The organism is Streptomyces sp. NBC_00237, from assembly GCF_026342435.1.
Lineage (GTDB): Bacteria > Actinomycetota > Actinomycetes > Streptomycetales > Streptomycetaceae > Streptomyces.
This window is the reverse complement of the sequence record NZ_JAPEMT010000001.1, coordinates 964667-1022337: the sequence shown is the minus strand read 5'-3', so window position 1 is coordinate 1022337 and position 57671 is coordinate 964667. Positions and strand designations below refer to the sequence as shown.

Sequence of the window (57671 nt, the reverse complement as noted above, 5' to 3'; positions counted from 1 at the left end):
GGCCGTCCTGCTCGGCGCCCGGATGGTCGGGGACGGCGACGGCGACCGCGTGGGTCTGCTGACCGTGATGGCCGTGCAGGTGATGGGTGACGCCCCCCTGCGGGAGCGCCGTGCCGAGGTCGGCGTCGATGAGCATCACGTCGAACTTACGGCCTTCCGCCGCTCCCCGTTCCAGACACCGCAGCGCGGCGGGGCCGCTGCCTGCGGCTGCCACGTCGACGTCGGGTTCCGCCGCGAGGGCGGCAGCGAGCGACTCGGCAAAGATGCGGTGGTCGTCGACCACCAGGACCCGGATACGAACCACTGCCTCAGACACCCCCATGGGTCGGAGGACGGACGTGCGCGGATACGGCGCTCGGAGAGATGGGCGGGTGGTGCTTGTGCTACTTGTTCTACTTGTGCTGCTTGTGGATGTGGTGTGCGTACGGCCGCCGCCGTTCGCCCGATCCTTACCCCTGCCCCGGGCGCCGTATCCGACTGTCTCGCCCCCTGATCAGCACCGGCCCCCACCGGTGCTCAAGCCTCAGAGTACGGGTGGGGGCGTTGATCGGAAGGGTATTTGCAGAACTGTTTGGCCTCGGGGGTCGGCGTGGGCTTGGGGTGTGGGGTTGTGGCGGAAGGAGAGAGGGAATGGGCAGTTCCTGCACGAAGCGATCCTGTTGGGGGGCGGGGGGCTGTGCTCTCTGTGCGGCTCCGCCGCGCGGGGCGCTCCCGGCTCCGCTGGGGCTTGCTCGGACGTGCCCCTTGAGGGGTGCGGGGAACTGCGCGACCAGCCACGACGCGCCTGCACGTGTGCGGGACAGCCGTGCGGCGAGCGCTTTAGGTGAAGGGGTGGGGAGGGGCGGCCCGCCGCAGGCGCACCGGGGTGCGGCGCACCCATGGGGCGAGGTAACGGCGGGCGGCACCGGGGTGGGCCCGGAGCGAGGGGGCCGCCCCCTTGCCCGCCCGTTCCGCCCCCGGGGGGCGGCCCCGCCGCCCAAGGAGGCTAGGCGGAAGCGGAGGGGCGAAGCCCAAGGGGGCGAGGCGGGGGCGGAGCCGGAGGGGGGTGGGCGGAGCCGGAGGGGGTGGGCGAAGGCGGAGGCGGAGCCGGAGGGGGTGGGCGGAGGCAGAGCCCAAGGGAGGCGGGCGGAAGCGGGGCCCAAGGGGGTTAGGCGGGGCGGAGCCCAGGGGGGTGGGGTGGAGGCCAAGGGGGTTGGGTGAGGGGGGAGGGTCAGGGGAGGTGGTGGGCGCCTTGGGAAGGGGTGGCGGGGAAGAGGCGGGGAGGGGTGTGGCCCTCGGTGGAGAAGGCGGAGGTGATGGCGGAGGCCACGGCAGGCACCGCATCCGCCTCCGCGAGGACGATCGCCGAGCCCCCGAACCCGCCCCCCGTCATCCGCGCCCCCAGCGCCCCCGCCGCCACGGCGGAGGAGACCACCAGGTCCAGTTCCGGGCAGGAGACCCGGAGGTCGTCGCGGAGGGAGGCGTGGCCCTCGGTGAGGATCGGGCCGAGGCCCCGCAGGTCGCCCGCGTCCAGGCAGGCCACCGCACGCGTCACCCGGTGGTTGTCGGTGACGATGTGGCGGACGTAGCGACGGATGCGCTCGTCGTCCAACTTCGCCAGGAATAGAGGGAGTTCGGCGTGCGGTACGTCGCGGAGGCGGTGGACCCCGAGCTGACGGGCGCCCTCCTCGCAGCCCGCCCGGCGTTCCGCGTACGCCCCGTCGCCCAGCGCGTGCTGCACGCGGGTGTCCACGACCAGCAGGGCCAGCCCCTGGGCGCCCGGGTCGAGGGGGACCTGACGGCGGGACAAGTCCCGGGTGTCGAGGTGCAGGGCGTGGCCCGCCTCGCAGCACGCGGAGGCGGTCTGGTCCATGATTCCGCACGGCACGCCGACGAAGGCGTTCTCCGCACGTTGGCACAGCAGGGCCAATTCCGGCCGGGTGAGGGGAAGTTGGTGGAGGTCGGTGAGGGCGAGTCCGACGGAGACCTCCAGCGCGGCGGAGGAGGAGAGGCCCGCCCCGGTGGGCACGGTGGAGCGCAGGTGGACGTCCGCGCCGCCCGCCACCGCCCCGTGCCCCGCGTCGAGGAGGGCCCAGACGACTCCCGCCGGGTACGTCCACCAGCCGCCGCCCGCGAGGGGCGCGAGGTCGGCCACCCTCAGCTCCGTCACGCCGTCCGCGATGTCGCCCGAGTGCAGGCGCAGGAGGCCGTCCGTGCGGCGGGCCACCGCGACGCGTGCCGCGTGCGGGAGGGCGAGCGGCATGACGAAGCCGTCGTTGAAGTCGGTGTACTCGCCGATCAGGTTGACCCGGCCGGGGGCCGCCCAGACCCCCTCCGGCTCACGACCGTACAACTCCCTGAATTCGCCGATGAGTTCGCTGGCATCGAGTACCACTTCGCTACTTCCCCTCGCCCTGCGCGAAGCGCCACGCGTCGCTGATGATGTCGGTCAGTTCGGTACGGGAGGGCCGCCAGCCCAGCAGGGTGCGGGCCCGGTCGGCGGACGCGACCAGGGTCGCGGGGTCGCCCGCCCGGCGCGGGGCGACGACCTCCGGGACCGGGTGTCCTGTGACCCTGCGGACGGCCTCGATGACCTCCCGCACCGAGAAGCCCTCCCCGTTCCCCAGGTTGCAGATCCGGTGCGTGCCGGGTTCCGCCGCGGCGAGGGCGAGGAGGTGGGCCTCGGCGAGGTCGGCGACGTGCAGGTAGTCGCGGACGCAGGTGCCGTCGAGGGTCGGGTAGTCGTCGCCGTACACGGAGATGGAGGGGCGGTGGCCCTGGGCGACCTGGAGGACGAGCGGGATGAGGTGGGATTCGGGGTCGTGCCGTTCCCCGTACATGACGCCTCCCGAACTGCCGTACGCACCCGCCACGTTGAAGTAGCGGAGCGAGACGGCGGCCAGCCCGTGGGCCGCGCACTCCCCGGCGATCATGTGGTCGACGGCGAGCTTCGACGCGCCGTAGGGGCTGGTGGGGGCGGTGGGGAGGTCCTCGGTGACGGGGGTGACGGCGGGTTCGCCGTACGTCGCCGCCGTGGAGGAGAAGACGAGGCGGCGCACGCCCGCGTCGCGCATCGCGGCGAGGAGGTCCATGGTGCCGCCGACGTTGTTGCGCCAGTACTTCTCCGGATCGGCGACGGACTCCCCCACCTGGGAGTACGCGGCGAAGTGGAGCACCGCGTCGTAGCCGGGGTCGAGGTGGCGGGCGGCGTCCTGGATGCGCCCCTCGATGAAGTCGGCACCGGCCGGAACGCCCTCGCGGAAGCCCGTGGAGAGGTCGTCGAGGACGGTGACCCGGTGGCCCGCTTCGAGGAGGTGGGCGGTGACGACGCTGCCGACGTATCCCGCGCCGCCGGTCACCAGGTACGTACGGGCGGGTGTCCCGGCCGCTGCTGTCGTCACGTGCTTGCCACCTCTCGGAGTCGGTGCGCCGCGCTCTCCGGCGACACGTCGTTGATGAAAGCACCCATCCCGGACTCGGACCCGGCGAGCGCCTTGAGCTTGCCGGGGGTGCGCCGCACGGTGAACAGCTCCAGGTGGAGGGCGAATTCCGTGCGCAGGGGGTGCCGGAAGGGGGCCTGGTGCCAGGCCGCGATGTACGGGGTGGGGGGCTGGCCGGGGCCGAAAATGCGGTCGAAGCGGCGCAGCAACTCCAGGTACACGCGCGGAAGTTCCTCCCGTGCCGCGTCGTCCAGCTCACGGAGGTCGGGGACCCGGCGCAGGGGGTAGAGGTGGACCTCGTACGGCCAGTGGGCGGCGTACGGCACGAAGGCGACCCAGTGTTCACCCTCAAGGACGATCCGGGAGGCGTCGGTACGTTCACGGGTGACGACCTCGTCGAAGAGGTTGCCTCCGGGGGTGCGGGCCGCGCGCTCTTCGAGCGAGCGCAGCATCAGCGCCGTACGCGGAGTGACGTACGGATATCCGTAGATCTGACCGTGCGGGTGCCCCAGGGTCACCCCGATCTCGGCTCCCCGGTTCTCGAAGCAGAACACCTGTTCAACGGACGGGAGTTGGGCGAATTCCGCCGTGCGGTCGGTCCACGCCTCCAGCACGAGGGCGGCCTGTTCCTCGCTCAGGCCGGCGAAGGAGGCGTCGTGGTCGGAGGTGAAGCAGACCACCTCGCAGCGGCCGGAGTCCCCGGCGAGGGAGGGGAAGCGGTTCTCGAAGACCGCGACCTCGTAGTCGGTGGCCGGGATCTCGCTCTCGTGGCCCGGCCGGGTGGGGCAGAGCGGGCAGGCGTCGGCGGGCGGCAGGTGCGTACGGTCCTGGCGGTGCGAGGCGATGGCGACCGAGTCGCCGAGCAGGGCGTCGTACCGGACCTCGGACGTCGTGGCGACCGGGGTGAGCGGGCGCAGGTCGACGGCGTCGCGGACCCTGTCGTCCGCCGCGTCGTAGTAGAGGAGTTCGCGCCCGTCGGCGAGCCGGGTCGATGTCTTCTTCACTGCCACCTCGCATACCAACACCCACCAACAGAATCGAACACAACAAACCACAGGCGCACAGCATCGTCAATGCTGTGCGCCCGGACGCGCCCGGATACACCTGGATGCACCCGCACGGGAGAAATGCCGTGCGGATGACGGGAATTGGTGCGTCGGCGCCCTACTGCTCGTGCTGCGGCACCGTCGCCCGGTCGAGGAGTCCCGTACGGGCGGCGAGCGCCGCCGCCTCCAGCCGGGACCCGACGCCCAGCTTCATCAGCACCCGCTGGACGTGCGTACGCGCCGTGCTCGGAGCGATCCCCATCCCCGCCGCGATGAGCCGGGTGTCCTCGCCGTCGGCGACCCGGACCAGCACCTCGACCTCGCGCGGGGTGAGCATGTGCAGCAGCCGCTGCCCCTCGTCGTCGGGCTGGGCGGCGGGGTTGAGCAGCTCCGCGAAGGCCCCTTGCAGCAGCTGCGGCGCGACCGCCGCCTCCCCCGCCCGCGCCTTCACCATGGCCCGCTCGACGCCCTCTATGCGCTCGTCGTGCCGTACGTATCCGGCCGCCCCCGAGGCGAAGGCGGCGGCGATGCCGCGCGGGCTGGGAACGGGCCCCAGCACGACCACGGCCACCTGGGGCCGCTCGCGTTTGATCCGTACGATCGGGTCGAAGGTGCCCGGCGCGGCGGGAGTCGCCGTACCGAAGAGGCAGACCTCCGGGGCCCGGCTCACGACGAGTTCGGCCGCGCCCGCGGTGGGCGCGGCGGCGGCGAGCACACGGTGCCCGCGGAGCTTGAGGGCCGAGGCGAGTGCCTCGGCCAGCAGACGGTGGTCATCGACCACCATGAGCCGCACACCCATCGCAACAACCCCCACATTCCCCCAGGAGCAGGCCCCCCGGCCTCCTGACCCGGCAAGCTACACGCTTGTTCGACGTTGCGCGCCCCTTACCCGTAAGAAGCCACTCAAAGTTGCCAAATGCCGCCCGTTCGCTGGTCGTTGCGGGTCGGAAGGTGCTTGTCGTACGGCGAAGGGCGCCACGACGGTGTGTCGTGGCGCCCTTCGGCGGTCGCGCGGTACGGCGGACCGGTCAGGACCGGGGCCGGAACTCGCCCCGGATCACGGCCCGAAGGCCATCGCCAGGTACTTCTGCGAGGTGTTGCTCTCGCTCAGCAGGTCGTTGGCGAGGAAGAGACGTCCGCCGACGAACTTCGCGTTCTCGAAGTTGATGGCGAGGCTGGACTCCGCGTCGCGCACGGAGCGGTCGCCCGGGTTGTCGAGCAGGATGGTCTGCTTGAGGGTGCCGCCGTCGATGCTGGCGACCTGGCCGCCCTTGTCGTACGGGGGGAACTTGTAGACGATCAGGTTCCCGCCGTCCATGCGCAGCGGGACCATGGAGTAGCGCTCGCCCGCCGGGATGTTCTCGGAGGTGGGCTTGCCGGTCTTCAGGTCCCAGGACACGATCTCGTTGGTGCGGCCCGTGTCGGAGGTGCCACGGCGCTGGACGGTCGGCAGGTAGACCTTGCCGTTGCCGACGGCGACCTTGATGCAGCCCTCGGCCTCGGTGCGCGGGCAGTGCAGGTCGAACTTCTCGCCGTCGACCGGCATCTGAGCGAGCAGCTTGCCCGTCGCGTCGTCGATCGAGAAGAGGTCGGAGATGCCCGCCGTGCCGGTGGCGGACTCGTTGACCTCGGCGCCGACCAGCAGCGGCTTGGTGGAGAGGACCGTGGCGGTCTCGGCGCCCTTGGGCAGCTTGTACGTGGAGATCGGTGCGCCCGTAGTGGGGTTCAGGGGCTGGACCAGCAGCTGCGGGTCGCTGTAGCTGCCGCACATGCGGATCGCGACGAGGGCGGGACCGCCCGCGTAGCCTCGGTCGCGGCAGTCGTCGGCGGTGGCCTTCGGGGCCCACAGCTCCTTGCCGTTGATGTCGACCGCGCCGCCGCCGCCGTAGCTGGCCGCGGCGATGGTGTCGCCGGACATGGTGACCTGGTCGAGGGTGGCGGGCTGGTCGCCGTCCTTGAAGCTGTGCGACCACAGGAGCTTGCCGCTGGTCAGGTCGACGAGGCCGACCTGCGTGCAGGGGGCGACCTTACGACCGGCTTCCTTCGGCCCCTCGTACAGGAAGGCGGCCTTGTTGCCGTCCTTGGAGAGGTGGCGCGACTCGCCGCAGACCTCGCCGGTGAGGGGCAGGGTCCACAGGACCGAGCCCTTCTCCGGGTCGTAGCCGGTGATCTTCTTGACGTCGGCCTTGGCGTACACCTTGTCGGTGGCCCAGGAACCCTTGACGTCGGTGAGTTCCTTGACGACCGGGATCGGGATCTGGAACTTGACCTTGGAGGTGGCCACGGGCGGGGCCTTCTCCTTGCCGCCGCCGTCCGGGGCCTTGGGGGCGTCGCCGCCGCCCCCCTTGCCCTCGCTGCCGGAGGTGCCGCCCGCGACGTCCTGGGGGTCGTCGCTGCTGGTGGCCTTGTAGATGACGCCACCGGCGACGATCAGGACGACGGCGACGACCGCCGCGATGATGATCTTGAGCTGGTTGGTCAGGCCACCGCCGTTGCCGCTCCCGCCGCCGATGCCGCCCTGGACGACCGTGCCGGGGGCCGGGCCCTGGGGCGGATGCATGCTGTACGAGGGCGGCTGGCCGGGCTGGCCCGGCTGCTGACCAGGCTGGCCCGGGTAGCCGTAACCGGGCTGCTGCTGGCCGCCGTACGGGTTGGGCTGGGGCGGCTGGCCGGGCTGACCCGGCTGCTGGCCCGGCTGAGCCGGGTAGCCGTAACCGGCCGGGGGCGCCTGCGGGGGCTGGCCCGGAGCCTGCGGGTAGCCGTAGCCGCCGCCGGGCTGCTGGGCCGGGGGCTGACCCGGGGCCTGCGGGGGCTGAGCGGGCGGCGCACCGAAACCGCCGACGGGCGGGGGCGTGGCGGGTGCACCGAAACCACCGGCGGGCGGCGGCGTGGCGGGCGCGCCGAAGCCTTCGGCCACGGTCGGCGGAGGCGTCTGCGGCGGCTGGCCGGAAGCCGCGTCCTGCGGTGCGGGCTCGGGGGCCTTGCTGAACGGGGAGGGGGGCGGTGCCCCTTCCCCACCCTGCGGGGGCTGGTTGGGCGGCTGCGTCATGGGGGTTCTACCTCTGGGGACGTCGGATGGTGACAGGGCGAAGGTGCGGGACCTTCGGAAGTCTTCGCCGACGCGCGGCGGGAGCGCGCCGGGCGGGGCCGTGCGGGGCACGGGCGTACGGGGTGGGAGCGGTCACGATCGGCCCGACCCCCGCCCCGTACACCTCAGTTGCTCAGATACTCAGTTGCTCAGTTACTCAGTTACCGAAGGCCAGGATGGCCTGGGGCTTCTCGCTGTCCTTGCCCGAGATGGTGTCGGGGGACATGAAGAGACGCCCGCCCTCGAACGCGAGCGACTTGGAGAACATGCCGCGCTCGACCGCCGACACCGACGACGGGTGCTTCAGGACGGGTGCCGGGCTGCCGCCGGTCGTGGGGACCTTCACGACGCCACCGGGCTTGTCGTAGGTCGGCTCCATGTACGCGAAGACGTTGCCGCCCTCGACCTTCAGCGGCAGCATCGTGTAGCCGTCGCCCTTCGAGGCCCACTTGCGCTTGCCGGTGGTGACGTCGTAGGCACGGATCTCGTTGGTGCGGCCCGAACCGAGGTTGGCGGACTTCGCCTCGCTCGACACGTACAGGGTGGTCGCGTCGGCGGTGACGCCCTTGCACTCCTGGAGGCCGGACTTCATGATCGTCCAGCCGCACTGGAGGTCGGGCAGCTCCTCGCCCTCGGGCAACTGCGCGCCGAGGGTGCCGTTCGGCTTGAGGATGGCGATGTTGCCCGCCTCCGCCTTGCCGCTCTTGCCCTTCTCCAGGTAGAGCACCGTCGGTTCGGCCGAGAGGACCCGCTTGATGGTCCAGTCCTTGGCGACCTTCCAGCTCCACCGGGCCTTGCCGGTGGTCGGGTCGATCTCGCTGAACTGGGAGGTGGGCTTGTCGCCCGATCCGCACTGGTCGACCGCGAACAGTTTGGTCGGCGAGGCGGCGAAGCCGTCGATCCGGCACGCACCGGTCCGCACGTCGCCGAACAGCTTCGAGCCGTCACTGACGCGGAAGGCGCTGACGAAGGGGTTGCGGCTGACGGCGACGGTGTCGCCCGAGACCGTGAGTTCGACGTCTCCGAAGGCGAACGCGTTCTCCTGCTCGACCTCCTTGCGCCACCCCGCCTTCCCGGTCTTCACGTCGACCTGCTGAAGCTGGTCGCAGCGGCCCTTCTTGGTGTTGTCGCCCTTGACCCCGACGACGACCTTGTTGTCCTTGCCGATGAGCTTCGGCGCCGCGCAGACCTCGTTCGGGAACGGGATCTCCCAGCGCTTCTTGCCGTCGGCCGCTCCGTACGCCGTCATGGTCTTGTAGTACGTGTGGATGACGGTGTCTCCCACGAACCACATCGGCATGACCTTGCCGCCGCTGGAGGGCAGGTCCACCGCGTTGGCGTGGTTCCACAGCACCTTGGAGTCGCCGGGCTGGCGCGCCGAGTTGAAGTCCGTGCCCGCGTCGCGGCCCGGGGCGTCGCCGCCGGGGCCCTTGCCGTCGCCCTGGTCGACGGTCGGGGCGGCGGAGGGCTTGCCCGCCGTGGTGGGCTGGGCGACGGGTTCCTTCTCGCCGCCGGAGACCAGGTAGATGCCGCCCGCGACGACGATCAGGGCGGCGACGGCCGCGCCGATGATCAGCATGAGCTTCTGCTTGTTCTGCGGACCGCCAGGACCGCCGGGACCACCGGGACCACTGGGGCCGGGCATGCCCGGGTAGGTGGGCTGGCCCGGCTGCTGGGGCGGCTGGCCCGGGTAGCCGTAACCGGGCTGCTGGGGCTGCTGGCCGTACGGGTGGGGCTGGCCGGGGTAGCCGTATCCCGGGCCGCCCTGGGTCGGCTGTGACGCGTACGGGTTCTCGGCGGCCGGGGGCGGACCCTGCGGGTAGCCGTACCCGGGCTGACCCGGCGGCGGCCCCTGCGGCGGCTGCGGTGCTCCCGGAGGCGGGCCCTGCGGAGCCCCGCCGGGCGGGGTCTGCGGGTCCTGCGGTGCGCCGAAGCCCCCCTGCGGCGGCTGGTTGGGCGGCTGAGACATCAGCACTTACCTCTTCACACGGGTGGCCCGCTGCCCGGTCGGTCTCCCCCGCGATTCCGGGCGGTCATATCCCCCCGGAAAGGAGCGAATCGGGCTTGGGTCCCGTAGATCTACGTCAGTCGAGCGGGGCTTCTTTCTATCACTGGAGTCACTTCGAACAAGGGGCCGGTCCGCCCCTGTTCCCAAGGGAGGACCGGCCCGTGATGCGCTCGTTATGAGGTCTGTACGCGTTCTCTACTCTTGTCATCCGGCTGACGGAGCGTCGGATGCGACGGCCGCCGCCGGGCCCGGATCAGGCGTCCTCGGCCAGCTCCAGCCAGCGCATCTCCAACTCGTCGCGCTCCTCGATCAGTTTGCGCAGTTCGGCGTCGAGACCGGCGACCTTGCCGAAGTCGGTGGAGTGCTCGGCGATCTGCGCGTGGAGGTTCGTCTCCCGGTCGGACATCTTGCTCAGCTGCCGCTCGATCTTCTGGAGCTCCTTCTTCGCGGCCCGTACGTCACCGGACGACTTCTCCGGCTTCGCGACGGCCACCGGAGCCGGGGCCGCCGCGACGGCCGCCGCGATCACCTTCTGCCGCCGTTCCAGGTACTCGTCGAGGCCGCGCGGCAGGTTGCGCAGGGTGGCGTCGCCGAGCAGCGCGAACACCTTGTCCGTCGTCCGCTCGATGAAGAACCGGTCGTGGGAGATCACGACCATCGACCCGGGCCAGCCGTCGAGGAGGTCTTCGAGCTGGGTGAGGGTCTCGATGTCGAGGTCGTTGGTCGGCTCGTCGAGGAAGAGGACGTTGGGCTCGTCCATCAGCAGTCGCAGGATCTGGAGCCGCCGCCGCTCACCACCCGAGAGGTCCCCGACCGGCGTCCACTGCTTCTCCTTGGTGAACCCGAACTGCTCGCAGAGCTGCCCGGCGGTCATCTCGCGGCCCTTGCCGAGGTCCACCCGGTCCCGGACCTTCTGTACGGCCTCCAGCACGCGGAGGTTCGGGTCCAGCTCGCTGACCTCCTGGGAGAGGTACGCGAGCCGGACGGTCTTGCCGACGACGATCTTCCCGGCGGCGGGCTGTGCGTCGCCCTGCGTACGGGCCGCTTCGGCGAGGGCGCGCAGGAGGGAGGTCTTGCCCGCGCCGTTGACGCCGACCAGGCCGACGCGGTCGCCGGGGCCGAGCTGCCAGGTGAGGTGCTTGAGCAGCACCTTCGGACCGGCCTGGACGGTGACGTCTTCGAGGTCGAAGACGGTCTTGCCGAGGCGGGCGTTGGCGAACTTCATCAGCTCGCTGGTGTCGCGGGGCGGCGGGACGTCCGCGATCAGCTCGTTCGCCGCCTCGATGCGGTAACGCGGCTTGGACGTACGGGCCGGGGCGCCGCGCCGCAGCCAGGCCAGCTCCTTGCGCATCAGGTTCTGCCGCTTGCCCTCCTCGGTGGCGGCGATGCGGTCGCGCTCGGCGCGGGCGAAGACGTAGTCGCTGTACCCGCCCTCGTACTCGTGGACCGCCCCTCGCTGCACGTCCCACATCCGGGTGCAGACCTGGTCCAGGAACCAGCGGTCGTGGGTCACGCACACGAGCGCGGAGCGCCGCGACTGGAGGTGCTTGGCGAGCCAGCTGATGCCCTCGACGTCGAGGTGGTTGGTCGGCTCGTCGAGGACGATCAGGTCCTGGTCGGCGATCAGCAGCTTGGCGAGCGCGATCCGACGCCGCTCACCGCCGGAGAGCGGCGCGATGACGGTGTCGAGTCCCTGCCCGAAGCCGGGCAGGTCGAGCCCCCCGAACAGCCCGGTGAGCACGTCACGGATCTTGGCGCTGCCCGCCCACTCGTGGTCGGCCATGTCGCCGATGACCTCGTGCCGGATGGTGGCGGCCGGGTCGAGGGAGTCGTGCTGGGTCAGCACCCCGAGCTGGAGGCCGCCGACGTGGGTGACGCGGCCGGAGTCGGCCTCTTCCAGCTGGGCGAGCATGCGGATGAGGGTGGTCTTGCCGTCGCCGTTGCGACCGACGACGCCGATCCGGTCGCCCTCCGAGACGCCGAGGGAGACGCCGTCGAGCAGGGCACGGGTGCCGTACACCTTGCTTACTGCCTCGACATTGACCAGGTTGACGGCCATGAGTGGGTGCTCCAGGGGGCGGGGACGGATAGACCTCCCAGCCTAGTCGGCACTGAAGCCCACCGAGCTCGGGGCCTTCGGGGGCTCCCTGGGGGGCGGCGGGGAGGCTGCGAAGCACGCCTCCAGGGGCGCGGGGAACTGCGCGCCCAGCCCCAACGCGCCCGCACGTCTCCGGGACAGCCGCGCGGCGAGCGCTTTAGGTGAAGGGGTGGGTCTGGGGCAGCCCGCCGCAGGCGCACCCGGGCGCGGCGCACCCATAAGCGGAGGTAACGGCGGGCGGCTCCGGGGTGGGCCCGGAGCGAGGGGGGCCGCCCCCTTGCCCGCCCGTCCCGCCCCCGGGGGGCGGCCCCGCCGCCCAAGGAGGCTAGGCAAAGGCACCGCCGCCCAAGAGGGCGAGGCAAAGGCACCGCCGCCCAAGAGGGCGAGGCGAAGGCGCCGGCGCCCAAGGGGGCTAGGCGGAGGATCCGGCGCCCAAGGGGGTGAGGCGGAGGCACCGGCGTTCGAGGGGGCTGGGCGGGGCCGCGTCAGCGTTAGTGCTGGGCCGCGTTCCGGCGGCGTACGGCATAGGCCGTGCCCGCGGCGGCAACCGCGACCGCTCCGGTGAGCCCGAGCGCGAGGCCCGTCGCGCCGCCGCCGTCCGAGGAGCCGACCTCCGCACCGGCCTTCACCGCACCGGACGGAGTCACCCTGGGCTTGGTCGCGTCGCCCGGGGCGACCGGGGCCACGGGCGCGGTGGGCTTGACCGTACCCGTACCCGTACTGGCGCTCTCACTCGGAGAGGAAGAGGCGGACGCGTCATCCGAGGGCGAGGCCGACGCCGAGGCCGACGCAGAGGCAGAGGCCGATTCACTCGCGGCGGCGGACGGCGACTCACTCGCCTCCGGCGTCGTCGCAGCGGCTGCCGCCCCCGCCCCGAGGGCCTTGCCGTCCGGGCCCACCAGGCTCCAGACCTTGCCGTCGGCGCCCTTGACGCCGTTGCCCTTGGTGTCGCCGGGCTTGGCGTCGTCCTTGAAGTAGTAGAGCGGCTTCTCGTCGAGGACGACCTGCTTCTTGTCGCTGCCCGCGAGGTCGATCTGGTTGGTGTCACCGGTGACGTCCGACGACTTGGTCGGGTAGCCGGTCGCGGCGGGCCAGTTCTTGGCGCAGTCGCCGGTGCAGTTGGACTTGTCCTTCTCGTCGCCCGCCCAGGTGTAGAGGGCGTTGCCGTTCTTGTCCGCGAGGGCCTTGCCCTCGGAGGTGTCGATGACGGTGATCTCACCGGGGTCGGTGGGGGCGTCGAGCGCGAACGCGGTCCCACTGCCGACGCCGAGCGCGAGCAGCAGGGTGGCCGCCGCGGCGGTGGATATGCGGGATACGGAGGTGGGGGTGTGCATGACGTCCTGCCTCTGGGTCGGTACCGGGGGTACGCAATCCAGCAGACCGCCGAGGAAGCCGCTCGGCCTGTTGAGGCGTTCGGGATACGGCCGTACGGGTGGCCCTGCCACGGCCCCCGCCCCGTCTCGACCGCACCCGGTCCAACCTCTTCGCCTTCCTGGCCAAGCTGACCTGACCACCGGACGCACCCGCCCCTGACCGGCCCCGCCAATCCCCACCGAGCCCTATCCGCCCTATCCGACCGGGACGACCACGGCCCCCGGTGCCGGAGCCACCGCCACCCGTGCCGCCGTGCACGTGCCCGACGCCAGCAGTACTTCCGCGATACGGGCCGCCGCCTCGGCGTCCTTCGCCAGGAAGGCGGTGGTGGGCCCGGACCCGGAGACCAGGGCGGCGAGCGCCCCGGCGTCCGTGCCTGTGGCCAGGGTCTCGGCGAGGGACGGGCGCAGCGAGAGGGCGGCGGGCTGGAGGTCGTTGGTCAGGGCCACCGCGAGGGCGGTGGCGTCTCCGGCACGGAGTGCGGAGAGCAGCGCCTCGGAAGCCTCCGGCGCCGGAACCTCCCGCCCCGCGTCGCGCGCGAGCCGGTCGAACTCGCCGTACACGGCCGGGGTAGACAGGCCGCCGTCCGCGACCGCGAACACCCAGTGGAACTCCCCGCCCACGTCCAGCGGTGTGAGCTGTTCCCCGCGCCCGACGCCGAGCGCGGCCCCTCCCACGTACGAGAAGGGCACATCGCTCCCCAACTCAGCGCAGATCGCGAGGAGTTGGTCATTCGAAGTCCTGGTCCCCCACAGCACCTCGCACGCCAGCAAGGCACCCGCCGCGTCCGCGCTGCCGCCCGCCATGCCGCCCGCGACGGGGATGTCCTTGGCGATGTGCAGGTGGACGTCGGGGGCGAGGCCGTGGAGTTCGGCGAGGGCGACGGCGGCGCGGGCCGCGAGGTTCGTACGGTCCAGCGGTACGTGCTCCGAGCCCGGCCCCTCGCAGGTGATCCGCAGCTCGTCGGCCGGGGTGGCGGTGACCTCGTCGTACAGCCCGACGGCGAGGAAGACATTGGCGAGCGGATGGAAGCCGTCCGCCCGCACTCCGCCCACGGCGAGCTGCACGTTCACCTTGGCGGGCACGCGCACGGTGACGGAAGTCCCCGGCGTCACGCCTTGGCCTCCGCGATCCGGGCGAACTCCTCCACCGTCAGCGCCTCGCCGCGCGCCTGCGGCGAGATCCCGGCGGCGACGAGGGCGGCCTCGGCGGCGGCGGGCGAACCGGCCCAGCCGGAGAGCGCCGCGCGCAGGGTCTTGCGCCGCTGCGCGAAGGCGGCGTCCACGACCGCGAAGACCTCCTTGCGGGAGGCGGTGGTCGCCACGGGCGCTTCCCGCTTCACCAGCGAAACGAGCCCGGAGTCGACGTTCGGCGCGGGCCAGAAGACGTTCCGCCCGATGGATCCGGCCCTCTTCACGTCCGCGTACCAGTTCGCCTTGACGGAGGGCACTCCGTAGACCTTGTTCCCGGGCTTGGCGGCGAGCCGGTCGGCCACCTCCGCCTGGACCATCACGAGCGTCCGCTCGATGGTCGGGAAGTGCTCCAGCATGTGGAGGAGCACGGGGACGGCCACGTTGTACGGAAGGTTGGCGACCAGGGCGGTCGGGTCGGCCGGGAGCTTCTCGACGAGCATGGCGTCGGAGTGGACCAGGTCGAAGCGGTCCGCCTTCTCCGGCATCCGGGCCTGGATGGTGGCCGGGAGGGCGGCGGCCAGTACGTCGTCGATCTCGACGGCGACGACCCGGTCGGCTCCTTCGAGCAGGGCGAGCGTCAGCGAACCGAGCCCGGGCCCGACCTCGACCACGACGTCGTCGGCGCGCACTCCGGCGGTGCGGACGATGCGGCGGACGGTGTTGGCGTCGATGACGAAGTTCTGCCCGCGCTGCTTGGTGGGGCGCACGCCGAGGGCGGCGGCCAGCTCACGGATGTCGGCGGGGCCGAGGAGGGCGTGCTCCTGGGGGGCGGCGGGGGGTTCTGGGGTACTCACCGCTCAAGCGTAAGGGCCCCTTCAGGGGCGCGGGACTGTGTCACTGTGCGGCTCCGCCCCGCGTTCCGCTGGGGCTCGCGTGAACGTGCCCCTTTAGGGGCGCGGGGAACTGCGCGCCCAGCCCCCACGCGCCCGCACGTACGAACCCCAAGCCTCGCGAGTTTAGGTGAAGGATGGGGTCTCCCCTGCTCGAACGAAGTTGAGAGCTTGGGGAAGGGTCTGGGGCAGCCCGCCGCAGGCGCACCCGGGTGCGGCGCACCCATAGGCGGAGGTAACGGCGGGCGGCACCGGGGCGGGCCCCTCGCAAGGGGCGAGGCGGCACCGGGGCTGGTCGGGGCCGCTCCGGGGTGGGCCCGGAGCGAGAGGGGCCGCCCCCTTGCCCGCCCGTTCCGCCCCCGGGGTGCGGCCCCGCCGCCCAAAGGGACGAGGCAAAGCGGAGCCCAACGGGGGCGAGGTGGGGGCGGAGCCCGAGGGGGCTGGGGAAGCGGAGCCCGAGGGGGCTGGGCGGAGGCGGGGCCCGAGGGGTGGGGGGAGCTGCGCGCCCAGCCCCCCGCCCCCCCGGGCGCTAGAGTTTGCGGCCGCAGTGGGGCCAAGGGCTGGCCCCCCGTTGGACGTAGAGCTTCTTCGCGCGGAAGGTCTGTTCGGCGGCCGGAGCCTCATGGGCCGCCCCCGTCCCGCCCAGCGACTGCCAGGTCTGGCGGTCGAACTGGTAGAGCCCCCCGTACGTCCCCGACGGGTCCGTGACGTTCGCCCGACCGCCCGACTCGCACTGCGCCAGACCGTCCCAGTTGAGCCCGTCCGCCCCCGACACCGACGTCGGCATCGGCTTGGTCCCCACCCGGACCACCTGGTTCACGGGCTCCCGGGCCACCTCCTCCGAGAACTTCTTCGGCTTCTGCTTGACCCCGTTGACCGTCCTCAGTACGTACGTGACCCTGCGCGCCCCCTTCACCCCGGCCCGCTCGATCTCCTCCGTCCCCTTGAAGACGGTCGGGTCCTCCTTCCGGATGACCCTGAAGTCGATGGGTTCCTCGCGGACCTCCCGGCTCCCGGTGATCCGCATGACCGTGACCGTCTGCCCGTCGCGCGGGAAGCTGTCCATGGGCACGGACGTGGTGTCCTCCGCACCCAGCGTGATCCCGGCCTCGCCGACGGCGTCCTCGACGGTCGCCGCGTTCGTCCGGATGGTGTGCTCGCGCCCGTCGGCCATCACCGTCAGGGTCCGTTCCGTACGGACGTCCAGCGCCAGCCCCTTGCGCCCGATCGCGGACGACCGGGACGCCGACAGGTACGCGCCCTCCGCCCGCACGCCGAACTGCTTCAGCGCCCCGTCGACCGTCTGGGCGGTCGTCCACACCTGGCGCCGCTGGCCGTCCAGCGTCAGGACGACCGGCCGCCCGTACCGCACCACGACCTCGTCGCCGCTCGCGAGCGCCTGGCCGGGCCCCGGGGCCACCAAGTCGTGCTCGCCGATGTGCACCCCCTCCTTCTCCAACAGCTCCGTGACGTCGTCGGCGAAGGTGTGCAGGGTGCGGGGCGCGCCGTCGACGCTCAGCTCGATGGCCTTGTCGTTGGCGACGAAGGCGGAGGTGCCGCCCGCCAGGAACGCCACGACCAGCGCCTGCGGCACGAGCTTGCGGAGGGTGTCGGGCCTCTCGCCCCCGGACGCGGCCCCCGCACCGCCCTTGCGGCGCCGGGCCGCGCGCCGCCCGTCGCCGCCCCGGCCGTCGCCCTCGGGCCCTTCCGGGCCGCCGGGCCCGGCCGACCGGAGCACGGCGGAGACGGGGTGCTGGCGGGGCAGGAGGGGCTCGCCGGAGAGCGGCGGCGTGAGGTCGTACAGATCGGGCTCGGGCTCGGTCCCGTACGGAGCCTGCGCGTCGTACGAGGTCTGCGCCCCTTCGTGCCCCTCGTACGGGTCCTGCACGGCCGTCCCGACGGCCCCGCCCCCACTCCCGTAGAGCTCCTGCCCGCCGTACCCCTCGTACGGCGCGGCACCGCCCCCGTACCCGCCCCCGGCGTCATACCCGTACGCCTGCGCCTGCGTCTGCACCTGCGGCTCGTACGACGCCCCGTACTGCCCCTGCGCCTCCGCCTCCGCCTGCGCCTCGTACGACAGCGCACCACCCTGCGTATTGCTCACGTCGCTCCCGGTCCGCCCGATTCCGCCCGACAGACAGGCCGGTGTCCCGGCTGCCAGTGCTGCGGGCCGGGACACTAGCGGAGCGATCGTCACTCTCCAAAGCGACGCGGCTACGCAGGGTTGCGCGACGAACTCCCGTGCGAACCCGCCGGGGCTTCGGCTCAGTAGCCGAACGCGCGTGCCGTGTTGGCGGCGATGGCACCGGCCATGACGTCCTCGTCGACGCCCTTGACGGCGGCCATCGCCCGCACGGTGATCGGGATGAGGTACGGGGCGTTGGGCCGCCCCCGGTACGGGGCCGGAGTCAGGAAGGGTGCGTCGGTCTCGACCAGCACCAGCTCCATCGGGGCCACGGAGAGGGCGTCCCGCAGCGGCTGGGCGTTCTTGAAGGTGACCGTCCCGGCGAAGGACAGGAAGTAGCCCTTCTCGACGCACACCGCCGCCATCTCGGCGTCGCCGGAGTAGCAGTGGAAGACGGTCCGCTCGGGCGCGCCCTCCTCCTCCAGCACCCGCAGGACGTCCGCGTGGGCGTCCCGGTCGTGGATGACGAGGGCCTTGCCGTGCCGCTTGGCGATCTCGATGTGGGCGCGGAAGGACCGCTCCTGCGCCGCCATGCCCTCCGGTCCCGTACGGAAGAAGTCGAGGCCGGTCTCGCCGACGCCGAGGACGTGCGGGAGGGCGGCCAGCCGGTCGATCTCGGCGAGCGCGTCGTCCAGGGCGGAATCCCCGCCTCCGGGCCTGGCCCCCTGCCGGGACCAGCCGGCGCGGGGGGTCTGGGGGGCTTGCCCCCCAGAGGGAGGTGTGCCGAGGACGATCCTGGGAGCTTCGTTGGGGTGCAGCGCGACGGCCGCGTGGACGCTGTCGTACGCCGCCGCCGTCTCGGCGGCCCACTGGGAGCCCTTCACGTCGCAGCCCACCTGCACCAGGGTCGTCACCCCGACCGAGGCGGCCGTGGCGAGGGCCTGCTCGACGGTGGTGTCCTGCATGTCCAGGTGGGTGTGCGAGTCGGCGACCGGCACGCGAAGGGGCTCGGGCGCGGGCGGCGCGGCGTTCTTGTCGGCGTTCTTTCCGCCGGGGGCGGGGCTCGGGCTCATGCGGTCGATCCTACGAAAGCGCGCCCGCGCCCCGCCCGGCCGCTCCTCCTGCCTGCCGCTGGCCTCCTACCGCCCCTTCCTGCCTCCTCCTGGTTACTGCTGCTTGCGGTGGAAGGGATGCAGCAGGTCCGAGAGGTGCCAGTGGTGCGGCTCGCGCGCCCGGGGCACGCTCGCGCCCTCCGCCTCGGCCGGGACGGGGCCCGCGGCGGAGACGGTCTCGGCGTTGCGCCGCTGGAGCTGCTGGATGGTCGACACCTGGCCGGACCGCATGATGCGCACGACGGTGCCGCCGCAGTTGAGGCAGGAGGGGCGGGACAGCGGGGAGGGCACGCGCTCGCCGTTCGCGCGGTACACGACGAAGGGGCGACCGGAGCCGTCCGTGTGGTGCTCTATCTCGTACGCCTGCTCCCAGCCGTGGCCGCACTTCATGCACGCGAAGGCGTACGCCTCCTGAACCGTGCCCTGCGTCGTGCCCTGAGCCGTGATGCTGCCGGCTGCGCTCTGCGCGATCTCGCTCATGCCAGCTCCTTTCCACTCACCATCCAGTGGACGCCTTTTCGGGCGGAAGCGCGACAGACCTGTCAAACCGTGGGGAGTATTTGACGAGCGCCCAAGAAAGTTGGGTTATACACGGGATTCGCTTTGCTTTTCAAGAAGCTCCTTTACCTGCGCCCGCCCCTGCCGCCCCCGCCCGAGCCGCATTCTTTGCCGCGACGACGGCATCGAACACCTCCCGCTTGGGAAGCCCCGCCTCGGCCGCGACAGCGGCGATGGCCTCCTTGCGCCGCTCCCCCGCCTCCTCGCGCACCTGCACCCGCCGCACCAGCTCATCGGCGTCCAGCTCTGCGGGCCCGGCCTCCGGGGCCCCCTCGACCACGACGGTGATCTCGCCGCGCACGCCTTCCGCCGCCCACTCGGCGAGCGCCTTGAGCGGCCCCCGCTTGACCTCTTCGTACGTCTTGGTCAGTTCGCGGCACACCGCCGCCCGCCGCTCCTCGCCGAACACCTCGGCCATGGCGGCGAGGGTGTCGTCGAGCCGGTGCGGCGCCTCGAAGTACACGAGGGTCCGCCGCTCATCGGCGACCTCGCGCAGCTTGCCGAGCCGCTCCCCGGCCTTCCTCGGCAGGAACCCCTCGAAACAGAACCGGTCCACCGGCAGCCCGGACAGCGCCAGCGCGGTCAGCACGGCGGAGGGTCCCGGCACCGCCGTGATCTTCAGGTCCTTCTCGACGGCCGCCGCGACCAGCCGGTACCCCGGGTCGGACACGGAGGGCATCCCGGCGTCGGTCACGAGCAGCACCCGCGCGCCGCCCTCCAGCGCCTCGACCAGCTCGGGCGTCCGCGCGGTCTCGTTGCCCTCGAAGTACGAGACGACACGCCCCGTGGTGAACACCCCGAGCGCCTGCGTCAGCCGCCGCAGCCGCCGCGTGTCCTCGGCGGCGATCACGTCGGCGGCCTCCAGCTCCTTCGCCAGCCGGGGCGGGGCGTCGGAGACGTCGCCGATGGGCGTCCCGGCGAGTACGAGGACTCCGGCGGCGGTCACGGTGGGTGCAGTCGATCCAGTCACCCCCCCATCCTCCCAGGGCCGACGGCCGACATCCCCCGGGACCGCCCCGGTGCCACGGCGGGCGACACCCCGGGCCGCCCCGGTGCCACGACGGGCGACACCCCCGGGCCGCCCCCGTGCCCCGACGGCCGACATCCCCGGACCGCCCCCGTGCCCCGACGGCCGACATCCCCAGCCCTGACGGGCGACGCGCACAGCCTCGTTCCCTACGATGGCGCGGTGACGAGTACTGCGCCCCCAGCCCAGCACGGACGGGCCCCTGAAGAGGAGCCGCCCTCCTGGCAGCGAAGGCTGCGCCGATTCGGCTACGTGCCCCGGACGACGAGCGGACTGCGCGAACGCCTGGTCCCCCCGTACGCCGTCATGCCCTACCGCCCGCACCTGTGGCGGCTCCTGCACATCCCCCCGGCCCTCTTCCACGCCTTGCTGCGCCTGGCCCCCTGGGGCGGTCCGCTCCTGGTGACCCTCCTCGCCGGGCTGATGCGCTTCTGGAACCTCGGCAGCCCCAAGGCGGTGATATTCGACGAGACGTACTACGCGAAGGACGCGTGGGCCCTCGTCCACCAGGGTTACGAGGGCAGTTGGCCCAAGGACATCGACAAGTCGGTACTCGCCAACCCCGACGCGGTCCCGATCCCCGCCGACCCCGGCTACGTGGTGCACCCCCCGGTCGGCAAATGGCTGATCGGCTGGGGCGAACAGCTCTTCGGCCTCACTCCCTTCGGCTGGCGCTTCGCGGTCGCCGTCCTCGGCACCCTCTCCGTCCTGCTCCTCTGCCGGATCGGCCGCCGCCTCTTCCGCTCCACCTTCCTGGGCTGCCTCGCCGGGCTGCTCCTGGCCGTCGACGGCCTGCACTTCGTGATGAGCCGCACCGCGCTCCTCGACCAGGTCCTGATGTTCTTCGTCCTGGCGGCCTTCGGCTGCCTGGTCGTCGACCGCGACCACAGCCGTCGGCGCCTGGCGAACGCGCTGCCCGTGGACTCCGACGGCATCCTGCGCCCCTCCTGCGAGGTCGCCTCGGGACTCCGGCTGGGTCTGCGCCCGTGGCGCGTGGGCGCGGGCCTCTGCCTGGGCCTGGGCTTCGCGACGAAGTGGAGCGGCCTCTACACGCTGGTCGTCTTCTGCCTCCTGACGGTCCTCTGGGACGTGGCCGCGCGCCGCACGGCGGGGGCGCGCCGCCCGTACGTCGCGGTCCTGAAGCGGGACGTCCTCCCGGCGTTCGTCTCGACGGTCCCGGTCGCCGTCCTCACGTACGTCGCGTCCTGGACCGGCTGGATCCTGACCTCGAAGGGGTACTTCCGCGACTGGGCGAAGGGCCGGGCGGGCCTCTCCCCTGACCACATCGGCCCGATCCCGCTCCCGCAGTTCGACATGACGTGGGTGCCGGAGTGGCTGCGGAGCCTGTGGCACTACGAGAGCGAGGTCTACACCTTCCACATCGGCCTGACCTCGGGCCACACCTACCAGTCCAACCCCTGGTCCTGGATCCTGGTCGGCCGTCCCGTCTCGTACTACTACGAATCCCCGAAGCCGGGCTTCTCCGGCTGCCCGCGCACGGAGACGGAGAAGTGCGCGAGCGAGGTGCTGGCGCTGGGGACGCCGCTGCTGTGGTGGGCGGCGGCTTTCGCGCTGCTGTACGTGCTGTGGCGCTGGTTCTTCCGGCGGGACTGGCGGGCGGGGGCGATCCTGGCGGGGGTGGTGGCGGGGTGGCTGCCGTGGTTCCTCTACCAGGAACGGACGATCTTCTTCTTCTACGCGGTCGTGTTCGTGCCCTTCCTGTGTCTGGCGGTGGCGATGCTGGTCGGGGCGCTGCTGGGGCGTCCAGGCGCGGACGAACGCCGACGGGCGGTGGGGGCGATCGGGGCGGGGGTCCTGGTCCTCCTGATCGTGTGGAACTTCATCTACTTCTGGCCGATCTACACGGGCACGACGATCCCCATCGACGAATGGCGCCACCGCATGTGGCTCGACACCTGGATCTAACCCACCCCCTCCTCCTTCCGGGCAGCGGAGCCTTGCCCACCCCCGCGGGCTCCACCCCACCCAACCCTCTCGGCCTCCGCCTCCGCCCACCCCCCTCGACCTCCGCCCCGCCTCGCCCCCTGCGCGCCGCTTCCGCCTCGCCCCCTTGGGCTCCGCCCCTCCGCTTCCCCAGCCCCCTTGGGCTCCGCCTTGCCTCGTCCCCTTGGGCGGCGGGGCCGCCCCCCGGGGGCGGAACGGGCGGGCAAGGGGGCGGCCCCCTCGCTCCGGGCCCACCCCGGAGCACCCCCGACCAGCCCCGCTACCGGCGCACCCCTCGCGAGGGGGTCGGACCGGTGCCGCCCGCCTTTACCTCCGCCATCAGGTACGCCGCACCCCGGTGCGCCTGCGGCGGGCTGCCCCTCCCCACCCCTTCACCTAAAGCGCTCGCCGCGCGGCTGTCCCGGAGACGTGCGGGTGCGTGGGGGCTGGGCGCGCAGTTCCCCGCGCCCCTAAAGGGGCACGTTCACGCGAGCCCCAGCGGAACCGGGAGCGCACGCTCGGCGGAGCCGCACAGAGAGCACAGGCCCGCGCCCCTAAATGCCCCTCCGGGGGGGGCGGGAGCGGAGCCCCCAGGCAGTGACGTCAGACACTCTGGCGCCCGCAGGGGTGAGGCCAAGGGGCGGGGCGGAGTGCCCGCCCCAGGCACACCCGGCCGCGGGCCCAAAGGCCCAGTGAGCCGCGCCCAGCAGGGGGTTGGGCCACCCCCCGGCCCGGTCCCGCCCCCGGAAAGCCCGCCCCGCCGACCCCCCAAGCCCCGCGTACCAGTCGCATAACACCGATCGCTCCTGTCACCCCCACCCCGTAGAGTCACTCCCCGATAACTCCCGGGCACCAAAGAGCCCGGCGAGCTCCTGGGGAGGGGACTGCGTCATGCGCAGCGGAGCCAAGGTCGCCGTCGTCGGCGGCGCATTCGTCCTGGTCGCCGGCGGCGTCGGCTACGGCGGCTACAACCTGTACAACGGCCTGACCGGAAGCACCGGCTCCGGGGACAAAACCCAGAGCCAGAGCGCCCCCGCCGCCTCCGGCCCCCCGTCCCCCGACGAGATCCGCACCACCTCCGAAGCCTTCTTCGCCGCCTGGTCCAAGGCCGACCCCGAAGCCGCCGCCCAGCTCACCAACAACGCGGTCGACGCCACCACGGTCCTGACCGCGTACGCCGAGGAGGCCCACATATCGGGCCTCAAGGTCACCCCCGGCACGGCGGTCGGCGCGAAGGTCCCGTTCACCGTCACCGGCAAGGTGGGCACGGACGGCGCCGCCGCCAAGCCCCTCTCGTACGCGAGCGCGCTCACCGTCGTGCGCGGCGAGAAGACCGGCCTCCCGCTCGTCGACTGGCAGCCCGGCGTCATCCACCCGGAGCTGAAGAAGGGCGAGACGCTCAAGACGGGCACGGCCTCCACGCCGCCCATCAAGGCCGTCGACCGCAACGGCAAGGAGCTGACCAAGGAGGACTACCCCTCCCTCGGCCCGGTCCTGGACCAGCTCCGCAAGAAGTACGGCGAGAAGTCCGACGGCAAGCCGGGCGTCGAGCTCTTCATCGAGCCCGCCCAGGCCGACCAGCCCTCCCGCACGCTCCTCACCCTCTCCAAGGGCGTCCCCGGCGAGCTCAAGACGACCCTCGACGCGGGCGTCCAGGCGGCCGCCGAGAAGGCGGTCAAGCGGTACGAGGGCGGTTCGGTCGTCGCCCTGAACCGCGAGACCGGCGCGATCCGCGCCATCGCCAGCAACCCGGCCCAGGCGTTCAGCCCGGCGATCAGCGGCGGCGAGGCCCCCGGCTCCACGATGAAGATCGTCACCACGTCGATGCTGCTGGAACAGGGCCTGGTCGCCCCCTCGAAGCCGGCCGAGTGCCCGAAGTCGGCCACCTGGCAGGGCCGCACCATCCCCAACCTGAAGAACTTCGACCTGCCGGACGGCACGCCCTTCTCGACGAGTTTCGCCCGCTCGTGCAACACGGCCTTCATCAAGCTCATCGACGACTCCACCAAGGTCGAGCCGAACGGCCTCGCCAAGATCTCCCACGACGTCTTCGGCATCGGCCTGAACTGGCAGACCGGCATCGACACCCGCGACGGCAGCATCCCCGACGCCTCCGGCGCCCTGGAGGCCGAGCACTACATCGGCCAGGGCAAGATCCAGATGAACCCCCTCAACATGGCCTCGGTCATCTCGACCGCGACCACGGGCTCCTTCCAGCAGCCCTACCTCGTCCCCAAGTCCCTGGACGACCGCGACTTCGCGACCGCCCCCCGCAGGCTCTCGGGCTCGACCGTCCAGAGCATGCGGTCCCTGCTGCGCCTGACGGCCACCTCCGGCACGGCCGCCGGGGCGATGGCCTCGGTCGGCGGCGACAAGGGCGCGAAGACCGGTTCGGCGGAACTCGGCGGCCAGGACAAGTCCAACAGCTGGTTCACGGGGTACGCGGACGACCTGTCGGCTGCGGCCATGGTCACGGCGGGCGGTCACGGCGGCGAGACCGCGGGAAAGATCGTCGCGAATGTCCTCAACGCCCGCTGATCCACCACCCCTTACCGAGTAATCACCCCCAAAATCATCCCCTAGTAACGCTCCAGTCATCCCCCGGGTCATCCCTCGGAACCCGTTCGCACAGCCCGCACGCAGAGCAGTAGCGTGCGGGCCATGAGCACTCCGGAACCCCCTCCCGTTCACCCGCTGTTCGCCTCCGCCCTCGCCGAAATCGGCCTCTCGGCTCTCACTTCGGAAGTACGTCACTTCCCGGACGCGACCCGCACCGCCGCCGAGGCCGCAGCGGCGATCGGCTGCGACACCAGCGAGATCGTCAAGTCCCTGATCTTCGAGGCGGACGGCGTCCCGGTCCTCGTCCTGATGGACGGCTCCTCCCGCGTGGACCTCGATCTCGTACGGGCCGAACTGGGCGCGCGGAAGGTCAAGCGCGCCGACGCCGACCTGGTCCGCGCCACCACCGGTTACGCGATCGGTGGCGTGCCCCCCTTCGGGCACCGCACCCGCACCACCGTCCTCGCGGACCGGGGCCTGCTCACCCACCCGGTCGTCTGGGCCGCCGCGGGCACCCCGCACTCGGTCTTCCCGCTCGCCCCTGCGGACCTGATCGCCCACGCGGGCGCGCAGCTCGCCGACGTACGGGAAGGAACCGCTGCGTGACCCCGCTCGTCATAGCCGCCGTCCTGGTCGCGGCGATCACGCACGCGAGCTGGAACGCCATCGCGCACAACATCAAGGACCAGCTGCTCTCCTTCACCCTCATCTCCGGCGGCGGCCTCCTCATCGGCCTCGCCATGGCGGCGTTCGTCCCCCTGCCCGCCGCCGGAGCCTGGCCGTACCTCGTCCTGTCGGCCGCCCTGCATGTCGCGTACATGCTCCTGCTCATGCGCTCGTTCACGCTGGGCGACTTCGGCCAGATGTACCCGATCGCACGCGGCACGGCCCCCCTCGCGGTGACGGCCCTCGCCGCGGTGTTCGCCGACGAGATCCCGTCCGGCTGGCAGCTCGCGGGCGTGGCCGTCGCCTGCACGGGCCTGGTCGGGGTCGCCCTGTGGGGCATCCGGGGCTCCGGCAAGAAGCCCCAGTGGGCCGCCATCGGGGCCGCGTTGGCGACGGGCCTGGCCATCGCCCTGTACACGACCGTCGACGGCCTGGGCGTCCGCGCCTCGGGCACCGCGCTCGGCTACATCGCGTGGCTGATGGTCCTGGAGGGCATCTCGATCCCGGTCTGCGCCCTCTACCGGCGGCGGTCCCGACTCGCCGCCCAGATCAAGCCGTTCGCGGTACGCGGCCTCGTCGGCGCGGCCCTCTCGGTCACCGCGTACGGCCTGGTGCTGTGGGCCCAGACCCGCGCCCCGCTCGCCCCGATCGCGGCTCTGCGCGAGTCGAGCATCATCGTGGGCGCGGCGATCGGCGCGATCTTCCTGAAGGAGCGCTTCGGGGGTCCGCGCATCGCGGCGGCCGGGCTGATGGTGGTGGGGATCGGGCTCATGCTCCAGGCGAGCTGACGTGCGCCGAGTGCCGAGTGCCGAGTACGGGGCGCCCGAAGCTGGGAGCTGGGCGTTGCGAGCCGGGCGCTGCGAGCCGGGCGCTGCGAGCTGGGAACTGGGCCAGAAGGGGGTGCTTCGGCACTTTTGGGCGCATACGCCTGGAGGTTCACCGCGTCCCGGTCAAGCATCTGATCATGCAGAAGCTGCTGGCGCTCGCCGCCCTCTCCGCCGCCGCCCTGAGCGGCCTCGCCCCCACGGCCTCGGCCTCCACCCAGCCGACCCCCCAGGCGCCCGCTGCCCTCTCCGCCCTGCCCTCCGCCGCTTCGGTCCCCACCGTGCGCGGTGGCGGCGAGGACAAGGACAAGTGGTGCGAGAAGTGCGTGAAGAAGGTCTTCGACAAGTACAAAGACAAGCTCAAGGGCCCCAAGGGCCCCAAGGGGGACACGGGCCCGGCCGGTCCCGCAGGCGCTGACGGCCCGGCCGGTCCGGCAGGCCCCGCCGGAGCTGTCGGTCCCGCAGGGGCTGTCGGTCCCGCAGGCCCTGCCGGGGCGAAGGGCGAGCCGGGGCCCACGAACCCCCCGAAGGTCACCCAGGTGGCGGGCACCGTAGGCAACCTCCCCTCGGACAAGGACGGCAAGATCACGCTGACCGCCACGTGCCCGGCGGGCACGGTCGTCGTGGGCGGCGGATTCGAGCACGGCGTCCGCCCCGACCAGTCGAAGGTCTTCAACTACTGGTTCTGGGAGAGCAAGGCCGACCACGCCGCCAACGCCTGGAAGGTCTCCTACCAGCAGATCAACGCCGACGGAGCGACCTTCCCGATCACTCCGTACGCGAACTGCCTCTCCTACTAAGCGAGTCGGCACCCGCCCCACGGTTGCGGGCGTCCGCCGACGCCCGCAGCCGCCGCGTTCCCGCCCCGCACATCACCACCCCGGCGCGTTCTTCCCCTCGCCGCTCGCCGCCCGGATCACCCCGACCAGCGACCGGTACAACGGGCGCACCACCCGACCGGGCAGCCGACGGTGGCGCTCCTCCTTCCAGACCCGCGCCCGGGAGTGCGCCGCGAGGGGCGACCACCGGTCGACGAGCGCGGGCCGACCGAGGTAGAACTCGATCCGGCAGAGGTGCTTGATGTTCACGTATCCGTACTGCCAGGGGCTGACCAGCCGCACCGGAGCGCCGTGGTCACCAGTGAGCGGCTCTCCGTTCAGGCGCTCCGCGATCAGCACGTCCTCGCCGAGCGCGTCCTCCATCTCCACGAGCGCCCGCACCCCGTCGGAGCCCACGAACACCAGGTGGGTCACCACCGCATCCGGCCTCAACTCCGTTTCCACGAAGGTCCGGTAGAAGTCCGCGAAGGAAACCCCCTCCCACACCAGCCCGGTCGCCGACCACCCGGCCACACAGTGGAAGTCGGCCCGCACCTCGCGCCTCGGCAGCTTCGCCAACTCCGTCACCGCCACCGAACCCGCCTCCGAGACCCCACCCAACTCGATCACCGGATCGGCGGGCACGGGCGGCGGCGGGTTCTTCAAGTCCTTCCCGAAACGCGGGAATCCCGCGACGGCACGTTGTCCTGGCGGAAGCGGCATGTCGACCCTCCGGTCTGCGCCCAACTCGACTGCCGCCCAAGCTACTTCAGCCAGCACACCGTGCCACCCCCGGGGGTGGCACGCCCCGGCGGATGAAGGAGTCAGACTCCTAACACCACCGCTTGCACGGCTTGGAGCCGTCGCCGTCGCCCGGGGTCGCGTCCAGCGGATAGTAGGTCCAGCTCTGGGCGTTCGTGCCGTTCCGCACCCACAACTGCGGCCTGGCACCCGACTCGAACCTGCTGTCGGGCACGTCCAGGACGAGGCCCGAGGGGTTGTGGACGATGGGCCCGTACCCGCCTCCCTGACCGGGTCCCCCAGGCGTGGCGAACTCCTGGGAGCCGGTGCGGTTGCAGTCCCACAGCTGCGGCTTCACTCCGGCGCGCGCGTCGCCGTACGGGACGTCGAGACACTTCCCGGAGGCCACGTTGACCAGGTACCGGCGCCCATTGAGACCGTCGGTGATCCGAGCCGACCAGTGCTGGGCGTCCGTGTCGTTGCAGGTGAACAGCTGCACGGGAGTGCCGTTGGCAGTACCGCTGTTGACCGCGTCCAGACACAGGTCGCCGATCGTGATCGTTCGGGTGGGGTCGTACGCGGCGGCGGGAGCCGCCCCCAGCCCGAGGAGGGCTGCGGCTGCCGCGACCGCCGTCACGGCCAGGTTCCGACGTCTGTGCTTCATGCTTCTTCCTCATCTGTCGTTGGGCCCGGCGAAATCCGGGGCGCGGTCTCGCCGGGGGCTCAACGTAGGTACGCCCGTTCAACGGGGGCTGAACGCCGCCGACCGCCGTCGTTCATCACCCTCTGGGCCGCTCCCCGCCGCACCGGGGGCACTCGCACAGCGGGTATCTGCTGCCTGCCTCCAGCGGGGCCGACTTCCGGTCCGGGGCGTAGACCGTCCGCTCACCCCAGGTCCGGCCGCCGTCGCGCGAGACGCGGAGGGTCAGGTACGTACCCGAGGGGAGCGGGCCCTCGTCGCCCGTCACCACGTGCCCCCGTACTGGCGGCGCTTGGCGTTCAGCCACTCCACGATCTCCGCCCGCTCGTCGTCCGTTGCGGTACGCAAATTGCGGGCGTCCACGCTCGCCACGAAGCGGGTGAAGCGGACGCGTCGCCAGGTGCCCTCTATGCCGATGACCTTGCCGGGTCCGTACACGTCGCTCTCGGTGTGGGCCACGAACTCGCCCTCTCCGTACGGGACTTCCATTCCGCTTCCTTCCACTGTGTGTGCCGAACAGCTCACAGAGTGGAGTCGGGGTCGCTACCCTCGGTAGGGGTTTGCGTGTGACAACGCGGAACGTAAGGGAGTTGATCTACGTGGCCATCGAGGACAACCCGATCTCCCGGAAGAAGTACGGCGAGGAGCTGAAGCGGCGTCGCGAGGAACTGGGTCTCACCCAGGAGGAGTTGAGCGAAGTCACGATCATCTCGCGCACGCACATCGCGCACATGGAGGCGGGCCGACGCAGGCCCTGCCTGGAGGATGCGCGGAGGCTGGATCAGGCGCTGGGGGGTGGGCACTTCTTCGAGGAGTTCCTGCCGACGCTGGACGGCAGGACCGTGGCGGAGCACTTCAAGGAGGCACTGGAGTTCGAGGGGCAGGCGACGATCATCCGCGAGTACGCGCCGAAGCTGGTGCCCGGCCTGCTCCAGACGGAGGAGTACGCGCGCGAGGTGCTCAACTCGGGCTCGGCCCCCAAGACCGACGAGGAACGTGACAGGCTCCTTGCCACACGGCTCAGCCGGGCCCGCATCCTGGACAACTTCAACTCACCTCTGTTCTGGGCGATGCTGGACGAGTCCGTAATTCGCCGCCCGATCGGCGGACCCGGGGTGATGTGTCGCCAACTCCGTCACATCGTGGCCCTCGCCGACAGCCGCCGCATCCGCGTGCACGTGCTGCCGTTCTCGGTGGGGTTCCACTCCTTGATGGAAGGGCTCGTCAAACTCATGTGGTTCGAAGACCTTCCGCCCATCGCCTACACCGAGGGCCTGAAGTCCGGCCGGGTGTGGGAAGTTCCGTCCACCGTCGGCGAATGCCAGTTGGCCTACGATCATGCCCTGGGCGACGCCCTGTCGCACCGGGAGTCGCTGGCCCTGCTGAGGTCCGTCGCGGAGGATTACGAACATGAAGCGCTCCAAGCAGACCATCCGTGACGCCTCGATCCTGACCGCCTGGCGCAAGTCCTCTTACAGCTCCGGTTCCGACGGCGACTGCCTCGAAGTCAACGACGCCTGGAGGAAGTCCACGTACAGCGGCGGCGAGAGCGGCGACTGCCTCGAAGTGAATGACTCCGCCTGCGCCGCCCACCTCCCCGTCCGCGACAGCAAGAACCCCACCGGCCCGGCCATCCTCTTCCCGGCGGCGGCCTGGACGGCCTTCGTCGACGCGCTCAAGTAGCCGCGCAGGGGCGGCAGTTCGCACCAGCGGACGCCGCCCCACCTCTCACCTCACCCCCCGTACCCCACCACCCTCGTCGGCACGATCCGTACCGCCAACCGCACTGCCGTCTCCGGCAGTCGCAGGTACTCCTCCCCCGCCCCGGCCCCCTCGTACTTCTCCGCCAGCGCGACGGCCAGCGCGCGGCCCTCGTCCTCGGCGATCTCCGCCACGCCCCGCACCTCCACGTACGCACCCGGATCGGACGCCGCGTACACGGTCAGGCTCACCCTCGGGTCGCGCCGCATGTTGCGCACCTTCAACCGGCCATCCTGGGTGGAGACGAGCAGCTCATCACCGTCCCGCCCCACCCACACGGGCGAGGTCTGCGGGCTGCCGTCGGCGCTGACCGTGGCGAGGACGGCGACATTGGGCCCGTCGAAGAGCTTGCGGGCGAGGGTGTTCAGAGAGATCGACATGCCGGTGAGCATACGAAACCGCACCCAACGCCCCCTTCTGGAACGCCAGTTGGCTGGCTGAATTCATGCCGCGTTTAGCTCTCGTTGAGCCCCACCCGTTTCTCTATCCTCGTCAGCACCACAGAAAACTCGGCATAGGTACACGTTTCCTCCCCACTCATGGGGAGTGCGTGTGCCCGTGCCAGACGGGAGACACACGCGTGCTTGTCTTAGGGGTTACGAACAATGACCTGGCCGGTGCGTGCCTGGTGCGCGACGGGGAGATCGTCGCCGCCGCCAGCGAAGAGCGCTTCACCCGGATCAAGGACCACAAGGTCTGGCCGCAGGCGTCCATCGACTTCGTCCTGCGCGAAGGCGGCGTCTCGCTGGACGAGGTGGACCGGGTGACCTACGGCTGGCACGCGGGTTTCGACGCGGACAAGCACCTGCTGCTGTACGTGGACCGCATCGCCGAAGAGGCCAGGTTCCGCCCCGACAGCCTGCCCCATCTGCGCAAGCGGATCGCCGACGAGCTGCACAACGACAAGGACAAGCGCGCGGAGTTCGACGCGTTCGTCGACCGGAACGGCCTGCGCGCCAAGACGGTCTACGTGGACCACCACGAGGCACACGGCGTCGGCGCGTTCCTCGCCTCGCCCTTCGACGACGCACTCGTCGTCACCTGCGACGGCCGAGGCGACTTCCAGTCCCTCACCGTGACGTACTGCACGGCCGACGGCGAGGAGGTGCTCCAACGCGAGACCTCCATCGACAGCCTGGGCTACTTCTACGGCCGTATCACCAAGCTGCTCGGCTTCAAGCCGAACCGCCACGAAGGCAAGATCACCGGGCTGGCCGCGAAGGGCGACCCGGAGAAGCTGCTGCCGCTCATGCAGCTGATGATCGGCCTGGAGGACGGGGCGATCCGGGCCCGCTGCGGCGACTACTACCAGCCGTCCTACGAGGGCTACTCCGAGACGCTGCTGGCGGAGATCGCCCTGCACGATCCCGCCGACGTGGCCGCGGCGGCCCAGCGGCACGTGGAGGACCTGCTGACCGAGGTCGTCGCCCGGCACATCGGCAAGGTCGCGACCAGCAACGTCTGCCTGTCCGGCGGCGTGTTCGCCAACGTCAAGCTCAACCAGCGGATCTTCGAGGTCGCGGGCGTCGAGAACGTGTACGTGCTGCCGCCGATGGGCGACGGCGGGCTGCCGCTCCAGGCCGCGGTCGTGACCGAGTACCGCGAGACCGGCGCCAGGGTCCGGCTCCCCTCGATGGCCCTGGGCCCCGACTCCACCGTCTCGGACGCCCAGTTGGAAGAGATCCTGAAGGACTACCCCGGGGTCCGCTTCCTCCGCGTCGACAACGGGATCCAGGACATCCTGCTGGACGCCCTGGAGGCCCACCAGGTGATCGGCACCTACCGGGGGCGCATGGAGTTCGGCCCGCGCGCGCTGGGCCGCCGCAGCGTCATCTACAGCACCGACGACCCGAGCATGAACGACTGGCTCAACCAGCGGCTGAAGCGTACGGAGTTCATGCCGTTCGCCCCGATCACGGCGGAGGACCTGGCCGCCGACGCGTACGTGGGCTGGAAGCCGGAGCACCCGGCACCCCTGTTCATGACGATCACCTACGAGTGCACCGAGATCTTCGCCAAGACCTGCCCGGCGGTGGTCCACGTCGACAACACCGCGCGCCCGCAGATCGTACGGAAGCAGGACGACTCCTTCCTGCACTCGCTGCTCCTGTCCTGGTACGCACGCAGCGGGCAGGCGGCGCTGGTGAACACCTCGTTCAACAAGCACGAGGAGCCGATCGTGGGGTCGCACCGGGACGCGGTGGACCCGCTGCGCGACGAGATCATCGATCTCCTCCTCGTCGATGACGTGTACCTGATATGGAAGGACAAGCCCGACAGCTTCATGTCCCAGCACGTTTCGTGACCTTCCGTACGTCCTGACGTCCGGTGTGGTGGGCCCTGCCTCGGCAGGGCCCACCACCATGTGTGAGAGGGGAAGCCCATGACCGAGCCCGTGACCGAGCCCGTGACCCAGCCAGCGACCGAGCCCGTGACCGAGTCATCCGCGCGCTACGCCGTCGACGGCGTGGTGTTCGACATGGACGGCGTGATCATCGATTCACGACCCGTCATCGAGAACGCCTGGCGGGAGGTGGCCCGTCGGCACGAAGTCGCCCTGGATCCGGCCACGTTCGAGCATTACGTGCACGGGCGCACCGGCGCGGAGACGGTGCGGGCCCTCTTCCCCGACCACAGCCACGACCAGCGGATGGCCCTGTGGAAGGAGGTCGACCAGATCGAGGAAGAGGCCGCGTACGAGGCGATCGACGGCGTCTGCGCCTTCGTCCGGGCCCTCGACGGCCTGGGGGTCCGCCTCGCGCTGGCGACCAGCAGCTGGCCCCGCAAGATCGACAACGCCCTCGGCGGGCTCGGCCTGGCGGATGCCTTCGCCGTACGGATCACCAGGGACGACGTGTCCCGGGGCAAGCCCCACCCCGAGCCCTATCTGGCGGCGGCCGACGCGCTGGGCATCCCGGCCCCGCGCCTGCTGGTCTTCGAGGACTCGACCAGCGGCGTGCGGTCGGCCACGGCCGCCGGGGCGATCACGGTGGGCATCGGCGCGGCGAACCTCACCGAGGTGGGCGCGGCGACGACCGTGGCCGACTTCACCCCGCTGAAGGCCGTCCACGAGCCGACGGGCACGGTACGGCTGGAAGGCACTTCGGCGGAGATCGGGATCGCGCTGCTCGGGGAGCGTACGGATGCATGACGCCAGGGGCGACGACGGCACGGGCACGACCACGGGAAGGGGCGCGGGGAGCGGGACGGGAGCGGGGAGCGGGACGGGAGCGGGGACCGGGACGGGAGCGGGGACCGGGACGGGAGCGGGCGCGGGGACCGGGACGGGCGCGGGGACCGGGACGGGCGCGGGCACCGGGACGGGCGCGGGCACCGGCACGGGCGCGGGCACCGGCACGGGCGCGGGCACCGGCACGGACAAGGGCACCGACACCGACTTACCCTCCCCCGCCTCCACCTCCACCTCCCCCACTCTTCCCGCCCCCCTCCCCGTCCTCTCCCGCTCAACCACCCTGTCCGCGTTCAGCCTCTTCTTCACCCTCGGTGCCACCACCGCGTCACTCGGCGCCTCCCTCCCCCTCCTCACCGAGCACTTCGGCGGCGGACACGACGTCAGCCGCATCGTCACCTGGTACAACCTCGGCGCGCTCGTCGCCGTGGCGGTCCTCGGGGCCCTCGGCCGCAGGCTCCCGCCCCGCGCCGCCACGGGCGCCCTGCTCGCGCTCTTCGTCGCCGGGGCCGGGGGCATGGCCGCCGCCCCCACCTGGTCCGTCTTCGCGGTGTCCGGGGCCGTCTGCGGCAGCGGCTACGGCGGGCTGGCCCTGATGCTGAACACGGCGTTCGCCCAGGGCTTCGCCGACAACAGCGTCGTCATGGTCAACCGGCTCAACGCGGTGTTCGGCGTCGGAGCCATCCTCGGCCCGATGGGCGTCAGCGCGGTCGGCGGCTGGAACATCCAGCTGTTCCCGCTCATCGCCGGACTGCTGGCCCTGGCCTGTGTCATGGCGTACCGCTCCGGAGCCGCGCTCTCCGCTCCGCCGCGCCCGCCGAAGGACCCCGAGGGGCAGGTCACAGGCAAGGACGGACTCACCCGGATCCGGCTGGGCGTCTTCCTCGCGGTCGGTCTGCTGTACGCGGGCCTGGAGACCAGCATCGGAGCCTGGCAGTCCACCCAACTGGTGTGGAGCGGCTGGAGCGAGGCGTCCGCCGCGCAGGCCGGGGCCGGGTTCTGGGGCGGCATCGCGCTCGGCAGGCTGATCATCCCGTACTTGGCCCAGCGCCTGCCCGTACGCCTGGCCATCCCGCTGTATCTGGCGACGGCGTTGGGCGGCCTGCTGGCGGCTGCCGTCCCGCACGCGGCGGTGTTCGCCTACCCGTTGGCAGGCATCGCCCTGGCGCCCATCCTCCCCACCCTCATCACCTGGATCTCCCGCCTCGCGGCGGTGCCCCAGCGGGCGACGTCCCTGCTCACCCTGTCGTGCATGCTCGGCAACACCGTGGTCCCCGCGGGCATGGCTCTGACCACCCGGGCCGCCCAGCCCGCGACGGTCGCGCTGTCGCTCGCCTCGGTGTGCGCGCTCTGCCTGGGCGCCGCGCTGGTCGCCCACCGGCTCACGGCGGAACGCCGCCCGACGACGACGGAGGCTGCCGCTCCAAAAGCCGAGCCGGTGAGGCCGTAGCACCGCCCGCCGGGCAGCGCGGCCCGGAACCCGTCACCGCCTCGGGCAGCCTCCTCCCCAAGCCCCCACCCCGTCGTTACGCTCCCCGCATGACGCCCACACCGCGCTCCCGCCGCAGCCCTCTCGCCGCCGCCGCGCTGCTCGTCTCGGCCGCCCTGCTGGCCACCGGCTGCACCCTGTCCGGCGCCTCGGACGGCCCCGGCTCTCCCGGCGGGGACGGGCAGGCGGTCCCCGCCTACTACTCCCGTACGACGACGATCGACGCGACCCCGCCGAAGGCCGCCGCCGAACGCGGCGAGCGGTTCCGCGAGGACGGCGGCGAGACGTACGTGCGGGGAATCGACAGCGAGGCTACCGAGGAGAAGGTGCCGCGCGTGATCGTGTGGACGGACCGGGCAGACAATCTCGGCGAGGACTTCGACGCGTTCAAGGTGACGCTCGTGGACTACCTGCGGGAGAGCGAGGGCTTCAAGGCTCCGGAGGGCTACCTGCTCGACATGTACGGCGCGAAGGGAAACCTGCTGCACCGCCTCGACGCACGCACATGAGCGCCCCGCACGTGAGCGCCCCGCGTGAGGCTCCACGATTCCGGCCCGTAACCCATTCAGGTTGAGAAAAGGTAAAGACTGCGTCCGCGCCACATCCATTTACCCTTCACAGGCGTCACACGTGCAGGCGGCCTCCTCATGCGGCCCCCCATTAAGGGTATTTGGAGCATCCACGTTGAAAACTGGAATCAAGGCGATCTGTCGCATAACGGCGACTCTCGTCACCGCCGGGTCGGTCGTGACCGCCGGAGCGCTCGTCGCTCCGGCCGCTCAGGCGGCTCCGGCCGCGGCTCCCAAGGTGCCGTCGATCGTCGCCAAGGGCGGCTTCCTGATGGACAGCGCCTCGGGGCGCACGTACTTCTCGAAGGCCGGTGACACCCGGCTCTCCACCGGTTCGACGACCAAGATCATGACCGCCCAGGTGGTGCTCTCCACCAAGGGCGTGAACCTGGACTCGAAGGTCACGATCCAGAAGGCGTACAGCGACTACATCGTCAGCAAGGGCGCGTCGTCGGCGCGGCTGATCGTGGGCGACAAGGTCTCGGTGCGGTCGCTGCTGTACGGGCTGATGCTGCCGTCGGGCTGCGACGCGGCGTACGCGCTGGCGGACAAGTTCGGGTCGGGCAAGACCCGGGACGCGCGGGTCAGGTCGTTCATCGGGAAGATGAACACGACCGCGAAGAGCCTCGGGATGAAGAACACGAGGTTCGACTCGTTCGACGGCATCGGCAACGGCGCGAACTACTCGACGCCGCGCGACCTCTCGAAGCTCGCGACGGCGGCGCTGAAGAACGGCAACTTCCGGACGATCGTCAAGACGAGGTCGACGACGCAGCGGACCACCACCAAGAGCGGTGGCTACCGCGACATGAAGTGGACCAACACCAACAAGCTGCTCGGCAGCTACAACGGTGCGATCGGCGTGAAGACGGGCTCCGGCAAGCAGGCGAAGTACTGCCTGGTCTTCGCGGCGACGCGCGGCAAGCGGACCGTGGTCGGCGCCGTGCTGGCTTCGTCCAACGAGGCGAACCGTACGGCGGACGCGAAGAAGATCATGGACTACGGCTTCAAGCGGTAGCCGTGAGGGCACGAGGGAGGGGCCGTCCGTGACCACGGGCGGCCCCTCCCCCCTTTCCGCCGCTCACACGCTCACACGCTCACACCCGCCCCAGACACTTCCGTATGGCGGCGATCAGGGCGAGCGCCCGAGGATCGGCCGTAACTCCCTTGCGGAGGCCGTTGGTCACGTACCCGAGGGCGATGCCCGTCTCGGGATCGGCGAAGCCCAGCGATCCGCCGCGGCCGGGATGGCCGAAGGAGCCGGGGCCGAGGAGCGGCGACGCCGACCCGTGCAGCATGAAGCCGAGCCCGAAGCGGGTGTTGACGACCAGGACCCGATCGGGTCCCGCGGATTCCTCGGTACGGGCGAGGGTGAGGGTCGCGGGCGCGAACAGGCGGGGCCCGGCGTCGACCGGACCCATCATCGCGGCGTAACACCGGGCGAGGGCGCGGGCGGTGGAGATGGCGCCGGACGCGGGGAGTTCGGCGGCGCGGTAGGCGGGGTCGTTCTCGTCGGGGAGCGGGTCGATGGCTCCGAACGCGCGGCGGGTGAGGGAGTGCGGGTCGGCGTACGCCTCGGACACGGCGCGCTTGGGGCGGAGCTTGAGGCCCCCCTCGGCCGGAGGCTCCTCGACGGGCGCGAGCCGCCCCACCCGGTGCGCCTCCTCCTCCGGCAGACCTATCCAGAAGTCGAGGCCGAGCGGGCGGGCGATCTCCTCGGCGACCCAGCGGCCGATGGTGCGGCCGGTGACGCGGCGGACGAGTTCGGCGACGAGGAAGCTGTACGTCTGGGCGTGGTAGCCGTGGTCGGTGCCCGGCTCCCAGGCGGGGGCCTGAGCGGCGACGGCGCGGGCCCCCGACGCGCCGTCACATGCTTCGGCGGGGGTCAGGGGCCGGTCCAGCACGGGCAGTCCTGCCCGATGGGACAGCAGATGCCGTACGAGTACGCGCTCCTTGCCCGCGGCCTTGAAGGCGGGCCAGTACGTGCCGACGGGGGCATCGAGGTCGATCTGGCCACGCTGGTGGAGGAGGAGCGGCACGGCTGCCGCGATCCCCTTCCCGGCGGACCGCACCACTTGGGCGGTGTCGAGGGCCCAGGGGACGGTGCCGTCGACGTCGCGGGTGCCGCCCCAGAGATCCACGACCTTGTGACCGTGGAGGTAGACGGCGACGGCGGCACCGCGCTCGCCCCTGGCTTGGAAGTTGCGGAGGAAGGCGTCCTTGACGGGCTCGAACCCGGCGACCGTTGTGCCTTGGACGTCCACGGGGGTGCTCCGCTTCCTGGGGGTTGGGGGCGGTGGGTGTACTGGACACCATGGTGCCGGGTGGGACGGGGAGGACGCAGTTGGGGCCCCTTGATCGGCCGGACGCGGGACCACATCACTGTGCGGCTCCACCGCGCGTACGCTCCCGGCTCGCAGAGGCTGCGGAGCATGCCCTTAGGGGCGCGGGGAACTGCGCGCCCAGCCCCCACGCACCCGCACATCCAAACCCCAAGCCTCGCGAGTTTAGGTGAAGGATGGGGTCTCCCCTGCTCGAACGAAGTTGAGAGCTTGGGGAAGGGTCTGGGGCGGCCCGCCGCAGGCGCACCGGGGTGCGGCGCACCCATCGGGCGGGGTAACAGCGGGCGGCACCGGGGTGGGCCCGGAGCGAGGGGGGCCGCCCCCTTGCCCGCCCGTTCCGCCCCCGGGGGGCGGCCCCGCCGCCCAAGGAGGCTCGGCGGAAGCGGAGCCCAAGGGGGCGAGGCGGAGGCGGAGGGGGCTGGGCGCAGCCCGAGGGGGCTGGGTGGGGCCCGGAGGGGTTGGGTGGGGCCCGGAGGGGCTGAGCGGGGCCCGGAGGGGTTGGGGGGAGGGGTTAGGGGAGGGGGGATGAGGCGGGGTTGAAGCCGAAGGGGAGTTCCAGGCGGTGGGTGCGCATCAGGCCCGAGTCCAGGAGGAGTTCCTGGGTCGGGGCGTCCGCGACCACCACCCCCTCGCTGAGAATCACCGCCCGAGGGCACAACTCCAGCGCATACGGCAGATCATGCGTGACCATGAGCACCGTCACATCCAACCCCCGCAAAATATCCGCGAGTTCCCGCCGCGACGCCGGGTCGAGATTCGACGACGGCTCGTCCAGCACCAGAATCTCCGGCCGCATCGCCAGCACCGTCGCCACCGCCACCCTCCTCCGCTGCCCGAACGACAGATGGTGCGGAGCCCGGTCCGCGTAAGCCTCCATCCCCACCCGCTCCAGCGCCTCCCGCACGCACGACTCCAGCGCGGCCCCCCGCAGCCCGGCCGCCGCAGGGCCGAACGCCACGTCCTCCCGGACCGTCGGCATGAACAGCTGGTCGTCGGGGTCCTGGAAGACGATGCCGACCCGCCGCCGGATCTCCGCCAAGTGACGCTTGACGACCGGCAGTCCATCAACTTCCACCACCCCCGCCCCCGCCGTCAGGATCCCGTTCAGGTGGAGGACCAGGGTGGTCTTCCCCGCCCCGTTCGGCCCGAGAAGTGCGACCCGCTCCCCCTTCTCGACCCTCAGGTCCACCCCGAACAGCGCCTGGTGCCCGTCCGGATAGGCATACGCGAGCCCTTTCACGGCCAACGAAGCAACGCTCACAGCACCCACACCCATCCCGTCAGACACACCAGCAGCGCAGCCCCCGGCAGCGCCCCGGCCCGAACCCACTGTTCCCGTGACGCCTCGGCGTCGTCCAGTACCGGCATCACCCCGGTGTACCCCCTGCTCACCATCGCCAGATGCACCCGTTCCCCCCTCTCGTACGACCGGATGAACAAGGCCCCGGCCGTCTTCGCCAGCACCCCCCACTGCCGTACGCCCCGCGCCTCGAAGCCCCGGGACCGCCGGGCGATGGACATCCGCTTCAGCTCACCGGCGATGACGTCCCCGTACCGGATCATGAACGTCGCGATCTGCACCAGCAGCGACGGCAGCCTCAACTTCTGCAATCCGTAGAGCAGTTCACGCAGCTCCGTCGTCGAAGCGAGCAGTACGGACGCCGCCACCCCCAGCGTCCCCTTCGCCAGGATGTTGAAGGCCCCCCACAGCCCCGGCACGCTCACCGAGACCCCCGCGACCTCCACCCGCTCGCCCTCCGCCACGAACGGCATCAGTACGGCGAAGGCCACGAACGGCACCTCGACGAGCATCCGGGTCAGCACATGACGGGCCGGGACCCCGGCCGCGTACGCGACGGCCGCGAGCAGCACGGCGTACGCCCCGAAAGCCCACACGGCCTCCCGGGGCGTCGAGACGACGACCACCACGAAGCCGAACACGGCGACGAGTTTGCAGTGCGGCGGCAGCGCGTGCACGGGGCTGTGGCCCTGCCGGTAGAGCGCGTGGGCGTGACCGGCGCCCATGTCAGGCGTCGACCCGTGCGGCGCCTGAATCGGAAGCGGACTCGGCACGCCGCCTGCGCACCGCCCAGAAGACCCCGCTGCCGACCGCCACGGTCACGCCGACCCCGATGACCCCGGCGAGCCCGCTCGACAGCGAGCCCTCGCCGAGGGCCTTGACGGTGTAGTCGGCGAGCGGCGAGTCCTCGGCGGCGTGCGGCTTCGCACCCTTGTCGATGCCCTGGTCGGCGGCGACCTTCTCCAGCCCGTCGGGGCTGGTGGAGGCGTAGAGGGAGACGAACCCGGCGAGGGCGAGCGCGGAGACCAGCCCGACCCCCCAGAAGCGGCGCGCGGACCGGGCGGCGACCGGAACGGCGGCCGTGCCGGAAGCCGGAGCCGGGGCGTCCACCAGCTCACCCCCCACCCGCAGCTTCAGCGGCGCGCCGATCCCCCGCGCCCCGAACACCAGGTCCGGCCGGACCGCCAGCACCGCGCCGACGGTGAGCGCGGTGATCGCGGCCTCGCCGACGCCGATCAGGACGTGTACGCCGACCATGGCGGTCAGCACCTTCCCGACGGGGACCTCGGTCGTCCCGCCGAGCGCGTACAGGAGGGTGAAGAAGGCGGCAGCGGCGGGCACCGACACGAGCGCGGCGACGAAGGCCGACGCCGTGACCGTGCGCCGCCGCCGGGGGAGAACCTTCACGAGGCCGCGGAAGATCCCGTACGAGACGAGGACGGTCACGACGCCCATGGTCGTGATGTTCACGCCGAGCGCGGTGAGGCCGCCGTCCGCGAACAGCACGCCCTGCATCAGGAGGACGACCGCTATGCAGAGGATTCCGGTCCAGGGCCCGACGAGTATCGCGGCCAGGGCCCCGCCCAGGAGGTGCCCGCTCGTCCCGGCCGCGACGGGGAAGTTCAGCATCTGCACCGCGAAGACGAACGCGGCGACGAGGCCCGCGAGGGGCGCCGCCCGCTCGTCGCTGAGCTCGCGGCGGGCTCCGCGCAGGCTGAGCCCGACGGCGGCGACGGCGGCGGCTCCCGCCGCCACGGAGACGGGGGCGTTGATGAATCCGTCGGGGACATGCATGGCGGAACTCCCGGGTTCGAACCGCTACGGAGCGTTCAGGGCGGACAACCGTTCGATGATAGGGAGTTATTGCAAAGGCGTCGCAAAAGCCCCCTGCCCATAACTACCCCTCGCAAGCAGCACCCAAAGTCTCGACAATCACCTCCGGCAAAATATGGGACATTAGATGTCAATTGCCGCGAATGTGAGTGCTGCGTCCGTACGAGGTGAGGAGGCGGGCCATGTCCCGCACCGTTGAGGACCGTCCCCTCGGGGGCTCCGACGCTGAGAGCGCCGCCGCCGAGGCCACCGCCGCCGAGAGCGGTGCGCGGCCCGCCCTGGAGGTCCGGCTGCGCGCGAACCTCGTCACCGACGCCCCGGTCCCCACCCTCCTCCCCGTCCTCCTGCGCCACGCCCCGGCGGGCGACCGGCACACGGTGAGCATCGAGCTGCCGGTGCCGGGCCCGGGCGGCCCCGGCGAGGCCCGCCCCGCCTGGGCCTTCCCCCGCGCGCTCCTCGAAGCGGGGCTGCGCGCTCCCACCGAGCAGGGGGACGTACGGATCTGGCCGTGCGGGCGGGTGCAGGTGGTGCTGGAGCTGCACGCGGAACAGGGGGTGCTGCTGTTGCAGCTGGACAGCGCGCCACTGGTGCGGTTCCTGCGACGGACGTACGCCTGAGGGGCACGCCCCGCCCCAAAGATCCCGCCGTACGAGTTGCCGGGCCCCCCTGGCGCGGAAAGCATGAGGGCATGCGAGTGCCCACAGAGGAGTCCACCCAGGAATCCGCCCGGGAGTCCGCCCGGGAATCCGCCCGGGAATCCGCCCGGGAGCCCACCCCCGACCACCCCGCCCCCGCCTACCTCCGTTTCCCGCACCTCCACGGCGACACCCTCGCCTTCGTCGCCGAGGACGACCTCTGGGTGGCCCCCCTCGCCCCCGCCGGGCAGACCCCGGGCCGGGCCTGGCGGCTGACCGTGGACCGCACCCGGGTCGGGCACCCGCGCTTCTCCCCGGACGGGCGGCACCTCGCGTACACGACGTGGCGCAGCCTGGACCCCGAAATCCACGTGGTCCCCGTCGAAGGCGGCCCCTCGCGACGCCTCTCCTACTGGGGCTCGGTGGACGCCCGGGTCTGCGGCTGGACCCCGGACGGCCAGATCCTCGCCGTCTCCTCCCACGGCCAGCCCTTCTCGTACTTCTCCTGGGCCTACACCCTCCCCACGGACGGCAGCCCCGGCGGCAGGCTCCCCTGGGGCCCGGTCTCCGACCTCGCCGTCACGGACACCCTCCCCGACTGCACCGGCGAACGCCGCACGCTCCTCCTCACGGGCACTCCCCCGCACGAGCCCGCCGCCTGGAAGCGCTACCGGGGCGGCGCGACGGGCCGCCTGTGGCTGCACGGCGAACGCCTCCTCCCGGACCTGAACGGGCACCTGTCCTCGCCGATGTTCGTGGGCGACCGGATCGCGTTCCTCTCCGACCACGAGGGCGTGGGCAACCTCTACTCCTGCCGCCCCGACGGCTCCGACCTGCGCCGCCACACCGACCACGACGCCTTCTACGCCCGGCACGCGTCCGCCTCCGCCGACGGCACCCGCGTCGTCTACCAGTGCGCGGGCGACCTCTGGCTCGTCGACGACTTCTCGCCCACCGGGACCCCGCGCAAGCTGGACGTCCGCCTCGGCGGCCCCCGCACCGGCCGCCGCGCGTACCAGATCCCGGCGGCGGGCCACGTGGGCGGCCTCGCCGTCGACGCCACCGGACGGGCGAGCGCGGTCTCCGTCCGGGGCAGCCTGTACTGGCTGACCCACCGCGACGGCCCGGCCCGTACGATCGCGGACACGCCGGGGGTACGGGTCCGGCTCCCGGAGATGCTGGGCCCCAGCGGCCAGGTCGCCTTCGTCACGGACGCGGAGGGCGAGGACGCCGTCGAGATCGCGTACCTCCCCCGGGCGGCCGGGGCGGGGGGCGCGCGCCGCCTCGCCTCCGGCCAACTGGGCCGCGTGCACGAGCTGGTGGCGGACCCGGACGGCACGCGGATCGCCGTGGCCTCCCACGACGGCCGCCTCCTGATCCTCAACGTCACCGAGGGCGAGGAATCCCTCACCGAGGTGATCCGCTCCCTGAACGGCCCGGTCCGCGACCTGGCCTTCTCCCCCGACGGGGCGTGGCTGACCTGGTCGCACCCGGGCATCGGCCGCTCGCTGCGCCAGATCAAGATGGCGCGGATCCAGCCCAGGGAGGGCCAGGGAACGACGGGTGGCGCGACGACCCTCATCGTGGACGTCACCAACGGCCGCTTCGAGGACGAGAACCCCGTCTTCACCAGCGACGGCCGCTACCTCGCCTTCCTCTCCTGGCGCGGTTTCGACCCGGTGTACGACGTCCACACGGGCGACCTCTCCTTCCCTCTCGGCTGCCGCCCGTACCTCGTCCCCCTCTCCTCCGCGACCCCCTCCCCCTTCGCGCTCTCGCCCGACGGCCGCCCGGCGGCGGGCGGGCTGGACCCCGACGACGCCTCCGAAGGCGACGGAACGGTGACCGTCGAGGTCGAGGGCCTCGCGAACCGCGTCACCCCCTTCCCCGTGGCGGCCTCCAAGTACTCGTCCCTCTCCGCCGTGAGCGGGGGCGGCCTGGTCTGGCTGCGCTGGCCGATCTCCGGGGCCCTCGGCGAGACCTTCGCGAACCCCGCCGACACCTCGGGCCGCCCCACGCTGGAACACTTCGACCTCGCCAAGGCGCGTAAGACGGAACTGGCCGACGACCTCGAATGGTTCGCCATCAGCGGCGACGGCACGCGCCTGGTCATCGTCGAGGACGGCGAGATCCGCGCCGTCCCCGCCACGGAACGCGGCGACAACGACTCCACCGTCCACCTGGACCTGCGCCGCATCCTGCACGACGTGGATCCCGGCGCGGAGTGGCGCCAGTCCTACGCCGAAGCGGGCCGCATCATCAACTCCTACTTCTGGGAACCGGACATGGGCGGCATCGACTGGCCCGGAGTCCTCGACCAGTACCGCCCGCTCGTCGAACGGGTGGCCTCCCCCGACGAGTTCGCGGACCTGCTGCGCGAAGTGCTCGGCGAACTGGGCACGTCCCACGCGTACGTGGCCGCCGCCCGCCGCAACGAGGGCCCGCCGCACTACCAGCGCGCGATGGGCCTCCTGGGCGCGAACTTCTACGTCAAGGACGGCAATTGGACCGTCTCGCGCATCCTGCCGGGCGACTCGTCCGACTCGAAGGCCCGCTCGCCCCTCGCCGGTACGGGAATCCGGGTGGGCGCGATCCTCACCCATGTGGACGGCCGCCCGGTGGACCCGGTGGCGGGCCCCTTCCCGCTCCTCTCGGCCGCAGGCGGCACCACGGTCGAACTGACCTTCCTCCCGGAGGCCACCCCTCCCCAGGAGGTCCGCCCCCGCCGCATCGCGGTCGTACCCCTCGTCGACGAACGCCCGCTCCGCTATCAGGACTGGGTGGCCAAACGCCGCGAAGTCGTCCGGGACCTGAGCGGCGGCAAGTGCGGCTACCTCCACATCCCGGACATGGGCGGCTCGGGCTGGGCCCAGTTCAACCGGGACCTCCGCCTGGAGGTCTCCCGCCCGGCCCTGATCGTCGACGTACGCGGAAACGCGGGCGGCAACATCAGCGAGCTCGTCATCGAGAAGCTCACCCGCCGCATCCTCGGCTGGGACCTGACCCGCGACGCCCAACCCGTCTCCTACGCCTCCAACGCCCCCCGGGGCCCGGTCGTGGCCCTCGCCGACGAGGCGACCTCGTCCGACGGCGACATGATCACCGCCGCTTTCCGTCTGCTCTCGCTGGGCCCTGTGGTCGGCCAGCGCACGTGGGGCGGCGTGGTGGGCATGACCGGCCGCCACCCGCTCGGCGACGGCACGGTCATCACGGTCCCGATGAACGCGGCCTGGTTCGACGAATACGGCTGGGCCGTCGAAAACCACGGCGTCGCCCCGGACATCGAGGCCCTGCGCACCCCACTGGACTGGGCGGAAGGCCGCTACGCGGTCCTGGACGACGCGGTGAAGCTGGCCCTGGACCTCCTCGCGACGACCCCGGCGGCGGCCCCACCCGACTACTCCACCGTCCCCGACAAACGCCGCCCCCGACTCCCGCCCCGCTAGGTCCGCCCCTTGGGGGCGCGGGGCCGCATCACTGCGCGGCCCGGCCGCGCGTGCGCTCCCGGCTCCGCGAGGGCCTGCGTGGACGTGCCCCTTTAGGGGCGCGGGCCTGTGTCACTGTGCGGCTCCGCCGCGGGTGCGCTCCCGGCTCCGCTGGGGCTGTTAGGGGCGCGGGGAACTGCGCGCCCAGCCCCCACGCACCCGCACATCCGAACCCCAAGCCTCGCGAGTTTAGGTGAAGGATGGGGTCTCCCCTGCTCGAACGAAGTTGAGAGCTTGGGGAAGGGTCTGGGGCGGCCCGCCGCAGGCGCACCGGGGTGCGGCGCACCCATGGGGCGAGGTAACGGCGGGCGGCACCGGGGCGGGCCCGGAGCGAGAGGGGCCGCCCCCTTGCCCGCCCGTTCCGCCCCCGGGGGGCGGCCCCGCCGCCCAAGGGGACGAGGCGGAGGCGGAGGGGGCTGGCCCCGCCGCCCAAGGAGGCTAGGGAAGCGGAGCCCGAGGGGGCTAGGCGGAGGCGGAGCCCAAGGGGCGGCGCCGGGGCGGGCGCCTTGCTGGGGGTGCGGGTCCCGTCGAGACGTACGCCCCTTACCTAGCAGGTAATTGAGGCAATTCCCGCCCCTGCATACCTTTCAGGAGCGGACGGCGGCCACGCACAGGTCGCCGTCCGCACCCCCCAACTCCTGTATGCACGAAGGGAATTCGACAGTGGCCACGACGCAGTACGACGACCTGACCTCCTCCGCGAGGACCGCCGCACCCGACGGTTTCGCCCGGCTCGCGCTCAAGCTGGACGCAGCGGTCACCGGCCTCAACGGCATCGCCTACCTGGGCCTCGCCACGACCCTCGAATCCTGGTTCGGCGTCACGACGGCGGTCCAGTACCCGGTCGGGGCGTTCCTGCTCCTCTACGCACTGGGAGTGCTGGCCGCCGGTACGCGCAAGGACGTCAGCCGCACGGCTCTGGCCGCCGTCATCGCGGCCAACCTGCTGTGGGTCGTGCTCAGTCTGGCGGTGGCGATCTCCGGCACGCTGTCCCCGACCGGCGTCGGCACGGCCTGGATCGTGCTCCAGGCCCTGACGGTCGGCGGGTTCGCCGCGCTCCAGTACGTCGGCCTGAAGCGGTTGTGACCCCGGGGTGGGGCCCACCAAGCCCCACCCCTCGGTCGGTCCCTACACCCCCACGCCCCGCGTCGACTCGTCCGCCGCGCCCCCCGCGCCCACGAGGCCCTTGCTCACTCCCTCCAGGCGCGGTGCGAAGCGGCGCATCTCGCGCTGGCCGACCGTTCCGATGACCCCGGGCAGGTAGCCGCGCACCGACTGCATCCCGCGCAGCCACCACTGCGCGTACACGTGGTGCGAGCGGCGTTCGATGCCCGCGACGATGCGGTCCACGGCCGGGCCCAGCGGGTACGTCCGGTTGGACGGCCACGGGAGGCGCTGGCGCAGTTCGCGCATGACGTCGTCCTGGTCCGCGCCGCGCACCATGTCCGTGTCGGTCCACGAGAAATAGCCGACGCCCACCCGCACTCCCCGGTAGCCGACCTCGGCCCGCAGGCAGTGCGCGAACGCCTCGACGCCCGACTTCGAGGCGCAGTACGCGCTCATCATCGGGGCCGGGGTGATCGCGGCGAGGGAGGCGATCTGGAGGAAGTAGCCCCGGCTCTCCATCAGTACGGGGAGGAAGGCGCGGGCGGTGACGGCTCCGCCCACCAGGTTGACCTCGATGACCCGCCGCCACGCCTCCGGGTCGGAGTCGATGAAGGGGCCCCCGGACGCCACGCCCGCGTTCGCGACGACGATGTCGACCTTCCCGAAGCGCTCCTTCACCTCCTCCGCCACGCGCGCCATCGCCTCGTGGTCCGTGACGTCCGCGTACCACCAGTCGCTCTCGGTGTGCAGCCGCCCGGTGACGTCCTTCAGCAGCTCCGGCTCCAGGCCGACCAGGGCGATGTTCGCCCCGCGCGCGGAGAGTTTGCGGGCGAGCAGTTCGCCCACGCCCCGGGCCCCGCCCGTGACGACCGCGACCTGTCCCTCAAGGCTGTAGCTCATGCGACTTCCTCCTGTTGTTCCGCGCCCACCACGTACTCCGTGACCAACTGCCGGATCTTCCCGCTCACGGCCTCCGGTGCCTCCACCGGCGACATGTGCCCCACCCCGGCGAGCAGGGTCAGCCCCAGCGACCGGCGCAGCGACGCCTCGATCTCCCGGGCGAGCTTGGGCGGCGTGAGCCGGTCGTCCGTGCCCGCGATCACGGCCACCGGCACCGCCAACTCCCTTACCCGGGAGGCGATATCGAGTTCCGCGAGTACGTGCGACCAGCCGACCCGCACCCCCTTCGGGCACGCGTGCACGATCCGCGCGCACGCCGCGACCCGGTCCGGGGCCGCCCCGCGCCCCATCGTGGCGTACTTGAGGAACACCTTGGAGACGGGCGTGACCGGGCCCAGCGGGGCCTTCGCGCCCAGCACGGACCGCGTCAGGCGGGTCCGCAGCCGCCCCGCCCGCAGCGGCACCACCAGCGCCTCCGCGACCAGGCGCGAACTGCCCGTGCTGCACAGCAGTACCGCCGCCGCGTGCTCGGCAACCCCGGGCCGCCCGGCGGCTGCCATGATCGTCATGCCGCCCATGGAGTGCCCGGCGACGACCGCCTTCTCCCCGGGTGCGAGGGTCGCGGCGAGCACGGCCTCCAGGTCGTCGGCGAGACCTTCCGCGGAGTACGCGGCGGAGGCCGGTGAGCGGCCGTGACCCCGCTGGTCGTACGCGATGACCCGGAAGTCCCGGGAGAGGTCCCGGATCTGGGCGTCCCAGAAGCCGATCGAGCACGTCCAGCCGTGCGCCAGCACGACCGGGGGCGCGTCCTCCGCCCCGTACACCTCGACGTGGAGCCGCGCGCCGTCGGCGGAGGTGACGGTCAACTCCCGCAGATCCAGGCAGTGTTCCCCTACGTCCACGCCGTGCCCCCTTACGCCAAGCCCGCGTTCCGTGGTCACGCGACCGCCTCCTCGGCCTCGGCGGGGGCGGCGTCCTCGACGGGGGAAGGGGCCTCGGCGCGCACCACCTCGTACTCCGCGAGGTTGACCTCCCGCGTCGCCCGCCGGAACTCCGAGGTCGTGCCCGGCCACACCGTCGTGTTGCGGCCGTTCGCGTCCAGGTACCAGCTGTCGCAGCCGCCGGTGTTCCAGACCGTCCGCTTCATGCGCTCCTGCACGCGGCGGTTCCACGCGCCGACGGCGGAGGGCCGTGCGGACAGTGCCACCCGACCGCCCAGGACGTCCAACTGCCGCATGTAGTCGGCGAGATAGCTGAGCTGGGCCTCGATCATCAGGATCATCGACGAGTTCCCGAGACCCGTGTTCGGGCCGATGATCGTCATCCAGTTCGGGAACCCGACGGCGGTCGCGCCGCGCAGCGACTCCATGCCGCCCTTCCACGCCTCGGCGAGGGTGATGCCGTCGGCCCCGACCACCCGGTCGGCGATCGGCATGTCCGTCACGTGGAATCCCGTACCGAAGATGATCGCGTCGACCTCGGCCTCCGTGCCGTCGGCGGCGACGACGGTCGAGCCGCGCACCTCACTCAGCCCGGACGCGACGACGTCCACATGGGGCTCGGCCAGAGCCGGATAGTACGTACTCGACAACAGGATGCGCTTGCAGCCGATCCGGTAGTCGGGGGTCAACTTGGCCCTCAGCGCGGGGTCCTTGATCGACTTCGCCATGTTGGCCTTGGCTATGTTCTCGATGAAGCCGAGTTCGTTCGGCCGCTTGGTGAACGCCTGCACCTGGAGCTCGCGGATGCCCCACAGCAGCCCGCGCCGGGCCTTGCCCGTGGCCGGGACCGTCCGGTGCAGCCAGCGTTCCGCGCCGGTGATCGCGCGGTCGGCGCGCGGCATCACCCACGGCGGGGTCCGCTGGAAGAGGGTGAGACTGCCGACCTCCGACTGGATCGCGGGGACGATCTGGATCGCGGACGCGCCGGTCCCGATCATCGCGACCCGCTTGCCCCCGAGGTCGTAGTCGTGGTCCCACCGCGCGGAGTGGAAGACCTTCCCGGGGAAGGTGTCGAGGCCCGGGATGTCGGGGGTCTTGGGGTCGGAGAGCGGACCGGTCGCCGACACGACGACGTCCGCGACGAGCGTGGTGCCGTTGGCCGCCTCGATCCTCCACCAGAGCTTCTCGGCGTCCCAGGTCATCATCGTCACCTCGTGGTTGAGGCGGATGTGCGGGCGGAGCCCGAAGGTGTCCGTCACGTGCTCCAGGTACGCGCGGATGTGCTCCTGCCCGGAAAAGGTGCGCGGCCACTCGGGGTTGGGCGCGAAGGAGAAGGAGTAGAGGTGGGACGGCACGTCGCACGCGCAGCCGGGATAGCTGTTGTCCCGCCAGGTCCCGCCCACCGAATCCGCCCGCTCCAGCACGACGAAGTCGGTGATCCCTTCCCTGCGCAGCCGGACCGCGGCCCCCAGGCCCCCGAACCCGGACCCGATCACCGCCACTCGTACATGCTCGTGCTCGAACTCGGTCATGCCCGACGCCTCCCGCACTCGACTACACCTCGCAACCCAGCAACTCCGCCAGCAATCACTGGCATGGTTGGGAGAGTAGAGCAGTGGCGTACTGATCGGTAGGGGTACGACGGGACGAGTTACCGGTGGTACGGAATAGGCTTCCGGGCGTGGAAGAAGCACCGGAAATCCCCGAACAGGGCCCCGCACAGGGCGGCGAACACAAGGAAACCCGCGACGACCGGCCACGCCCGGCCGCCGAGGACACACGGGCCGACCAGCCGCGCCCGCACCGCGAGGACCGGGAGGACCGCGAGGCCCGGGAGGACCGCAAGGGCCAGGAGGAGCGCGAGGAGCGCAAGGACCGCCCGTACCGCGAGTACCGCATGGAGGAGCTGGCCGAGGCCGCCGGCATCCCCGTCCGCACCCTCCGCTTCTACCGCGAGCGCAAGCTCATCGGCCCGCCCCGCCGCGAGGGCCGCATCGCCTGGTACAACGACCACCACCTGGCCCGTCTGCGCACCATCTCCGCCCTCTTGGAGCGCGGCCACACCCTCACCGGCATCGCCGACCTCGCCTCCACCTTCGACAGCGGTCGCGACATGGGCGAACTCCTCGCCCTCGGCACCCCGCAGGAGCCCACCGAGGAGACCCCGGTCCGCCTCACCCCCGAGCAGCTCGCCGACTACTTCGAGGGCGAGGTCACCCCCGAGAACCTCGCCTCCGCGCTCGCGCTCGGCTATCTCGCCGTCGACGGCGACGAGATCGTCCACATCAGCCGCCGCCTGCTCGACGTCTCGGCGGCCCTGGTCCGCGAGGGCGTCCCGCTCTCCGAGGTCATGGCCGCGGGCCTCCAGGTCCGCGAGCACGCGGACGTACTCGCGCGGATGTTCATCGGCCTGGTCACCACCCACGACGCCGACCCGCAACGCCTGCGCCCGCTGGCCAAGAGCGTGGTCGAGGCGGAACTCTCGATGGCCCTGGACCGCCACCTCCCGCCACCACGCACAAAAACCCGCCCCGCGTCGGACTGACCCCTCCCCCTAAGATCGAACCCCTGTGCCTAAAGCGGTCCGTGACAACGACTGGGGCGACAGTGACAGTTGGGGGTAGTTCCACATGGAAGCGCTGCACAAGGACGATCCGGCCCAGATAGGCCCTTACCGCACACTGGTCCGCTTCCGCGAGACGGCCAGCTCCGTCCAGTACCTCGCCCACGCCCCCGACGGCAGCACCGCCCTCGTCACCCGCGCCAGACCCGAACTCGCCCCCCTGCCCGCGTTCCGACGGCAGTTCGCGACCGAGGCGGAGACCGGCGGGCGGCTCGCGGGCGGCTGGGTGCAGACCCTCCTCGACTCCCGCACCACCGGCGACGACCTGTGGACCGCCCGGGGTTACGTCCCCTCCCTCACCCTGGGCGAGGCCGTCGCGCTCGCGGGCCCGCTGCCCGAGCGTGCGGTACGGGTCCTGGGCGCGGCCCTCGCCGAAGCCCTGACCCGGGTGCACTCCACGGGCGCGGTCCACCAGGGCCTCTCCGCCGACACCGTCCTCCTGGCGGCGGACGGCCCCCGCCTCACGGCCTTCGGCGCACTGGGCGCCGCGGCCTCCGCACAGCGCGGCGCGAACGGCCAGCTCTCCGTCACCCTGGGCTACTTGACCCCGGAACAAGCCTCCGGCGGCCGTCCCACCCCCGCCTCCGACGTCTTCGTCCTGGGCCACCTCCTCGCGTACGCGGCCACCGGCGCCTCCCCCTTCCCTGGCGTCTCCCCGTTCCCCGGTGGACCGGCCTCCGCCACCCCGGACTTCACCGCCGCCCCGAACCTCGCCTCCGCCCCGGAGGCCCTGCGCCCGCTCCTCTCCCACTGTCTGGCCGCCTCCCCCCAGGCCCGCCCGACCCCGCCGGAGCTGGCCGCTCTCCTCGCCCCGGACACCCCCGCGACCCTGACCGCCCAGGGCTGGCTCCCGGGCCGCCTCCTCACCGCCCTCTCCACCCAAGCCTCCGCCGTCCTCTCCCTGGAAGCACCCCCGCTCCCCCAGGACCCTCCACCCACCCCCCTCGGGCCCCCCGCCCCCGGGGCCGCCACCCCCACCGACGGAGCCATGCCCGTCCCCCGTACCGCCACCCCCACCGACGGAGCCATGCCCGTCCCCCGTACCGCCACCCCCACCGACGGAGCCCCGCCCCACCCCCGTACGACCCTCGACTCGGCCCCCACCTCCCCCGGCCAGGGGGGAAGCCACGCCCCGCCCGTCGCCCAGGGACTCCCCCGCCGCACCCTCCTCACCTCCCTCCTCGCCGGAGCCGCCGGGATCGCCCTCGGCGCAGGCACCACCTACGCCCTCACCTCGAACGACACCCGCAGGGAAACGGGAACACCCGCCCCCGCCCCCGAGCCACAGCTTCCGGGCACCTCCCCCGCCCCCCTCTGGCACTACCGCCACACCCTCGCCGCCGACCCCCGCGCTGGCGAGAACCCCGACGCCACGCAGATATGCATCTGGCGCAACCAGGTCCTCGTACTCACCGGCAAGGACCTGCCCAGCACGGGCGTCGACATCCGCACCGGCCGCGTCCTGTGGACCCAGAAGTCCCTGAACGTCCACGCCGCCGCGTTCCCCGTCGACGACCGGCACTGCTTCGTCGTGGACCAGCTGAAGGGGGGCTTCGTCTGGTTCGACGCCCGGACCGGCGTGGTGAAGCGCCGCCTGCCGTTCAAGACCGTCCTCGGCGACGAGCGCGCGCTGGTGAACCACCAGATCACCGCCGAAGGACCCGTCGTCTGGCTCGACGTCTCGGGCCGCGACGCGAAGGGCGAGCTCATGCAGTACGTCCTCGCGTACGACATGGCCGCCCGCAGGGAACTCTGGCGCTCCAAGGTCGCCGACGACCTCGGCTCCCGGATCTTCCGCCCCCTCGCGGTCCGCCCCGAGGGCCTCCTCCTGCGCGACGTGTCCCTCGTCGTCCCACCCGCCGTGAAGAAGCAGCGCAAGGGCCTTCAGCACGTGCTGCTCCTGGACCGCAGGACCGGAAGGCAGCTCTGGGCCAAGGAGTTCAAGGACGTACGCGAGCACGCCGGAATCACCGTCGGCCCGACCGGCCCCCTGTTCGGCGCGACCGGCGAGCACATCGCCGCGTTCGACCTCAGCACCGGCAAGAGTCTGTGGCGCACCCCCGCGACCCCGCAGGGGATCGGCCTGGACCCCTGGGGCTTCGGCAACGGCAAGGTGCACGGCGAGACCCTGTACGTCGGGAGCAACCAGACCACGGTGCTCGCCCTCGACACCAGGACCGGCACCCAGCGGTGGATGCAGCCGACGGAAGAACCCAGCAGGGGCGTCAACGCGGTCAGCGTCAGCGAATCCGGCCGCACGGTCGTGTCGCTCGGAGCCACTCAGCTCACCGCGTTCGACGCCCAGGACGGCACGCTGCGCTGGAAGTTCACGGACCGCGGCGAGTCCGTGAAGGGCGGCGCCCAGCCCGACTTCCCCGTCTACAGCGCCAAGATCGCGGGCCGCACGCTCCTCGCGTTCCGCGGCCACCACGTCTACGCGCTCGCTCTCGACTGATGGGCACGACACCGCGGACGAGCCCGGCACGCCCGACGGACACCACACGACCGACGGACACCACACGCCCGACGGACCTCACGCGACCGGCGGACCCCACCCGACCGACGGACCCCACCCGACCGACGAGGACCACCTGATGTCCGTCATAGCCCCGTTGACCCACGACGACCCCGAGGAGATCGGCGGCCACACCCTCGTCGGCCGCCTCGGCAGCGGCGGCATGGGCACGGTCTACCTGGCCCGCACCCGGGGCGGCCGGACGGTCGCCCTGAAGACCGTGCACGAGGAACTGGCCCGCGAACCCCAGTTCCGCACCCGCTTCCACCTCGAAGCGGAGGCCGCCCGCTCCATCGGCGCGGCGCACGGCGCGCAGGTCGTCGACTGCGACCCGGCGGGCGCGCGCCCCTGGCTGGCCACCGAGTACCTGCTCGGCCCGTCCCTCGACGACGCCCTGCAACTCCTCCAGGCACCGCTTCCCGAGGCGACCGTGCGGGCGATCGGCGCGCACCTCGCCTCCTCGCTGGAGGTCATCCACCGGTCCGGAATCGTGCACCGCGACCTCAAGCCCTCCAACATCATCCTCACCGCCTCCGGCCCCCGCATCATCGACTTCGGCATCGCCCGAGCGCTCGGCGCGAACCGCCTGACCAGCACCGGACAGGCCGTCGGCACCCCGCAGTTCATGTCCCCCGAACAGGCGGGCGGCAGCGAGCACGACGGCCCGGGCGACGTCTTCGCCCTCGGCTCGGTACTCGTCTGCGCGGCGACCGGCTGGCCTCCCTTCGGCACGGGCTCGGCGGCCGAGATCCTCTACCAGATCCGTTACGGGGACCCTCAGTTCGCGACCGCGCTCGCCGAGGGCCTGCACGCCGTCCTCCTCTCCTGCCTCGTCAAGGACCCCGCCGCCCGACCCCGCCCGGCCGACCTCGCGACCCGGCTGCGCGCCGGTTCCACGGCCGCCTTCGGCGACGTGCTGCCCGACCCCGTACTGGCCGAGATCGGGCGTCGTACGTCCGAGGTGTGGACGGTACGGACGTCCCGCACGCCCGCCCCGCCCCCCTCCGCCCCCGTGACCGTCGCCGACTCCCCCTCCCCCGGCCCGTCCCGGCGCAGGCTCTTCGCACTGGGCGGGGCCGCGCTCGGCGCGGCGGCGCTGGGGACCGGCTGGTACGCGTACGCCCGCAGCGACGACCCGAAGCGTCCGGCCGCGTCGACCGGCCCGAGGAAGCGCCCGCCCGGCACCCCGCCCACCCCCCTCTGGAGCCGGGCGCACGGCGTCGATTCCCTCTTCCGGAACATGCCGGTCCAGGCGGGCGGGGCGCTGGCCTACCTGGACACCAACGCCTACCGGATGACCACACTGGACGCCCGTACCGGGAACCCCCTGTGGGAGCGTGAGTCGTTCAGCGTGGTGGCCCGGGTGGGCGGCGGCAAGGACGGCAAGGGGGAGCGCCTCCTCGCGACCCTTCACCCCGACGACGTCCTCGCCGGCTCCGAGCCGGGACCGCTCACCTCCCTCGACCCGAGGAAGGGCACCGCGAAGGTCCTCGGCCCGCTCGGCAGGCCGTCACTCGACCCGGTGCACCTCCTCACCGCCACCGACGACGCGCTCTACCTCGCGGACTCCAGGCTCAAGACGATCGCCGCGTACGCCACCGCCGACGGCCGCGAACTGTGGCGCACCCGGTCGACCGTCGCCCCCCACGTCCCGGACCTGGACCCCGACTCCGACCCGACCCCGCCCGCCCACTTCTCCGGCGGCCGCCTGGCGATCCTGCGGGGCGCGTCCGTCGACCTGTACGCGGCGGACACCGGACGCCTCCTCCAGCGCGTCGCCACCGGCAACGAGCCCGAGGACCACACCCCGCCCTCCGCCGCCGACACCGAACGCGTCTATCTCACCGGGCAGAAGGGCCTGGTCGCGGTGGACGCGGCGCGCGGCACGGTGGTGTGGCGCAAGGAGACGCCCGGCCCCGGCAGGTGGACCCACTGGGGCTCCCCGGAGGTCGCGAACGGCACCGTGTACCTGATCGCCCACTCCCCGGAACGGTCCCCCACCACCGGCCGGAACCGCCTCCGCCTCTTCACCTTCGACGCCAGGACAGGCGCCCCCTCCTGGGGCTGCGACGTGTCCTCCGAGGTCGACTACCTCCTGGCCCGCCCCGTGGTCCGCGGCGAACGCGTCTACCTCACGGGCACCAACACGGTGGCCCTCCACGCCGTCGACACCCGCACCCACAAGGTGGCCTGGACCTACGCCGTCCCCAGCGACGACACCGACGTCCACCGCCGCCTCACCGCCGACACCACCACCCTCTACCTCCACGACAAGACCACCACCACCGCCTTCCCCCTCGACCCGGCCTGACCCCCGTACCCCCAACCCCACCCCCGGCGGCCCAAGATGACCCTCACCACCCCCCTCACCCCCCAGGACCCCACCCACCTCGGCCCCTACGAACTCCTCGGAGTCCTCGGCGCAGGCGGCATGGGCACGGTCTACCTGGGCCGCACCCAGCCCCACCCCCGCCGACGGCAACGAACCCCCCACCTCGCCGCCGTCAAAACCCTCCGCCCCGACCTCGCCCGCGACCCCCACCTCCTCACCCGCTTCCGCCGCGAGATCGAAGCCGCCACCGCCGCCACCAGCCCCTACGTCGCCAAGGTCCTGGCCCACGACCTCGCCACCCAACCCCCCTGGTTCGCAGGCGAGTTCGTCCCCGGCCCGACCCTCTCCACGGCCGTGGACCGAAGAGGCCCCCTCCCCGAGGAAGCCGTACGCGCCCTCGCCGCCGCCCTCGCCCGCGCCCTGGAAACCCTCCACTCCGCCGGAGTCGTCCACCGCGACCTGAAGCCCTCCAACGTCCTCCTGGCCTCCGACGGCCCCCGCGTCGTCGACTTCGGCATCGCCCGCACCACCGAACGCACCGCCCTCACCATCACCGGCCAGAACCCCGGCTCCCCCGGCTACATGTCCCCGGAACAGGTCCTCGGCGGCGACATCACCGCACCCACCGACGTCTTCGTCCTCGGCTCCCTCCTCGCCTACGCCGCCGGCGGCCACCACGCCTTCGGCGACGACTTCTCCATCGCCGCGTACGCCATCGCGCACGAAGAACCGGACCTCTCCCACACTCCTCCCGCCCTCCGCCCCCTCCTCACCGCCTGCCTCGCCAAGGACCCGGCCGCCCGCCCCACCGCCGCACAGCTCGCCGCCCGGCTCCCCCTCCGCAAGCCCGAGGACTGGCTCCCGGAAGACGTGACCCGGGACATCGCGGCCCTCGAAACCCGCACCGTCGAGGTCTCCGGCCTGCGCCCCGGCGACCTGCGCACCACACCCCCCACCCGCCGCGGACTCCTCGTCGGCCTGGGCTCCGCCGCCCTCCTCGCCGCCGCCGGAACCACCACCGCCCTCCTGCTCCCCAGCAAGGAGGACCAAGCCACCGCCCTCCCCCTCTGGACGGGCAAGCCCGGCACCGCCCCGCCCCCCGCCTGGCGGTACGAGAACGCCGACCCCAACGCCGAGTTCGGCCCGCTCACCGCCGGCGGCCTGATCCTCGTCGCCCGCCCGGACCGCACCGTCGCCGCCCTCGACCCGACGACCGGCACCCCTCGCTGGACGTACCGCCACGGCACCGGCGGCGCCCCCGTGCCCGCCCCCCACCCGTACGCCCTGGACCCCGCCTCCCGCCTGGTCCGCCTGCACCCGGAGACGGGCAGTCCGACCTGGCACACCACCACAGCGGCCCACCTCACCCGCATCCTGGCCGCCGACGACGACGCCGTGTACGCACTGACGCGTACCGGCCGCATCGTCGCCGTATCCGCCGAGGACGGCACGCTCCGCTGGCAGACCCCGGCCCCTTCCGGCGCCACCCTGGCCACAGCGGGCAGCACCCGTCTCCTCGTCGCCGCCGAGGACGGCCGCGTCCACGCCTTCGACACCACGACCGGCCGCCCCTCCTGGCAGCACAACACCACCGCCAAGGCCGCCCGGCTCCCCTGCATCACCGGCCGGTTGGCCCTGCTCTCCGGCTCATCCCTGTGGGCCGGAGACCTGCGCACGGGCGAACAGAAGTGGACCGCCGAGCGCGCGGGCACCAACGGCCCCTTCGCACTGGACCCGTTCGGCCCCCCGTCCGCAGCCGACGGCAGGTGCTACGCCGTGGACAACTCCCGCATCCGGGCCCTCGACCTGACCAGCGGCGACGACGTCTGGACGACGGACGACAGCGTGAAGCCGCTCAGCGACGCGACGCCGCTCCTCGCCTCCGGCGGGATATACGTACCGGTGAACGACGACGCGACCGTCGTCGCACTGGACCGCGCCACGGGCAACGACCACTACCGGGCCACCGCGGGCTCCTCCCGGTTCTGGCGCGCCACCACGGCTGCGGGCGCGGTCGTCTGGCAGCAGGGCTCCCAGGTCATCGCCCGCCCGGCCTTCTGACCCACACAGCACGAGGGGCGCCGACGAGTACCGGTGTTGCATGGATTGCATACGAACACCTGTCGATGCCGCAGCCCTCGCAGGGCAACGACCTCCCTGCTGACCGGGGTGGCGCACCGCGCAGGCTGCCACGGCCGCATGTACCTCGCTGCACGAAAGGGCTATCCCCACGACGACTACGTGTTCCGCGCCACGGCCCGAGGCGAGGCATGCCCGGCACCGTCCGGAATGCGGTCCGACTGGCTCGACGAATACGCCGTCGATCAGTACCGCCGGACGGTCGCCCCGGATGCCGCAGTGACCCGGGAACTCCTGCTTCACAACGCTGTCCGGATCACCGTCTCGAAGGGACGCTGCGGAGGCGGCCCCGAGCGCCTGACCGGGCCCGATGTCTCCCGTCTGTCCTTCACCGTCGGGAACGCCCCCGCGTCACCCCACCCCAGCTGAATCCCAGCGGG

Annotated in this window: 46 protein-coding genes (1 of these 46 cut by a window edge); 20 read left to right on the top strand and 26 right to left on the bottom strand. The window is 72.2% G+C overall.

Annotated features, from left to right (window positions below):
* From OG897_RS04470 to rsmI, 15 genes are all read right to left on the bottom strand, one after another.
* Positions 1-304, bottom strand: partial view of a response regulator transcription factor gene (locus tag OG897_RS04470; RefSeq protein WP_266653033.1) — the beginning only. Its footprint begins 521 nt before the window's first position; the window shows 304 of its 825 coding nt (coding positions 1-304); the start codon lies at positions 302-304; its stop codon lies off the left edge, out of view.
* Between the two features lie 906 nt (positions 305-1210).
* Positions 1211-2374 (bottom strand): galactokinase, encoded by a 1164-nt coding sequence (gene galK, locus OG897_RS04465; RefSeq protein WP_266653032.1) that lies wholly within the window; start codon positions 2372-2374, stop codon positions 1211-1213.
* Positions 2375-2378: 4 nt separating this feature from the next.
* Positions 2379-3380 carry a UDP-glucose 4-epimerase GalE gene (galE, locus tag OG897_RS04460; protein WP_266653031.1) on the bottom strand — a complete coding sequence of 334 codons (1002 nt, stop codon included), beginning with the start codon at positions 3378-3380 and terminating at the stop codon, positions 2379-2381.
* Positions 3377-4423, bottom strand: a complete 1047-nt coding sequence (gene galT, locus OG897_RS04455; protein ID WP_266653030.1) for a galactose-1-phosphate uridylyltransferase — start codon at positions 4421-4423, stop codon at positions 3377-3379. Before galT ends, galE begins: the two co-directional genes overlap by 4 nt.
* Before the next feature lie 160 nt (positions 4424-4583).
* Complete coding sequence (locus OG897_RS04450; protein WP_266653029.1) at positions 4584-5264, bottom strand: LuxR C-terminal-related transcriptional regulator; 681 nt, start codon at positions 5262-5264, stop codon at positions 4584-4586.
* Positions 5265-5522: 258 nt separating this feature from the next.
* Positions 5523-7514: a PQQ-binding-like beta-propeller repeat protein gene (locus tag OG897_RS04445; protein ID WP_266653028.1), complete on the bottom strand. Its 1992-nt coding sequence runs from the start codon at positions 7512-7514 to the stop codon at positions 5523-5525.
* Between the two features lie 196 nt (positions 7515-7710).
* Complete coding sequence (locus OG897_RS04440) at positions 7711-9522, bottom strand: PQQ-binding-like beta-propeller repeat protein (protein WP_266653027.1); 1812 nt, start codon at positions 9520-9522, stop codon at positions 7711-7713.
* Between the two features lie 292 nt (positions 9523-9814).
* Positions 9815-11620: an ABC-F family ATP-binding cassette domain-containing protein gene (locus tag OG897_RS04435; RefSeq protein ID WP_266653026.1), complete on the bottom strand. Its 1806-nt coding sequence runs from the start codon at positions 11618-11620 to the stop codon at positions 9815-9817.
* Positions 11621-12150: 530 nt separating this feature from the next.
* Positions 12151-12993 carry a hypothetical protein gene (locus OG897_RS04430; RefSeq protein WP_266653025.1) on the bottom strand — a complete coding sequence of 281 codons (843 nt, stop codon included), beginning with the start codon at positions 12991-12993 and terminating at the stop codon, positions 12151-12153.
* 234 nt (positions 12994-13227) lie between these two features.
* Positions 13228-14148 (bottom strand): 4-(cytidine 5'-diphospho)-2-C-methyl-D-erythritol kinase, encoded by a 921-nt coding sequence (locus OG897_RS04425; RefSeq protein ID WP_266653024.1) that lies wholly within the window; start codon positions 14146-14148, stop codon positions 13228-13230.
* Positions 14145-15020, bottom strand: coding sequence for a 16S rRNA (adenine(1518)-N(6)/adenine(1519)-N(6))-dimethyltransferase RsmA (rsmA, locus tag OG897_RS04420; protein WP_266653023.1), 876 nt, complete (start codon positions 15018-15020; stop codon positions 14145-14147). Before rsmA ends, OG897_RS04425 begins: the two co-directional genes overlap by 4 nt.
* Positions 15021-15585: 565 nt before the next feature.
* On the bottom strand, positions 15586-16794 hold the full coding sequence (locus tag OG897_RS04415) for a resuscitation-promoting factor (protein WP_266656568.1): 1209 nt from the start codon (positions 16792-16794) through the stop codon (positions 15586-15588).
* Positions 16795-17321: 527 nt separating this feature from the next.
* Positions 17322-18254 (bottom strand): TatD family hydrolase, encoded by a 933-nt coding sequence (locus tag OG897_RS04410; RefSeq protein WP_266653022.1) that lies wholly within the window; start codon positions 18252-18254, stop codon positions 17322-17324.
* Positions 18255-18347: 93 nt separating this feature from the next.
* Complete coding sequence (locus OG897_RS04405; protein WP_266653021.1) at positions 18348-18773, bottom strand: hypothetical protein; 426 nt, start codon at positions 18771-18773, stop codon at positions 18348-18350.
* A gap of 130 nt (positions 18774-18903) precedes the next feature.
* The gene (rsmI, locus tag OG897_RS04400) at positions 18904-19821 is read right to left on the bottom strand and encodes a 16S rRNA (cytidine(1402)-2'-O)-methyltransferase (RefSeq protein ID WP_266653020.1); all 918 of its coding nucleotides are present in this window, start codon (positions 19819-19821) and stop codon (positions 18904-18906) included.
* A 219-nt stretch (positions 19822-20040) separates the two neighbouring features.
* Here rsmI and OG897_RS04395 point away from each other — a divergent pair, with 219 nt between their 5' ends.
* The 5 genes from OG897_RS04395 (at position 20041) to OG897_RS04375 (ending at position 26671) form a co-directional block, all read left to right on the top strand.
* Positions 20041-21804 (top strand): dolichyl-phosphate-mannose--protein mannosyltransferase, encoded by a 1764-nt coding sequence (locus OG897_RS04395; RefSeq protein ID WP_266653019.1) that lies wholly within the window; start codon positions 20041-20043, stop codon positions 21802-21804.
* A gap of 909 nt (positions 21805-22713) precedes the next feature.
* Positions 22714-24360 (top strand): penicillin-binding transpeptidase domain-containing protein, encoded by a 1647-nt coding sequence (locus tag OG897_RS04390; RefSeq protein WP_266653018.1) that lies wholly within the window; start codon positions 22714-22716, stop codon positions 24358-24360.
* A gap of 123 nt (positions 24361-24483) precedes the next feature.
* Positions 24484-24987, top strand: a complete 504-nt coding sequence (locus OG897_RS04385) for a YbaK/EbsC family protein (RefSeq protein ID WP_266653017.1) — start codon at positions 24484-24486, stop codon at positions 24985-24987.
* On the top strand, positions 24984-25835 hold the full coding sequence (locus OG897_RS04380; protein WP_266653016.1) for a DMT family transporter: 852 nt from the start codon (positions 24984-24986) through the stop codon (positions 25833-25835). The genes OG897_RS04385 and OG897_RS04380 overlap by 4 nt, the downstream gene beginning before the upstream one ends.
* Before the next feature lie 176 nt (positions 25836-26011).
* Positions 26012-26671 carry a hypothetical protein gene (locus OG897_RS04375; RefSeq protein WP_266653015.1) on the top strand — a complete coding sequence of 220 codons (660 nt, stop codon included), beginning with the start codon at positions 26012-26014 and terminating at the stop codon, positions 26669-26671.
* A gap of 72 nt (positions 26672-26743) precedes the next feature.
* Here the strand turns inward: OG897_RS04375 and OG897_RS04370 are convergent, their stop codons facing one another.
* The 3 genes from OG897_RS04370 to OG897_RS04360 all read right to left on the bottom strand — a co-directional run bounded on the left by OG897_RS04370 (position 26744) and on the right by OG897_RS04360 (position 28619).
* Positions 26744-27355, bottom strand: a complete 612-nt coding sequence (locus tag OG897_RS04370) for a molybdopterin-dependent oxidoreductase (RefSeq protein ID WP_266653014.1) — start codon at positions 27353-27355, stop codon at positions 26744-26746.
* A gap of 166 nt (positions 27356-27521) precedes the next feature.
* Positions 27522-28094, bottom strand: coding sequence for an RICIN domain-containing protein (locus OG897_RS04365; protein WP_266653013.1), 573 nt, complete (start codon positions 28092-28094; stop codon positions 27522-27524).
* A gap of 300 nt (positions 28095-28394) precedes the next feature.
* Positions 28395-28619 (bottom strand): hypothetical protein, encoded by a 225-nt coding sequence (locus OG897_RS04360; RefSeq protein ID WP_266653012.1) that lies wholly within the window; start codon positions 28617-28619, stop codon positions 28395-28397.
* Between the two features lie 110 nt (positions 28620-28729).
* On the opposite strand from OG897_RS04360, the gene OG897_RS04355 reads away from it, so the two are divergent.
* Positions 28730-29569 (top strand): helix-turn-helix transcriptional regulator, encoded by an 840-nt coding sequence (locus tag OG897_RS04355; protein ID WP_266656566.1) that lies wholly within the window; start codon positions 28730-28732, stop codon positions 29567-29569.
* The gene (locus OG897_RS04350; protein ID WP_266653011.1) at positions 29541-29813 is read left to right on the top strand and encodes a DUF397 domain-containing protein; all 273 of its coding nucleotides are present in this window, start codon (positions 29541-29543) and stop codon (positions 29811-29813) included. Before OG897_RS04355 ends, OG897_RS04350 begins: the two co-directional genes overlap by 29 nt.
* 50 nt (positions 29814-29863) lie before the next feature.
* On the opposite strand, the gene OG897_RS04345 is transcribed toward OG897_RS04350, so the two are convergent.
* Entirely contained in the window at positions 29864-30271 is a 408-nt protein-coding gene (locus OG897_RS04345; protein WP_266653010.1) for a PPOX class F420-dependent oxidoreductase, read from the bottom strand.
* Positions 30272-30471: 200 nt separating this feature from the next.
* On the opposite strand from OG897_RS04345, the gene OG897_RS04340 reads away from it, so the two are divergent.
* The 5 genes from OG897_RS04340 to OG897_RS04320 all read left to right on the top strand — a co-directional run bounded on the left by OG897_RS04340 (position 30472) and on the right by OG897_RS04320 (position 36157).
* Positions 30472-32196, top strand: coding sequence for a carbamoyltransferase C-terminal domain-containing protein (locus OG897_RS04340; protein WP_266653009.1), 1725 nt, complete (start codon positions 30472-30474; stop codon positions 32194-32196).
* A 78-nt stretch (positions 32197-32274) separates the two neighbouring features.
* Entirely contained in the window at positions 32275-33042 is a 768-nt protein-coding gene (locus tag OG897_RS04335; RefSeq protein ID WP_266653008.1) for an HAD family phosphatase, read from the top strand.
* Positions 33035-34531, top strand: a complete 1497-nt coding sequence (locus OG897_RS04330) for a sugar MFS transporter (protein WP_266653007.1) — start codon at positions 33035-33037, stop codon at positions 34529-34531. Before OG897_RS04335 ends, OG897_RS04330 begins: the two co-directional genes overlap by 8 nt.
* Positions 34532-34620: 89 nt before the next feature.
* The gene (locus OG897_RS04325; protein ID WP_266653006.1) at positions 34621-35079 is read left to right on the top strand and encodes a hypothetical protein; all 459 of its coding nucleotides are present in this window, start codon (positions 34621-34623) and stop codon (positions 35077-35079) included.
* Positions 35080-35254: 175 nt separating this feature from the next.
* A complete protein-coding gene (locus OG897_RS04320) occupies positions 35255-36157 on the top strand; it encodes a D-alanyl-D-alanine carboxypeptidase family protein (RefSeq protein WP_266653005.1) in 903 nt (300 codons plus the stop codon).
* 79 nt (positions 36158-36236) lie between these two features.
* Here OG897_RS04320 and OG897_RS04315 read toward each other — a convergent pair whose 3' ends face one another.
* From OG897_RS04315 to OG897_RS04300, 4 genes are all read right to left on the bottom strand, one after another.
* Positions 36237-37403: a serine hydrolase domain-containing protein gene (locus OG897_RS04315; RefSeq protein ID WP_266653004.1), complete on the bottom strand. Its 1167-nt coding sequence runs from the start codon at positions 37401-37403 to the stop codon at positions 36237-36239.
* Positions 37404-37992: 589 nt separating this feature from the next.
* Entirely contained in the window at positions 37993-38742 is a 750-nt protein-coding gene (locus tag OG897_RS04310) for an energy-coupling factor ABC transporter ATP-binding protein (RefSeq protein ID WP_266653003.1), read from the bottom strand.
* Positions 38739-39506 carry a cobalt ECF transporter T component CbiQ gene (gene cbiQ / locus OG897_RS04305; RefSeq protein ID WP_266653002.1) on the bottom strand — a complete coding sequence of 256 codons (768 nt, stop codon included), beginning with the start codon at positions 39504-39506 and terminating at the stop codon, positions 38739-38741. The genes OG897_RS04310 and cbiQ overlap by 4 nt, the downstream gene beginning before the upstream one ends.
* A gap of 1 nt (position 39507) precedes the next feature.
* The gene (locus OG897_RS04300) at positions 39508-40575 is read right to left on the bottom strand and encodes an energy-coupling factor ABC transporter permease (RefSeq protein WP_266653001.1); all 1068 of its coding nucleotides are present in this window, start codon (positions 40573-40575) and stop codon (positions 39508-39510) included.
* Between the two features lie 221 nt (positions 40576-40796).
* Between OG897_RS04300 and OG897_RS04295 the strand changes: the two genes are divergently transcribed.
* The 3 genes from OG897_RS04295 to OG897_RS04285 all read left to right on the top strand — a co-directional run bounded on the left by OG897_RS04295 (position 40797) and on the right by OG897_RS04285 (position 45820).
* Positions 40797-41231 (top strand): SsgA family sporulation/cell division regulator, encoded by a 435-nt coding sequence (locus tag OG897_RS04295; protein WP_266653000.1) that lies wholly within the window; start codon positions 40797-40799, stop codon positions 41229-41231.
* Positions 41232-41302: 71 nt separating this feature from the next.
* On the top strand, positions 41303-44695 hold the full coding sequence (locus OG897_RS04290) for a S41 family peptidase (protein WP_266652999.1): 3393 nt from the start codon (positions 41303-41305) through the stop codon (positions 44693-44695).
* Between the two features lie 702 nt (positions 44696-45397).
* Entirely contained in the window at positions 45398-45820 is a 423-nt protein-coding gene (locus OG897_RS04285; RefSeq protein ID WP_266652998.1) for a hypothetical protein, read from the top strand.
* A gap of 42 nt (positions 45821-45862) precedes the next feature.
* Here OG897_RS04285 and OG897_RS04280 read toward each other — a convergent pair whose 3' ends face one another.
* Genes OG897_RS04280 through OG897_RS04270 form a run of 3 tightly spaced genes read right to left on the bottom strand, consistent with a single transcriptional unit; the run spans position 45863 to position 49214 of the window.
* Entirely contained in the window at positions 45863-46741 is an 879-nt protein-coding gene (locus OG897_RS04280; protein ID WP_266652997.1) for an SDR family oxidoreductase, read from the bottom strand.
* Positions 46738-47643: an alpha/beta fold hydrolase gene (locus OG897_RS04275; RefSeq protein WP_266652996.1), complete on the bottom strand. Its 906-nt coding sequence runs from the start codon at positions 47641-47643 to the stop codon at positions 46738-46740. Before OG897_RS04275 ends, OG897_RS04280 begins: the two co-directional genes overlap by 4 nt.
* Positions 47644-47678: 35 nt before the next feature.
* Positions 47679-49214, bottom strand: coding sequence for an NAD(P)/FAD-dependent oxidoreductase (locus tag OG897_RS04270; RefSeq protein ID WP_266652995.1), 1536 nt, complete (start codon positions 49212-49214; stop codon positions 47679-47681).
* Between the two features lie 365 nt (positions 49215-49579).
* Here OG897_RS04270 and OG897_RS04265 point away from each other — a divergent pair, with 365 nt between their 5' ends.
* The 5 genes from OG897_RS04265 (at position 49580) to OG897_RS04245 (ending at position 57660) form a co-directional block, all read left to right on the top strand.
* Positions 49580-50227, top strand: coding sequence for a MerR family transcriptional regulator (locus OG897_RS04265; RefSeq protein ID WP_266656564.1), 648 nt, complete (start codon positions 49580-49582; stop codon positions 50225-50227).
* Between the two features lie 85 nt (positions 50228-50312).
* Complete coding sequence (locus OG897_RS04260) at positions 50313-52760, top strand: PQQ-binding-like beta-propeller repeat protein (RefSeq protein WP_266652994.1); 2448 nt, start codon at positions 50313-50315, stop codon at positions 52758-52760.
* Positions 52761-52899: 139 nt separating this feature from the next.
* A complete protein-coding gene (locus tag OG897_RS04255; protein WP_266652993.1) occupies positions 52900-55131 on the top strand; it encodes a PQQ-binding-like beta-propeller repeat protein in 2232 nt (743 codons plus the stop codon).
* 36 nt (positions 55132-55167) lie between these two features.
* On the top strand, positions 55168-57213 hold the full coding sequence (locus OG897_RS04250) for a serine/threonine-protein kinase (protein WP_266652992.1): 2046 nt from the start codon (positions 55168-55170) through the stop codon (positions 57211-57213).
* Positions 57214-57351: 138 nt separating this feature from the next.
* Positions 57352-57660, top strand: a complete 309-nt coding sequence (locus OG897_RS04245) for a hypothetical protein (protein WP_266652991.1) — start codon at positions 57352-57354, stop codon at positions 57658-57660.
* Positions 57661-57671: the final 11 nt, after the last annotated feature.

Coding starts and splice junctions, on each gene's coding strand:
- OG897_RS04375 (WP_266653015.1), top strand. CDS start 26,012: ATGCAGAAGCTGCTGGCGCTCGCCGCCCTCTCCGCCGCCGCCCTGAGC.
- OG897_RS04245 (WP_266652991.1), top strand. CDS start 57,352: ATGTACCTCGCTGCACGAAAGGGCTATCCCCACGACGACTACGTGTTC.
- OG897_RS04450 (WP_266653029.1), bottom strand. CDS start 5,264: ATGGGTGTGCGGCTCATGGTGGTCGATGACCACCGTCTGCTGGCCGAG.
- OG897_RS04405 (WP_266653021.1), bottom strand. CDS start 18,773: ATGAGCGAGATCGCGCAGAGCGCAGCCGGCAGCATCACGGCTCAGGGC.
- OG897_RS04260 (WP_266652994.1), top strand. CDS start 50,313: ATGGAAGCGCTGCACAAGGACGATCCGGCCCAGATAGGCCCTTACCGC.
- cbiQ (WP_266653002.1), bottom strand. CDS start 39,506: ATGGGCGCCGGTCACGCCCACGCGCTCTACCGGCAGGGCCACAGCCCC.
- OG897_RS04435 (WP_266653026.1), bottom strand. CDS start 11,620: ATGGCCGTCAACCTGGTCAATGTCGAGGCAGTAAGCAAGGTGTACGGC.
- OG897_RS04280 (WP_266652997.1), bottom strand. CDS start 46,741: ATGAGCTACAGCCTTGAGGGACAGGTCGCGGTCGTCACGGGCGGGGCC.
- OG897_RS04335 (WP_266653008.1), top strand. CDS start 32,275: ATGACCGAGCCCGTGACCGAGCCCGTGACCCAGCCAGCGACCGAGCCC.
- OG897_RS04325 (WP_266653006.1), top strand. CDS start 34,621: ATGACGCCCACACCGCGCTCCCGCCGCAGCCCTCTCGCCGCCGCCGCG.
- OG897_RS04290 (WP_266652999.1), top strand. CDS start 41,303: ATGCGAGTGCCCACAGAGGAGTCCACCCAGGAATCCGCCCGGGAGTCC.
- OG897_RS04445 (WP_266653028.1), bottom strand. CDS start 7,514: ATGACGCAGCCGCCCAACCAGCCCCCGCAGGGTGGGGAAGGGGCACCG.
- OG897_RS04350 (WP_266653011.1), top strand. CDS start 29,541: ATGAAGCGCTCCAAGCAGACCATCCGTGACGCCTCGATCCTGACCGCC.
- OG897_RS04440 (WP_266653027.1), bottom strand. CDS start 9,522: ATGTCTCAGCCGCCCAACCAGCCGCCGCAGGGGGGCTTCGGCGCACCG.
- OG897_RS04255 (WP_266652993.1), top strand. CDS start 52,900: ATGTCCGTCATAGCCCCGTTGACCCACGACGACCCCGAGGAGATCGGC.
- OG897_RS04300 (WP_266653001.1), bottom strand. CDS start 40,575: ATGCATGTCCCCGACGGATTCATCAACGCCCCCGTCTCCGTGGCGGCG.
- OG897_RS04365 (WP_266653013.1), bottom strand. CDS start 28,094: ATGAAGCACAGACGTCGGAACCTGGCCGTGACGGCGGTCGCGGCAGCC.
- OG897_RS04390 (WP_266653018.1), top strand. CDS start 22,714: ATGCGCAGCGGAGCCAAGGTCGCCGTCGTCGGCGGCGCATTCGTCCTG.
- OG897_RS04360 (WP_266653012.1), bottom strand. CDS start 28,619: ATGGAAGTCCCGTACGGAGAGGGCGAGTTCGTGGCCCACACCGAGAGC.
- OG897_RS04385 (WP_266653017.1), top strand. CDS start 24,484: ATGAGCACTCCGGAACCCCCTCCCGTTCACCCGCTGTTCGCCTCCGCC.
- OG897_RS04430 (WP_266653025.1), bottom strand. CDS start 12,993: ATGCACACCCCCACCTCCGTATCCCGCATATCCACCGCCGCGGCGGCC.
- OG897_RS04265 (WP_266656564.1), top strand. CDS start 49,580: ATGGAGGAGCTGGCCGAGGCCGCCGGCATCCCCGTCCGCACCCTCCGC.
- OG897_RS04345 (WP_266653010.1), bottom strand. CDS start 30,271: ATGTCGATCTCTCTGAACACCCTCGCCCGCAAGCTCTTCGACGGGCCC.
- OG897_RS04330 (WP_266653007.1), top strand. CDS start 33,035: ATGCATGACGCCAGGGGCGACGACGGCACGGGCACGACCACGGGAAGG.
- OG897_RS04410 (WP_266653022.1), bottom strand. CDS start 18,254: ATGAGCCCGAGCCCCGCCCCCGGCGGAAAGAACGCCGACAAGAACGCC.
- OG897_RS04295 (WP_266653000.1), top strand. CDS start 40,797: ATGTCCCGCACCGTTGAGGACCGTCCCCTCGGGGGCTCCGACGCTGAG.
- OG897_RS04250 (WP_266652992.1), top strand. CDS start 55,168: ATGACCCTCACCACCCCCCTCACCCCCCAGGACCCCACCCACCTCGGC.
- OG897_RS04270 (WP_266652995.1), bottom strand. CDS start 49,214: ATGACCGAGTTCGAGCACGAGCATGTACGAGTGGCGGTGATCGGGTCC.